This is a genomic window from Gemmatimonas sp., from assembly GCF_036405635.1.
GTDB lineage: Bacteria > Gemmatimonadota > Gemmatimonadetes > Gemmatimonadales > Gemmatimonadaceae > Gemmatimonas.
In genome coordinates this window covers 1-44,115 of the sequence record NZ_DASWXE010000063.1, presented here as the reverse complement: position 1 = coordinate 44,115, position 44,115 = coordinate 1, and the positions used below count along the sequence as shown (strand labels likewise).

39 protein-coding genes are annotated in these 44,115 nt (G+C 65.9%); 17 read left to right on the top strand and 22 right to left on the bottom strand.

What is annotated here, in order from left to right:
• The coding region (gene bioB, locus VGE27_RS04550) for a biotin synthase BioB (protein ID WP_331048446.1) at positions 1 to 1,030 on the top strand (1,030 nt) is incomplete at its 5' end.
• Positions 1,031 to 1,086: 56 nt separating this feature from the next.
• Here bioB and VGE27_RS04545 read toward each other — a convergent pair.
• Positions 1,087 to 1,746, bottom strand: a complete 660-nt coding sequence (locus VGE27_RS04545) for a DsbA family oxidoreductase (RefSeq protein ID WP_331048445.1) — start codon at positions 1,744 to 1,746, stop codon at positions 1,087 to 1,089.
• An 86-nt stretch (positions 1,747 to 1,832) separates the two neighbouring features.
• Between VGE27_RS04545 and pdxH the strand changes: the two genes are divergently transcribed.
• The 4 genes from pdxH (at position 1,833) to VGE27_RS04525 (ending at position 5,505) form a co-directional block, all read left to right on the top strand.
• A complete protein-coding gene (gene pdxH, locus VGE27_RS04540) occupies positions 1,833 to 2,468 on the top strand; it encodes a pyridoxamine 5'-phosphate oxidase (RefSeq protein ID WP_331048444.1) in 636 nt (211 codons plus the stop codon).
• 170 nt (positions 2,469 to 2,638) lie between these two features.
• On the top strand, positions 2,639 to 3,574 hold the full coding sequence (locus VGE27_RS04535) for a hypothetical protein (protein WP_331048443.1): 936 nt from the start codon (positions 2,639 to 2,641) through the stop codon (positions 3,572 to 3,574).
• Between the two features lie 10 nt (positions 3,575 to 3,584).
• Positions 3,585 to 4,541: a phosphodiester glycosidase family protein gene (locus VGE27_RS04530; RefSeq protein WP_331048447.1), complete on the top strand. Its 957-nt coding sequence runs from the start codon at positions 3,585 to 3,587 to the stop codon at positions 4,539 to 4,541.
• Between the two features lie 34 nt (positions 4,542 to 4,575).
• A complete protein-coding gene (locus VGE27_RS04525; protein ID WP_331048442.1) occupies positions 4,576 to 5,505 on the top strand; it encodes a hypothetical protein in 930 nt (309 codons plus the stop codon).
• A gap of 22 nt (positions 5,506 to 5,527) precedes the next feature.
• On the opposite strand, the gene VGE27_RS04520 is transcribed toward VGE27_RS04525, so the two are convergent.
• The 9 genes from VGE27_RS04520 to fadI all read right to left on the bottom strand — a co-directional run bounded on the left by VGE27_RS04520 (position 5,528) and on the right by fadI (position 15,252).
• Entirely contained in the window at positions 5,528 to 6,661 is a 1,134-nt protein-coding gene (locus tag VGE27_RS04520; RefSeq protein WP_331048441.1) for an anti-sigma factor domain-containing protein, read from the bottom strand.
• Positions 6,658 to 7,167, bottom strand: coding sequence for a sigma factor-like helix-turn-helix DNA-binding protein (locus VGE27_RS04515; RefSeq protein WP_331048440.1), 510 nt, complete (start codon positions 7,165 to 7,167; stop codon positions 6,658 to 6,660). The genes VGE27_RS04520 and VGE27_RS04515 overlap by 4 nt, the downstream gene beginning before the upstream one ends.
• 74 nt (positions 7,168 to 7,241) lie before the next feature.
• Positions 7,242 to 8,165, bottom strand: coding sequence for a ribosome small subunit-dependent GTPase A (gene rsgA / locus VGE27_RS04510; protein WP_331048439.1), 924 nt, complete (start codon positions 8,163 to 8,165; stop codon positions 7,242 to 7,244).
• Positions 8,162 to 8,515, bottom strand: coding sequence for a hypothetical protein (locus tag VGE27_RS04505; RefSeq protein WP_331048438.1), 354 nt, complete (start codon positions 8,513 to 8,515; stop codon positions 8,162 to 8,164). Before VGE27_RS04505 ends, rsgA begins: the two co-directional genes overlap by 4 nt.
• Before the next feature lie 7 nt (positions 8,516 to 8,522).
• Positions 8,523 to 9,452 carry a proline dehydrogenase family protein gene (locus tag VGE27_RS04500; protein WP_331048437.1) on the bottom strand — a complete coding sequence of 310 codons (930 nt, stop codon included), beginning with the start codon at positions 9,450 to 9,452 and terminating at the stop codon, positions 8,523 to 8,525.
• Positions 9,453 to 9,461: 9 nt separating this feature from the next.
• A complete protein-coding gene (locus tag VGE27_RS04495) occupies positions 9,462 to 11,111 on the bottom strand; it encodes a M14 family metallopeptidase (RefSeq protein WP_331048436.1) in 1,650 nt (549 codons plus the stop codon).
• A gap of 38 nt (positions 11,112 to 11,149) precedes the next feature.
• Entirely contained in the window at positions 11,150 to 11,710 is a 561-nt protein-coding gene (locus VGE27_RS04490; RefSeq protein WP_331048435.1) for a DinB family protein, read from the bottom strand.
• Positions 11,711 to 11,755: 45 nt separating this feature from the next.
• Positions 11,756 to 13,960: a fatty acid oxidation complex subunit alpha FadJ gene (gene fadJ / locus VGE27_RS04485; protein ID WP_331048434.1), complete on the bottom strand. Its 2,205-nt coding sequence runs from the start codon at positions 13,958 to 13,960 to the stop codon at positions 11,756 to 11,758.
• Entirely contained in the window at positions 13,957 to 15,252 is a 1,296-nt protein-coding gene (gene fadI, locus VGE27_RS04480; protein ID WP_331048433.1) for an acetyl-CoA C-acyltransferase FadI, read from the bottom strand. Before fadI ends, fadJ begins: the two co-directional genes overlap by 4 nt.
• A gap of 130 nt (positions 15,253 to 15,382) precedes the next feature.
• Between fadI and VGE27_RS04475 the strand changes: the two genes are divergently transcribed.
• A complete protein-coding gene (locus tag VGE27_RS04475; RefSeq protein ID WP_331048432.1) occupies positions 15,383 to 17,026 on the top strand; it encodes a glycerol-3-phosphate dehydrogenase/oxidase in 1,644 nt (547 codons plus the stop codon).
• Positions 17,027 to 17,033: 7 nt separating this feature from the next.
• Here VGE27_RS04475 and VGE27_RS04470 read toward each other — a convergent pair whose 3' ends face one another.
• The 3 genes from VGE27_RS04470 to VGE27_RS04460 form a co-directional block, all read right to left on the bottom strand.
• Positions 17,034 to 18,014: a zinc-dependent alcohol dehydrogenase family protein gene (locus VGE27_RS04470; RefSeq protein ID WP_331048431.1), complete on the bottom strand. Its 981-nt coding sequence runs from the start codon at positions 18,012 to 18,014 to the stop codon at positions 17,034 to 17,036.
• A 13-nt stretch (positions 18,015 to 18,027) separates the two neighbouring features.
• Positions 18,028 to 18,513: a GreA/GreB family elongation factor gene (locus VGE27_RS04465; RefSeq protein ID WP_331048430.1), complete on the bottom strand. Its 486-nt coding sequence runs from the start codon at positions 18,511 to 18,513 to the stop codon at positions 18,028 to 18,030.
• Positions 18,514 to 18,692: 179 nt separating this feature from the next.
• A complete protein-coding gene (locus VGE27_RS04460; protein ID WP_345787983.1) occupies positions 18,693 to 19,445 on the bottom strand; it encodes a TIGR00730 family Rossman fold protein in 753 nt (250 codons plus the stop codon).
• A 396-nt stretch (positions 19,446 to 19,841) separates the two neighbouring features.
• Here VGE27_RS04460 and VGE27_RS04455 point away from each other — a divergent pair, with 396 nt between their 5' ends.
• Complete coding sequence (locus tag VGE27_RS04455; protein ID WP_331048428.1) at positions 19,842 to 21,296, top strand: alkaline phosphatase family protein; 1,455 nt, start codon at positions 19,842 to 19,844, stop codon at positions 21,294 to 21,296.
• A 27-nt stretch (positions 21,297 to 21,323) separates the two neighbouring features.
• On the opposite strand, the gene VGE27_RS04450 is transcribed toward VGE27_RS04455, so the two are convergent.
• Genes VGE27_RS04450 through VGE27_RS04435 form a run of 4 tightly spaced genes read right to left on the bottom strand, consistent with a single transcriptional unit; the run spans position 21,324 to position 27,211 of the window.
• The gene (locus VGE27_RS04450; RefSeq protein WP_331048427.1) at positions 21,324 to 21,650 is read right to left on the bottom strand and encodes a nucleoside triphosphate pyrophosphohydrolase family protein; all 327 of its coding nucleotides are present in this window, start codon (positions 21,648 to 21,650) and stop codon (positions 21,324 to 21,326) included.
• Positions 21,651 to 21,675: 25 nt separating this feature from the next.
• Positions 21,676 to 22,533: an HDOD domain-containing protein gene (locus VGE27_RS04445; RefSeq protein ID WP_331048426.1), complete on the bottom strand. Its 858-nt coding sequence runs from the start codon at positions 22,531 to 22,533 to the stop codon at positions 21,676 to 21,678.
• Positions 22,530 to 24,335 (bottom strand): putative bifunctional diguanylate cyclase/phosphodiesterase, encoded by a 1,806-nt coding sequence (locus tag VGE27_RS04440; RefSeq protein ID WP_331048425.1) that lies wholly within the window; start codon positions 24,333 to 24,335, stop codon positions 22,530 to 22,532. The genes VGE27_RS04445 and VGE27_RS04440 overlap by 4 nt, the downstream gene beginning before the upstream one ends.
• A complete protein-coding gene (locus VGE27_RS04435) occupies positions 24,335 to 27,211 on the bottom strand; it encodes an ATP-binding protein (RefSeq protein WP_331048424.1) in 2,877 nt (958 codons plus the stop codon). Before VGE27_RS04435 ends, VGE27_RS04440 begins: the two co-directional genes overlap by 1 nt.
• A 285-nt stretch (positions 27,212 to 27,496) precedes the next feature.
• Here VGE27_RS04435 and VGE27_RS04430 point away from each other — a divergent pair, with 285 nt between their 5' ends.
• Both VGE27_RS04430 and queG read left to right on the top strand, forming a co-directional pair.
• Positions 27,497 to 27,745, top strand: coding sequence for a hypothetical protein (locus tag VGE27_RS04430; protein ID WP_331048423.1), 249 nt, complete (start codon positions 27,497 to 27,499; stop codon positions 27,743 to 27,745).
• Positions 27,746 to 27,762: 17 nt separating this feature from the next.
• On the top strand, positions 27,763 to 28,845 hold the full coding sequence (queG, locus tag VGE27_RS04425) for a tRNA epoxyqueuosine(34) reductase QueG (protein ID WP_331048422.1): 1,083 nt from the start codon (positions 27,763 to 27,765) through the stop codon (positions 28,843 to 28,845).
• Here the strand turns inward: queG and VGE27_RS04420 are convergent.
• Positions 28,814 to 29,239 (bottom strand): helix-turn-helix domain-containing protein, encoded by a 426-nt coding sequence (locus VGE27_RS04420; protein WP_331048421.1) that lies wholly within the window; start codon positions 29,237 to 29,239, stop codon positions 28,814 to 28,816. The two genes, queG and VGE27_RS04420, sit on opposite strands and share 32 nt — an antisense overlap.
• Positions 29,240 to 29,300: 61 nt before the next feature.
• On the opposite strand from VGE27_RS04420, the gene VGE27_RS04415 reads away from it, so the two are divergent.
• Positions 29,301 to 31,766 carry a TonB-dependent receptor plug domain-containing protein gene (locus VGE27_RS04415; RefSeq protein WP_331048420.1) on the top strand — a complete coding sequence of 822 codons (2,466 nt, stop codon included), beginning with the start codon at positions 29,301 to 29,303 and terminating at the stop codon, positions 31,764 to 31,766.
• Here VGE27_RS04415 and VGE27_RS04410 read toward each other — a convergent pair.
• The 4 genes from VGE27_RS04410 to VGE27_RS04395 form a co-directional block, all read right to left on the bottom strand.
• On the bottom strand, positions 31,758 to 32,513 hold the full coding sequence (locus tag VGE27_RS04410) for a helix-turn-helix domain-containing protein (protein WP_331048419.1): 756 nt from the start codon (positions 32,511 to 32,513) through the stop codon (positions 31,758 to 31,760). The two genes, VGE27_RS04415 and VGE27_RS04410, sit on opposite strands and share 9 nt — an antisense overlap.
• A 1-nt stretch (position 32,514) precedes the next feature.
• Positions 32,515 to 35,721 carry an efflux RND transporter permease subunit gene (locus VGE27_RS04405; protein WP_331048418.1) on the bottom strand — a complete coding sequence of 1,069 codons (3,207 nt, stop codon included), beginning with the start codon at positions 35,719 to 35,721 and terminating at the stop codon, positions 32,515 to 32,517.
• A 5-nt stretch (positions 35,722 to 35,726) separates the two neighbouring features.
• Positions 35,727 to 36,920 carry an efflux RND transporter periplasmic adaptor subunit gene (locus VGE27_RS04400; RefSeq protein ID WP_331048417.1) on the bottom strand — a complete coding sequence of 398 codons (1,194 nt, stop codon included), beginning with the start codon at positions 36,918 to 36,920 and terminating at the stop codon, positions 35,727 to 35,729.
• Positions 36,921 to 37,025: 105 nt separating this feature from the next.
• Positions 37,026 to 38,576 (bottom strand): TolC family protein, encoded by a 1,551-nt coding sequence (locus tag VGE27_RS04395; RefSeq protein WP_331048416.1) that lies wholly within the window; start codon positions 38,574 to 38,576, stop codon positions 37,026 to 37,028.
• A 112-nt stretch (positions 38,577 to 38,688) separates the two neighbouring features.
• Here VGE27_RS04395 and VGE27_RS04390 point away from each other — a divergent pair, with 112 nt between their 5' ends.
• From VGE27_RS04390 to VGE27_RS04360, 7 genes are all read left to right on the top strand, one after another.
• A complete protein-coding gene (locus VGE27_RS04390) occupies positions 38,689 to 39,357 on the top strand; it encodes a TetR/AcrR family transcriptional regulator (RefSeq protein ID WP_331048415.1) in 669 nt (222 codons plus the stop codon).
• Between the two features lie 43 nt (positions 39,358 to 39,400).
• Positions 39,401 to 39,880, top strand: a complete 480-nt coding sequence (locus tag VGE27_RS04385) for a hypothetical protein (protein WP_331048414.1) — start codon at positions 39,401 to 39,403, stop codon at positions 39,878 to 39,880.
• A gap of 232 nt (positions 39,881 to 40,112) precedes the next feature.
• On the top strand, positions 40,113 to 40,313 hold the full coding sequence (locus tag VGE27_RS04380) for a hypothetical protein (RefSeq protein WP_331048413.1): 201 nt from the start codon (positions 40,113 to 40,115) through the stop codon (positions 40,311 to 40,313).
• A gap of 93 nt (positions 40,314 to 40,406) precedes the next feature.
• Entirely contained in the window at positions 40,407 to 42,179 is a 1,773-nt protein-coding gene (gene ybaL / locus VGE27_RS04375) for a YbaL family putative K(+) efflux transporter (protein WP_331048412.1), read from the top strand.
• Positions 42,180 to 42,258: 79 nt separating this feature from the next.
• Entirely contained in the window at positions 42,259 to 43,131 is an 873-nt protein-coding gene (modA, locus tag VGE27_RS04370; protein ID WP_331048411.1) for a molybdate ABC transporter substrate-binding protein, read from the top strand.
• A 17-nt stretch (positions 43,132 to 43,148) separates the two neighbouring features.
• Positions 43,149 to 43,844 carry a molybdate ABC transporter permease subunit gene (modB, locus tag VGE27_RS04365; protein ID WP_331048410.1) on the top strand — a complete coding sequence of 232 codons (696 nt, stop codon included), beginning with the start codon at positions 43,149 to 43,151 and terminating at the stop codon, positions 43,842 to 43,844.
• Positions 43,841 to 44,115 (top strand): ATP-binding cassette domain-containing protein (locus tag VGE27_RS04360; protein ID WP_331048409.1); only part of this gene is annotated, 275 nt, incomplete at its 3' end. The genes modB and VGE27_RS04360, both read left to right, overlap by 4 nt.

Sequence of the window (44,115 nt, the reverse complement as noted above, 5' to 3'; positions counted from 1 at the left end):
TCGCTCCCTGGCTGGTGAAGTACTGACGCGCGAAGAAGCGCATGCAGTGCTCAACGCCTCCGACGATGTGCTGCTCGATCAGTTGGCTGCTGCGTATCGCGTGCGCCGTGCGACGTGGGGCAACCGCGTGCGCCTGCACTTCCTCCTGAATGCACAGAGCGGTCTGTGCCCCGAGGACTGCGGTTACTGCTCGCAGTCGAAGATCTCCACCGCCGAGATCGAGAAGTACCCGATGCTCGCGCAGGACCGGATCATGGAAGCGGCCGACCGCGCCGCGGCGCTCAAGGCCGGTACGCTGTGCATGGTGATCTCGGGCCGTACGCCCGGTGAGCGCGTGTTTGGCAAGGTGCTCGATGCCGTGCGCGCCGTGCGCGAGAAGCACGACCTCAAGATCTGCGCCTGCCTGGGCCTGCTGAACGAGGAACAGGTGCTGCGTCTCAAGGACGCGGGCGTGGAGACGGTCAATCACAATCTCAACACGTCGGCCAACTACACGCCCGAAGTGGTGGGCACGCACACGTTCGAAGACCGCGTGAACACGGTGCAGGCCGTGAAGGCGGCCGGCATGAAGACGTGCAGCGGCGGCATTCTGGGCATGGGCGAAAGCGATGACGACGTGATCGATCTCGCGCTGTCGCTGCGTGAACTCGACGTGAAGAGCGTGCCGGTCAACTTCCTGATCCCGGTGCCGGGCACGAGCTTCGCCGGTATTCGGGAACTCGATCCGCGTCGCTGCCTGCGCATCCTGTCGCTGTACCGTTTCCTGCTGCCCACGCAGGAAATCCGCATCAGCGGCGGCCGCGAAGTGCACCTGCGCAGCATGCAGGTGATGGGCCTGTATCCCGCCAACTCGATCTTCGTGGGCGACTACCTCACCACGCAGGGTCAGACGGCGCGCGACGACATGCGCATGATCGAAGACGCGGGCTTCGTGCTCGAGACGCCCGATGGCGAGCCGCTGGTCGGCGACCCGTTCGAAGGCGTGCCGGAAGAGTATCCGCGGGCGCCGCTGCCGCTGGTCGAGGTCTGATCAGCAGCGGCGAATGCGAGAAGGGCCCCACGGTATCGACCGTGGGGCCCTTTCTTCTATTCGCTCGCGACCTGCGTCAGTGCTTGCACGAACACCTCTTCGGGCTGCGCCCCGCTGATGCCATAGCGGCTGTCGAGCACCACGAAAGGCACGCCCTGAATGCCGAGACGACCCGCTTCGCGCTGGCTCTGTTGTACGTCGAGATTGTAGCGGCCTTCGTCGATGATGGCCGTGAGATCGGCCTCGCTGAAGCCCGCGCTGCGTCCGAGTTCACGCAGGGTCGCCGCGTCACCGAGATCGGCGCCTTCCGTGAAGTGCCTGGCGTAGATGGCTTCGACCAGCGTCCACGGATTCACCTCGGTCTGCTGCGCGTGCAAAATCAGCCCGTGGGCCCGGGCCGTGTTGGCCATGCGCGTGATGCGATCGAAGTGAAATTCGCAGCCATCGGGTGCGCCGGCTTCGGCGACGCGAGGGAACATCGGCTCGGCGCGCGCACGTCCACCGAACTTGTTCTCGATCACCTCTTCCCAGTCGCGTCCTTCCGGCGGCAAGGACGGGTCGAGTTGGAAGGGGCGCCACGCCACGTCAAAACCGACTTCGGGGTGGGCTTCCTGTACGGCGGCGAGGGCTCGCCACAGGCGGCGGTCGCCGATCCAGCACCAGGGGCAGACGAGGTCGGCGTAGAGCTCGACGCTCACCAGTTTCGTGAAGGCCATGGCATGGAGTGTACGTTTGGGGACGTCCGAACTGCAGCCCTACGGCAGTGCCCTGTCGTGGGTGCGCCCCTTCGCTCCATCGTGTCATGTCCATCGCCGATATCCGTACCGACTACCGCCAGCGCTCCCTGTCCGAACAGGATGTGAACGCCGATCCCATCGCGCAGTTCCTGGCCTGGTTCGACGAAGCCTTGGCCGCCCAGGTGCTCGAGCCGAATGCGATGTGCCTGGCCACGGCCACACCGGATGCGTATCCATCGGCGCGCATGGTGCTGCTCAAGGGAGCGGACGCGCGCGGTTTTGTCTTCTACACCGACTATCGCAGCCGAAAGGGTCAGGAGCTGGCCGACAACCCCTGCGCCTCCCTGTGCTTCTTCTGGGGCGAACTGGAGCGGCAGGTGCGCATCAATGGCGCGGTGCAGCGTGTGAGCCGCACCGAGTCGGACGAATACTTTCAGTCGCGTCCGTTGCCCAGCCGCATTGGCGCCTGGACATCCACGCAGAGCAGCGTGCTGGCATCGCGCGATGTGCTGGAGAAGGAGCTGGCCGCCAACACGCAGCGGTTCGAGGGGAACTCCGTGCCGTTGCCCGAGCACTGGGGCGGTTTCCGGGTGGTGCCGGAAGAGATCGAATTCTGGCAGGGGCGGTCGAGCCGCTTGCACGATCGCATTCAGTATCGTCGCGAAGCCGGACGCTGGGTGACGCGGCGCCTGTCTCCCTGAGTATGGCCCGGACCAGCGCGGCGGAGCACCGCCGCTGGCCGGTCCGCCGCACGGAGCCCGTTGTAACCTGTTCTGCACGACTCCCGTAGGTGTGGCACCGAGTCCGGTCGTGGCGCCCAATGTCGGCGACGCACCGGTGTCCTCTCCGCTGTCATACTTCAGGAGTTCCAATGTTTTCGCATCGTGCATTCGGCATGCGCGCGGCCTCATCGGCCCATGCGCAGCCTTCGCAGTTCCCCGCGCCCTCGATGATCATGGCGCGCCTGTTTCTTCCGCTCGTGCTGTTTGGCTTTACGCCATCCGGCGCGCAGGCACAGTTCGGCAAGCTCAAGGACATGGGTGCGCGTGCCGCCAAGGAAGCTGCCGCGCGCAAGGTGATTGAAGCCGCCGGCGGTGAAGCGGCGTCCGCCGGCAGCAGCGGCAGCAACAGTTCGTCGGGTCGTGTGTCCTATGACATCACGGCCGAGCGTCTCGACGCCGTGCTGGCCGCGATCACGCCGTTCGTGGAAGAGGCGAAGCAGCGCGAAGCCAACAAGCGTCAGGTGGCAGCGTTTGAAGCCAAGCGCAAGACGTATGAAGACTGCGCCAACGCCGCTGCCAAGCGCACCATGGCGGTGACGCCGGACAACATCGCGAAGTCGAGCGAGTTCACCGCGAAGACGGTGCCGATGATCGAGCGCTACACAGCGATCTCGCAGGATCCCTCGAAGAAGCGCGAGACGTTGATGTTGCAGGACTCGATGCAGGTGCTGGCGGTGGAAGCGCAGCTGATCATGGTGGGCGGCAAGTGTGGCACGCCGGTGTATCGCACAGTGGCCGTCGTGGACGCGGAACTGGCCGAGATGGAGCCCTCGGGCGACGGACAGATCCAGGTGCCGGCCGCGCAGCGTGCGGGCATGACAACCTCGCAGTTTGGCCGCATCCGTGAGCGCATCGCGCTGTGGGCGCTCATCCAGGAAGGGCATGCCAAGCCCACCGAGGGACGCTTCACCGATGCCGAATCACAGGCACTGCAGGTGAAGGCCAGCGAACTCAAGTCACTCGCACCATTCTTCCGTGATGGCTCGCTGTCGTGGACGAACTGGGGTGACCTCAAGGGCTGGTGAGGCCTGCGTGATGCGCGGGCTCATGCCGCTGATGCAGATCGTGCGCCGGCGTGCGGTGGTGACATGCGGATGGTTGTTGTTCTGCGCGGTGAGTGTGCCGATGGCCCTCACCGCGCAGCGTGCACCGGCCAGTCGCATTGCCGCGCTGCCGTGCAGCACGTCCACCACTTCCACAGCAGCAACCCGGGCGTCGCGCCTGTCCGCACTTCGCTGGAAAGGACGCGATGTGCGCTGGGCCGAATGGCCCGTGCAGCTGGGCGCCCGCGGCGTATCCGCCACCGTGATCGTGGTGGACATCGACCCGGCCCGCATCGCGCTGGCACTCGAGATTGCGCGTGATGGCGATGCGCTGGCCCCGTGGTCGCTCGACGACGCTCCGAAGGACGCGGTGATCGCGCTCAATGCGGGTCAGTTCACCGACGATGGTCCATGGGGTTGGGTGGTCCATCGTCGACGTGAGTGGCAAGCGCCCGGGGTGGGCCCGCTGTCGGCCGCGTTCGTGATCGATACGTCAGGACGGGCGTCCATCCTCCAGGCTGACGAGATCGGCGATGCACGACGTCGCGGAGGATGGGAAGAAGCACTGCAGTCCTTCCCCCTGATCCTGAAAGACGGCGCCATGCCGGTGGGCCTGTGCACACCCGGCGCGGTGGACCTCGAGCATCGTGACATACGTCTCACACTGGGCACGCTGCCCAACGGCCACGTACTTCTGGCGCTGACGCGGTACGCCGGTGTGGGCAGTGCGGGCAATCGTTTGCCCATCGGACCGACGACCGGTGAAATGGCGACCATCATGCGTGAACTGGGCGTGGTCCGCGCCGTGATGCTGGACGGGGGACTGTCGGCACAAATGCTGGTGCGTGACGGTTCTGTCACAACGCAATGGAGTGGGCTGCGGCGCGTACCCCTCGCCCTGGTGGGCCGCCGGAAAGCCGAGCTTGCGCCCGCCCAAATGAATCGTTGATTTCGCATGTTGCCCTCTTCGACGGAGAAGATTCATGCGATTCACCACGCTGGCCGGCGCCGTTGGCGCGACCCTGGCGCTGCTTTCATCGGCTGCACCAGCACATGCCCAACTGGGCAAGCTCAAAAAGATCGGCGCTGAAGCCGCGAAGAAGGCGGCCGACGAAAAGCTGACCGGCAAGAAGGAAAGCGCGTCACCTGCAGGTGGCAGCGCATCAGAGAGCAGTGCCGCCGCTGCTGCGCCGGAAGCTGCCAAGGCACCCACGATCAGCTACGCGCTCACCGAGGATCACGTGGGCATGGTGCTCGCGGCGCTCACACCACGTCTCGAGGCCGCGCGCAATCGACAGGCGCTGGTGAAGGCGCGTCGTGAGTACGCGGTGAAGGACAGTGCCAACAAGGCGTGCTTCGACAAGCTCAGCTCCGGTGGCGTAGACCCGATGGCGATGATGGCGGCTTCGAAGAAGAACGCCGTCGCCATCGAGAAGCTCGACACGCAGTTGAGTGGTGTACAGAAGCGGCTCAGCGCGGCGTCCAGTGCGCAGGATCGCCGCGGCATGCACTATCTACAGGACAGCCTGAACACCATCCAGATGCGTTCCGCCGCGCTCAAGATGGGGTCGTCCTGCACCGCTGATTTCCGTCCCGCCGTACTCATCGAAGCTGACATCGCCGCCAACGGCATGTCCGGTGACTACGATCCGGATCGGGGTCAGTTCGATCCGACTGGCAGCGTGAAGGAGAAGCTCACCACCGCGCAGTTCGGCCGCATCCGTGAGCGCATGGCGCTATGGGCCCTGCTGCAGCAAACGCCCGGTCTCAAGGTCGGCAAGGACGGTGTGTTCACCGACGAGGAGAAGACCGTGCTCGCCGCACACGCCGCCGAGATCAAGGCACTCACGCCCTACTTTCGCGACAACTCGATGCGCTGGAAAGACTGGGGTGACGTGAAGAACTGGAAGTAGCCGCTGCCGCCGTGCGGGTTGTTCAGCGCGGCGGTGCGGTATCCAGCAGCAGGGCCGCCTTGGCGTCGACCGTCCCAAAGAGCACGTGGGGGAAGGTCGGCGCCGTTGGTTTTTGTGCGTTGGGTTCGTCGGTGACGAACAGCTGTGTCACACCGGTCGTGGAGGTCGGCATCTCGATGCCAGGCACGAGCACGGCGCCCGCCTCGTTCGGGGTGATCTCGATAACGGGCGTGGCAACACCATCTCGCAGCATCCACAGCTGATAGCGGTGACCAGCTGACAGTGGCGGCAGGCCAAACACATTCAGGATGGCTCGCCCCTCTCGTGCATTCCAGAAGAACTGTGCCGCTGCACTGGTCGTGGCATTGCGAAGGTTCACCAGCACGACCGACGCACGCCCACCGAGCAGGGTGGCCATCAGCCGCTCCCGTTCGGCGAGACGCGCCTCACTGCGGGAGATCAGCACCCGATTCTCGCGCAGACGCCCGTCGAGTTCCGCGTGCGCGCGCCGTGTGGTGGCTGCGTAGTAACCCAACCCCACCAGCATCAGAAAGAAGGCGCCCGCCACCCACCACCCCACCAACGGCACAGCACTTGGACGCGCGTCCACGGCGTTCGTCGACAGCGGCGTGACCGCTCGTGTGGCACGACTGGTGCGCGACATACGCACGACCCGGACCGGGGTCGGGTGCACCGCGACGGAGTCGTCGTGACGACGTCCTTCGTGGCGGCGGTCTTCCTGACGACGCTCTTCGGCAGGACGATCCTCGGGATCGTCGACACGTCGATCGTCACCACGCCGGCGATCGGCAGCCCGGCGATCGATCGCAGGGGCCGTGGTCTCGAGCGGTGGCGCTGCTGCGGCTTCCGCCTGCGCGATCACGGCGTGCACTTGCGTGATCACCCGATCGAACAGCCCCGCCGGCGGTTCCACGGGCTGCGCACTGGCCAGCGCGTTCACCGTCGCCTGACAGGCCTCGAACTCTCCCCGCATCACCGACGCATTCTCAGGTGTGCGCAGGGCCCGCTCATAGATCGCGCGCTCGTCGGCCGTGAGTGCCCCCAGCACATAGGCCGGCATGGTGGCGCGCAGCAACTCGAGCGAGGTGTACTCGCTGGGCGATGCGGACGGGTACTCGCCTTTGTACTCGCTCACGGCGCCTCCCGCTTCACGCGCAGCGCGCGCATGCCCATTTCCACATGACGGCGTACCGTGCCCGTGGGGATCCGCAAACGGTCGGCCACTTCATACTGCGTGAGCCCACCGAAGAAAATCAGCGTGATGGCCTGCTGGGTTTCCTCGGGCAGTGCCACGACGAGTGGTGACGTGCCGTCGCTCAACACATCGTGACGCGCATCGTGATCGGCACGCGCCATCTCGAGCGCGCGCAGCCGTGCAATCGTGGTCACCCACCCCAGCACACTGCCGCGCACACCGCGATAGCGTCCCGCGTCCCGCCAGGTCTGCTTGAAGGTGTCAGCCGTGGCCTGGGCGGCTTTCTCGGGATCACCGAGGATGCGCAGCACCAGCCCGTACACGGTGGCCCCGTGGCGGTCGTAGAGACGCCGCAAGGCATGCTCGTCACCGCCAGCGATGGCTTGCAGGCACGCGATGTCCGATTCAGTGTCCGACGGCGTCGTCGGTGCGGGATCTGAGGTCACCGCGGAAAGCTATCGCCGACGACGCACGGTGTGGGCTGAATTTGCGAACCCACCGCCCCGAGCCGCAGGGCGAGTCAGCCCTTTCCGGTGAGTTCGTCCCGCAGCTTCACATAGCTCTCGTATCGGCCGGACGATACGTCCCCGGCCTCGACCGCTTCACGGACGGCACACCCCGGTTCGACGGTATGGATGCAGTCGGCGAACCGGCATGCCTCCAGCAGCGGACGGAATTCGGGAAAACACGACGCCACCTGGCCGGCCTCGATGCCCCAGAGCCCCACTTCGCGCAGACCGGGCGTGTCGGCGATGAACCCGCCATGTGGCAGCGGATGCAGCATCGCCCCCACGGTCGTATGGCGTCCCTTGTTGACGCTCTCACTCACGGCGCCGGTGCGCAGATCGAGCCCGGGAAACAGCGCGTTCATGAGCGACGACTTGCCCACGCCCGACGGGCCAGAGAGCGCCGAACTGCGATGCTCCACCTCGTCGCGCAACGCATCCATGCCCTCACCGGTGCGGATGCTGGTGTGATGCACCGGGTATCCGGCTGCGGCCTGGTCGGCAAAAACCGCCGCGGATACTTCAGGCGCCACCAGATCGGCCTTGTTGATCACGATGCGCGCCGAGAGACCGTTGGCTTCGGCAATCACGAGGAAACGATCGAGCATCCGCGGGTGTGGCTCGGGGCGCGCCGCGGCGAACACCACCAGCACCTGATCGAGATTGGCCACCACGACCCGCTCACCATAGCGCCCACCAGGCATGCGGCGCGCCAGCTTGCTGGTGCGCGGATGGATGTCGGTGATGGCCCACGTTTCCGCATGCTGCGCGTCGCGCGCGAGGGTCACCCGATCACCCACGGCCAGCTTGAGCGCTCCATGCGCCTCGTGCTTGAGGCGCCCGCGCATGGACGCCGAAACGCGGTCGCCCTGCTCCGTGTAGACCTCCCACACACCACCCGTGCCCTGCACCACCACACCCGTCGTCGATGCGGTCACGCGCTCCGTCCGCGAATCAGGGCGTCGAGCGTGGCCTTCACCGACGACAACGGCATGGCGCCCAGTTGATGACGCACCATGCCCTCTGTGGGTCCGGTGACGATGAAGCCGGTTTCGAGATGCCCCTGCACCTCTGGCTCGCCACGTCCCCATCGCACGAAGAACAGGTAGCCGCCCCACGGCGCTGCCCGGTCCCCCGTGGTGTCGGTGAGGATGTCGGCGGAATAGGACTGCCCATCGACGCCTTCGAATGCGGCCGGCCGGCGGTGCACGGCCATGTAGCCGCCCAGGGTGTTCTCATCTCCCGCATCATGATCGGGCGGGATGTGATGCCCATGATGATCGCTCACGATGACTTCAGCGACGGAAGCTCTCTTTCACAATGTTGCCAGCCATGAACGCGATGTTGGCCGGGCGCTCCGCCAGACGTCGCATGAGATACGGATACCACTGGCTGCCGAACGGCACGTAGACGCGCATACGATAACCCTCGCGCACAACCTGTTCCTGCAGGTCGCGGCGCACACCGTACAACATCTGAAACTCGAAACGATCCGGTGCGATGTTCCGCTCCTTCGCGAATCGCTTTGCCTCGGCGATAATCTTTTCGTCGTGTGTGGCGATGCCCGGATACCTGCCGTGCTCCATCAGGCGATGCATGGCCGCCACGTAGTTGCGATCGACGTCCGCCTTGTCGGGGAACGCCACTTCAGGCGGCTCGAGATAGGCGCCCTTGCAGATGCGCACCCGGCACGGCAGCGCATTGGCACGCGCCACATCATCGAGTGTGCGCCGCAGGGCACTCTGCAGCACGATGCCCACGGTGTCCGGAAAGTCCGGAAACAACCTCTGCTCGAACGTATCGAGTGTGCGATCGGTGTACGCGCTCGACTCCATGTCGAGTCGCACGAAGCTGCCGTACTGCTTCGCGCGGGCGAGCACTTCGCGCACGACTTCGACACCCAGTTCATCCGAGATATCCTGGCCGAGTGCGGTGAGCTTCACCGACACGTTCGCATCGAGCTTCCGGTCGGCGATGCGGTCGAGCAGTTCGAGATACTGCCGGCCCGTCTCGCGCGCTTCGGCTTCATTGTGCACGCTCTCGCCAAGGAGATCGAGGGATGCCGTGATCCCCTTGGCGTTGAGCTGCGCCACCGCGTCGAGCGCGGTGGCGATGGTTTCACCGGCCACGAAGCGCGATGCCATCTTGCGCGCGAAGCCGACATTCTTGATCAGATTGAAAATGCGCTGTTGGCGCGAGAGGTACAGCAGTCCCGTCCGAAGCATGCAGTCAAATCAGCGAAGAGGCGTTTTGAGGCGGGCCACGGGTGCATCCTTGCCCTTGGCCAGCGCGGCATCGAAGTGGTTCCAGGTGACCAGACCGTCGTCACTTTCCGGCTCGAGCAGCAACATCGCGACGAGATCGCGCGGCGTGCCGGAGCGCACCACGAACGTCCCGGCCGGCAATGTGCGCGATTCGGTGCGCCAGGCGCCCGTGAGGCTGACTTCCTGGTGTCCCTGGAACGGGCGACCGGACTTGGCCACCGAGTCCACCTGGAAGACTTCCACTGACACCTGCTGCGGTGCGCTCAGTGTGGTCACGGCGATGCCATGCAGCTTGAGCAGGTCGGCCACCCCCGTGTACGACGCATCGAACACGTAGCCACCGCTGGTCGGCGTGCGCGTGAGCGCAGACTCGAACCGATCGACCACCGGCATGCGCTGCGGAGCAATCGCTCCCGTGCGGCGCACACCAAGCGGGACGCCGGGCTCGGTGCGCTGCGTGGAATCGGCGATGCGATCAAGGCGCTCCACCAGTACGGGCTGCGTATCCGGGCGGCTGAAGAAACGACCGCGCACCGGCACGCCCTTGGCCGCAGCCGGGGTGCGTGCCGCAAACGTGCTCGCGGCGGTGCCGGCCTTCACACGGGCCAGAATCTGCGGACGACGCTCCGACACATACGAAAGAATCTCCTGCACAAATGCACGCGTGCTGGCCACGCGGCGCTCGAACGGATCGTGCGAATACGCTTCACTCAGAATGCTGATGCCGCCGCGCAGGCCGTAGTAGTTGGTACCGAAGCGCTGCTTGTGCTCATAGGTCACCCACGCCGACTTGGTCGGCGCAGTGATCGACTCGCGGCCGTCCGCCGAGGAGAAGTTGCCGTACGGGAACACCTCGAAGCTGTGGCGCGCCTTCATGCGGCGACGGATCTCCGGGAGCAGCGTATCGATGGTGAACGGCGCCAGCGGCGCCGCCGGATGCAACGACTGCGAGTACGTGAGCGCGTAGCCGTGGTAGCTGCCGTTCGTGGTGTGCAGATCCATGAACAGATCCGGATTCCACGCATTGAACGCCGCCAGCGCGCCGCGCGTTTCCGGTGCTTCTGCCTTCACGTAGTCACGATTCAGGTCGAGCCCCATGCCGTTCGGGCGCTCACCGATCATGGCCGGGCCGAGCTGCGACCCACGATTGCGGGCCTGGTCGGCCAGCTTCTCGTTGCCGTCGGCGTTGTAGATGGGGATCACCACCACGACGAGCGAATCGAGCACATTGGGCGTCTTGCCGAACGACCACTCCCGCAGCAGCGCGAGCACGGCTTCCTTGCCCTCCACTTCACCCGCGTGGATGTTCGCCTGCAGGTACACGATCGGACGATTGAGACGACGCGCCTCGGCCGGCGTGGACACCTTGGGGCGCGACGCCACCACGAGCGGCAACGAACGGCCATCGGGCGACTTGGCGAGCTCGCTCACCGTGATCGGCGCGCCCATGGCCTTGAGTGAATCGACGAAGCCGATGACATCGGCGTACGTGGACGTCTCGAGGTAGTTCGTGCGTTCGGCGCGCGTGAGTGGTCCGCGGGTGGCCACCGCGCTCTGGGCATCGACCGTGGACGTGAGGCCGAGGGCGGCGCCGAGCAGGCCGAAGGAGAGTGCGCGCACGGAGACGTGGCGCCGGGGGTGCATTTCCTTCACGGACATCAGGACGACAGGCTGGAGGAGACGGCCGCGATCTGCGGCAGATGGCGGCGCTGATGTTGCGCAGTGACGAGCGCCCACTGATAGCCGGTGAGCGTTCCCAATGCAGGATGCGGATAGTTGACGGTGCCCAGCGCACAGCCGGAGGCCGCGATGAGCGCCTCGATCACACGGGCGCGCGCCGTCGACTGGCGGGTGAGGGCTTCGTCGAACGAGATCTGGCCCTTGGGCGACACGAACTCCGGTGCCACACGGCCTCGCGACGGGTCCCAGACCTGAAAGCGTTCGATGGTGGGGGCGATCGCATCGATTTCCGTCTCGGGGATATCCCTGACCTGCTTGATGAAGTTGCCGAGCAGACGGCCAGCCCCATCCTCGACCATGGCGAGATGTTCGATCACCTGCGCGATGGACCACGCGCCTTCGGCAGCGGGCGCGTCGCGATGCGACGCGGGAATGGTCGCCAGCAAGTCATTCATTTCCTGCTGGGCCGCCTGCAGCGCCTGCACCACTTCAGCAGTGCGCGGGTGCAGGGCGGGGGAATTCGCGTTGAGGGTCGTCATCAGTTCAGTGGTGCATGGACATCAAGGGGCGCTTCACCGGGGGCTTCACGGGTGAAACGGCTGCTGGCGGTCTGCGCGGGCCCTGAGCAATTTGGCCGCCTCGAACCGCCCCGGGAAACGTGCGTGCAGGGCATCGAGCTGGGCAACGACATTTTCCAATCCCATCGTGTCCAGGAGGCGGAACGGACCGCCGCGGAAAGGCGGAAAGCCGATACCGAAGACCGCCCCGATGTCGCCATCGCGCGGGGAGCGAATGATGCCCTCGTCGAGGCAGCGCACGGCTTCGTTGAGCATGGGAAGCACCGCCCGCTGCTGGATTTCCTCCACCGACAGGGGCCGTCGCCGCGCGCCCGAGGGCGTCATGGCGTAGATCGACTCATCCACCCCCTGTCTCGTACCGTCAGCGTCGTAGCGGTAGAAGCCTTTGCGGGTCTTGCGGCCCAAACGGCCGCTCGCGATCACCGCCCGCAGCGTGGCCGACGGCTGCATACGGGGGCCGAACGCCGCCTCCATGATCGGCCCCGACTTGCCAGCGATATCGAGTCCCACTTCGTCGAGCAGGGTGAACGGACCCACCGGGAAGCCAAACTGCACGAGCGCCTTGTCCACCTCGTCGATGGACGCGCCTTCATCCACCATGCGCCCGCACTCGTTGAGATACGGCGCGAGGATACGGTTCACATAGAAGCCCGCCCCGTCCTGCACCACGATCACCGTCTTGCCGAGCTGCTTGCCGTAGGCGACGGCGGTGGCCGTGGTCTCAGCGCTCGTCTCAGGCGTGACAATGATCTCGAGCAGCGGCATGCGATGCACCGGCGAGAAGAAGTGCATGCCCAGCACGTTCTCAGGTCGCCGCGCCGCACGCGCGATATCACGAATGGGGATGGTGCTGGTGTTGGATGCGAAGATGGCCGACGGCGCAGCCTCCTCCACCTCACGCAGCACCTGGTGCTTCACATCGATGTCCTCGAACACCGCTTCGATGACCAGATCGACGTTAGCGAAGCCACGGTAGTCCACCGTGCCGCCTACGAGCGACATCGTGTCGTCGAACTGCACGCGCGTGATCTGCCGCTTCTTGAGCCGCTCACGCACCACATCACGCACCGCCTTCACACCGGCCGCGAGACGTTCGATGGTGCCGTCCTTGAGGCGCACGACGGTGCCAGCCTGCACCGCCACGGTGGTGATGCCCGCGCCCATGAATCCCGCACCGAGCACCCCGAGCTTGCGCACAGGATGCTGCGTCACGCTCATGCCGGCCGGCAGACCGGTGTCCTTCTTCAGCGAGGTCGTGGCAAAGAACAGGTACGCGAGCTGACGGCATTCGGGCGACACGGCGAGCTCACCAAAACGCTTCGCTTCTTCCAGCAGGCCAGCCGCGAACGATTCCTGATAGCCACGCTCGATCACCTCGAGGGCGGCGAGCGGCGCGGGGTAGTGCCCGCGCGTCTTCTTCAGCACACTTTCTCGTGCCTTGCGGAAGATGATTGCGCGGCCCACCGAGTTCTCTTCGAGCAGCCGTTCGGCCAGGCCATGGTCGCGCTCACGCACCGCCGAACGGTCGCCGTGCGCCAGTTGCCGTGCGCGGTGCATCGCCACATCGAGCAGGATGGCGGGATGCACGAGCTCGTGGGCGAGCCCCATCTGCAACGCCTTGCGGGCGCGCACATTCTTGCCAGTCAGAATGAGGTCGAGTGCGACCTGCAACCCCACCGTGCGTGGCAACCGTTGCGTGCCGCCGGCACCAGGGATGAGTCCCAGCTGCACTTCGGGCAGCGCCAGTACCGTCTTGGCGTGATCGGTGATGATGCGATGGTGACAAGCCAATGCCACCTCGAGACCACCCCCGAGCGCTGCGCCATGAATGGCCGCAATGACCGGCTTCTTGAGTGCCGCGAGACGGTCGAGCAGCAACTGTCCGCCACGCGAAAGTCGCTCACCATCCACCGGTGCCGTGAGGCGCTGCAGCTCTTCGATATCCGCGCCCGCGATCCAGCTGTCCACCTTCGTGCTGACCAGCACCGCGGCCACGATGGCCGCATCCTGTTCGATGCGCAGGAAGAACTGCTCGAACACCGGCGCCACGCGACTGTTCAGCGTGTTGACCGGCGATCCTGGCTGATCATACGCGATGATCGCGATGCCTTCATGCACGCGCAGTGACAGACCCGTGGTGCTGTCTTCGAGCAGCAGTGAACCTGGCAGCGCAGCGGCTGAAATGCCCGCGCCGGATGATGCTCGGCTCATGTGCGCTCCACGATCATCGCGTGGCCCAGTCCACCGGCGGCGCATACGGTGAGCATGCCGAACTGCGCATCGCGTCGCTGCAGCTCGTTGCACAGCGTGGTCACGATGCGTGCGCCTGTGGCGCCAAACGGATGTCCAATGGAGATGGAACCACCCATGACGTTGAGTCGCTCGGGATCGACTTCGCCGAGCGGCGCACTGAAACCACCTCGCTCGGCCCACGACTGCGACGTGAAACCCTGCAGGTTGCTGAGTACCTGTGCGGCAAATGCTTCGTGCATCTCGATCAGATCGATGTCATGCAGGGCCAGCCCCGCGCGCTGCAGGGCCAGCGGTGCGGCCAGCACGGGCGCCTGCAACAACTGCTCTCCCGGATCGACCGCGGCATAGGCATACGAGCGGATGTATGCGAGCGGTGTGTACCCCAGCGACTTCGCGCGGTCTTCGCTCATGAGCAGCACCGCTGCGCCACCGTCGGTGAGCGGCGAGGCATTGCCGGCCGTGACCGTACCGTACAGCCGATCGAACACCGGCTTGAGCCCCGCCAGTTGTTCGTAGGTGGAGTCGCGTCGCACCCCGTTGTCGGTGGCGAGCATGCTTTCATGCTTGGGCGGCACGGTCACCGGTGCGATCTCCGCCGTCAGCCGTCCGTCGTCGAGCCCCTTGGCCGCCATCTGATGCGAGCGCAGCGCAAAACGGTCCTGCGCTTCCCGTGCGATACCGTTGATCTTGGCCATCTTGTCGGCGCTCTGCCCCATCGTCTCTCCCGTACTCGGTTCGGCGATGGCCGGCGTGATGGGCACGAGATCGCGGGGGCGCAGACGGGCCAGAATCGACACCCGCTGCGAGAGGCTGCGCGCCTTCGAGGCCGCAACCAGAATGTCGCTCATGCCCCGCGAGTGCAGGATCGGCACCTGGGAGAGTGATTCGCTGCCACCGGCGATGGCCACGTCGGCATGGCCGAGCGCGATCTGGTCGGCGGCGTCGGTGATGGCCTGGTTAGCGGACGCACAGGCACGGCCCACCGTGTAGGCCTGGAGCGTCTTGGGGAAGTGCGGCAGCAGCGAGACTTCGCGCGCGAGGTTGGGCGCGGTCACCGAAGGGATGACGGTGCCGAATACCAGCAGGTCGGTCAGAGCCGCGTCGAGTGCGGTCCGCTGCACCAACTCGGCCACAGCCAGTCGACCGAGGTCGATTGCCGTGTAGTCCTTGAGCAGTGTCCCTGAACGCGCAAATGGGGTGCGCACACCGGCGACGATGGCAACGCGCCGGCCGTTTCCAAAAGTGGCCATTCCAGCAAGCTAACGTTCGCCGGGCTGAGTCGCCCACCAGTCACACGATTGTGGTGACCGCTGGCACCACGACCATTTGGCCATGCCACAGGACTGGCCAAGAGACTGTTCGCGGGCGCAATGTGCGATCATGGAACCGACCCAGGGGTGGCGCCCCACCGCGATGGCCGCACTGTCCAGCGAGCCGTTCGACATCCTGATCATCGGTGGCGGTATCACTGGCGCAGGTACCGCACGCGAGGCGGCACTGGCGGGGTACCGGGTGGCCCTGCTGGAGCGGGACGATTTCGGGGCCGGCACCTCATCGCGCTCATCCCGCTTGGTGCATGGCGGGGTGCGCTATCTCGAACACGGGCATCTCGGGCTGGTGTTCGAGTCGAGCCGCGAGCGGCGTTTGTTGCTGTCGCTGGCGCCCCATCTCGTGCGGCCGTTGGCCTTCACCTGGCCTGTGTATCGCGGGGCCCGGGTGCCGCGCTGGAAGGTGCGGGCGGGTCTGGCGCTGTACGATGCGCTCTCGCTCTTCCGGAACGTGCATCGTCACCAGGGGCTCGACCGCGACGGCGTGCTGGCCCAGGAGCCCGCATTGGGCGGTGATGACCTGGTGGGAGGCGCACGCTACTGGGACGCCGCCACTGACGACTCCCGGCTGACACTCGCCAATGCCCAGGCCGCTGCGGATGCCGGTGCTGTGGTGCTCAATCACTGCGCCGCTGCGGCAGGCATTCATGACGGCAGCCGGCTGGTGGGTGTGGTGGCCGAGGATCGGCTCACCGGTGACCGGTTCGAGGTGCGCGCCCGTATCGTCATCAATGCCACCGGGCCGTGGAGCGATGCCACGTCGGCACTGACCGGCGCGGCGCAGGGATCGCAGGTGCTGGGATCGGCGGGGGCGCATGTGGCGGTGCCGCGGCAGCGCATCGGCAATCAGGACGCACTCACCATCGTATCCCCGCTGGATGGACGCGTCATGTTCGTGCTGCCGGCCGGTGCGCACGCCATCATCGGCACCACCGAACAACCCGCACGCCGTGGGCCCGATGACATCCGTGCCACGATCGCCGACGTCACCTATCTGCTGCAGTCGGTGAATCGCGTGTTTCCCTTTGCGCGATTGTCATTGGACGATGTGATCACGGCGTGGTGCGGCATCCGTCCACTCGCTGTGGCGCGGGCGGGTGAACACAACGCCAACTCGGCGTCACGCGAACACGCCATTGCCCGGCGCGCCGATGGGCAACTCAGCGTCACGGGCGGCAAGCTCACGACGTATCGCGCCATGTCGGCCGACATTCTGCATCATGCGCTGCGGGAACTGGGCGAGCGCATGCCCTCACCGGCGACGAGCCGCGAGACGCCGTTGCCGGGTGGTGATGTGAGTTCGCGCGAAGCGGTGATCACCGAAGCCAGTGCCACCACGCACGATGTGGCCGTTGGTGAACGGCTGGCGCAGGCCTATGGCAGCCGCTGGCGCAATGTGTGGAGCTATGTGCAGCGCGATCCTGCTCTGGGCGGGCGCATGTCGGACGACCTGCCCTATCTCGCCGCCGAGGTGGCGCATGCGGTGGAGCGGGAGTGGAGCTGCACCTTTTCGGACGTGCTGATTCGGCGCACGCACCTGGCCTTTGAAACACGCGACCATGGTGTGGCCGCCGCACGTCGTATCGCGCCACTGATGCAAGCCCGGCTTGGCTGGAGCGACGCCGAACGCAACCGCCACCTGGCGGACTACGAAGCGGACGTGGCGCGCCTGTTCACGATCGACGATCTGGCCTGACGCGACGTCAGCGAACGAGCAGCACCTTGCCTGTGCGTGCACTTTGCGCGGCCATCGTGACCGCGTCATGCAGCTGCGTGAGCGGGAAGGTGGCCTGAATGCGCGCGGCCAACTCACCGCGGCGAATCATGCCAGCGAGGGCATCGTACAGCACCTGCTGCTCGGCGACAGGTGTGCGACGGAACCAGTGCACCAGCCAGAACCCCCGCACCGTGATGTCGCGAAAGATCAGGGTCCGCGGGGTGATACGGCTCGACTCACCGCCCGACGCGCCGTAGTTCACCACCGTACCCGTAGGCGCCAACGCGGAAGCGATGCGTTCCGTGGCGCTGCCTCCAACCGCATCGAGCCCAAGCCGGATCTTCGCACGCTGCGTGGCGTCCACCACGCGCTCCGGCAGGTCGGGACCATCGAGCAGCACGATATCGGCGCCCATCTGCTGCAGCGGGGCGATGAGTTCTTCACGACGCACCACGTTGACCGTGCGCAGCCCACGACGCCTGGCGAGCTGAATGACGTACTCACCCACGCCGCTGTTGGCGGCGTTCTGGATGATCCACTCATCTCGCTCCAGCGGCACGAAGTCACGCAGCAGCAGTTCGGCCGTGGGAGGATTCACCCGCACCATGGACAGCTGCAGCGGATCGGCATCCGTGGGCACCGCCCACAGACGATCGGCGGGGACCAGCATGTGCGAGGCCCACGTGCCGTAGCCCGGCGGCATGACGACGCGCTCACCGATACGCGAAGCATTCACGCCTTCACCTACGGCCACCACTTCTCCCACCGCTTCGTTTCCGGCCACGGCGGGCAGCGGTGGCAACAATCCGTACTGCCCCGTGATCGTCAGCAGGTCGGATGGGTTGATGGGTGCGGCAAGCATCTCCACCAACGCTTCGCCTGGTCCAGGGACGGGCGTTTCGCGCTCGACCAGGTGCAGCAGGGCATGCAGCGCCGGACCGCGCTCGGTGTATTCAGCGCGGATCATCGGACGCGCCGCATCACACGACTTCTTCGGCGTTGCGATCGTGAATGGTGTGCAGTTCCACGATCTGCAGCTTGCGAATGCGCGTGGGCAGCTTGAGGATGGCTTCTTCACCCACGGCCTTCCCCTGCAGCGCACGGCCGATGGGCGAACCCATGGTCACGTGTCCGTCGTGCAATTCCCCCGCATCACCGAACACGAGTTCGTACGTCTCGCGGGACTTGGACTGCGCATCCTCCACCACGACTTTCGAACCCAGACCGACGCGATCGCCCGGAATCTGCGTGATGTCGATGTTGGCGAGCTTGGTGACGCGCTGCGTGAGCTGGCCCAGGCGCGCCTGCACAAACTGCTGGCGCTCGAGCGCAGCCTTGTACTCGCTGTTCTCCTTCAGGTCGCCCAGTTCGACGGCTTTCCGGATTTCGTTGGGCAGCGTGACGTTGAGCTCGAACTGGAGCTTTTCAACTTCACGCGCCATCTGGGCGATGAGTTCCTGGAACATGCGCTTTCAGCTCACGGACGGGTAATAAAGGCGAGCGCCCGACCGTTCCCGGCCGGGCGCGTTTCCTCAGGGGCAATATGCCACTTCTCCTGATGACTTCAAGCCATCGAGGGGCTGGGCGGTGCCAAACACGTGGCACCCCGGAGCCGTGTGAAGGTTCCCCGAGTGACGTCCTGCGTTCACACGTCGACGCGCGCGGCGATTTCGTTGGCCTGCGCGGCGTGCGCATCGATCACGGCCTGCGCCGCTTCTGCCGGATCGTCAGTGAGCGTGAGCAAATCGAGATCACCCGGTGACACCTTGCCCTCTGCCGCGACACGCGACGTGATCCAGCGGACCAGCCCCGCCCAGTAGTGACGGCCGAAGAGAATGATGGGGAACTGGTAGATCTTGCCCGTCTGTACCAGCGTGAGCGCCTCGAAGAGTTCATCGAGCGTGCCGAAGCCGCCGGGAAAGATGATGAACGCATTCGAATACTTGATGAACATCGTCTTCCGCACGAAGAAGTAGCGGAAGTTGACGAGTGTATCCACGTACGGATTGGCGCCCTGCTCGAACGGCAACTCGATGTTGCATCCCACCGAATGTCCCTTGCCTTCGCGCGCGCCCTTGTTGGCGGCCTCCATGATTCCGGGGCCTGCGCCAGTAATGATGGAGAACCCCTGTTCGGCGAGCAGTCGGGCCGTTTCGCGCGCCGCCTGGTACTGCGGATCGTCGGGGCCCGTGCGCGCTGAGCCAAAGATCGTGACGCCCTTCTGCACATCGGCCAGCGCGTCGAATCCTTCGACAAACTCGGACGTGATGCGCTGCACGCGCCACGGATCGCTCAGCGTGAACGACGCCGTGGCTTCACTCGGCGCCTGCAACAGCTTTTCGTCTTCCGTGAGCATCGGCCGATCACGGATAGCCTGGTCCACCAGGCGCGGGTCCATGCGCCGCACCGCCCGTGCACCACTCGACACCAGCGTGCGTGTGCCCGCGGGTTCACGTCCGGCCTTCCGGTGCCCTTCCTCCGTGCGCTCCTTCAGCCCCTCGAGCGACGCATGCTCGGCGCGGGCGCGGGTGCTGGGTGACGCGGTCTTGCCACCGGCGGTCTTGGGCACGTGCTTTGCGCTCTTTTCAGTGGGCCTGCCGGCGGTCTTGGCCGACACTTTCGTGGACGTTTTTGCGGGCGCCTTTGCTACGGCTCGGGTCGTCTTGGCGAGAGTGCGGGACGACGTCTTTTCAGGCGTCTTTCCAGCAGCGGAACGACGGGGCTTGGCCATGAGGAATTCGGTGGGAGATGCGGGGGCACCGATAGCGCGGTCCATCCGCTACGATGTGAACGCATGATGCATGATATCACCCCGCCCAGGCACCTGCTGCTGGTCGTGGCGGACGGGCTTCGACCGGATGTGCTGTCGGAGTGCATGGACCGTGGCGACGTGCCCACATTGGCCGCGTTGCGCACTCGTGGCAGTTACCACGAAGTCAGCGCGTCGTTCCCTTCGGTCACGGGGCCAGCGTACGTGCCGTTTCTCATGGGACGCCATCCGGCGCGTGTGGGACTGCCCGGGTTGCGCTGGTACGACCGCGCCCGTTCCCTCAAGTGGGCTCCTGCACAGGCACGGAGTTATGCCGGCATCGACATCTGGCATGTCGATCATGATGTGGACCGAACGGCTCCCACACTCTTTGAATTGGCACGCCCTTCGCTGAGCGCCATGAGCATGCTTGGGCGTGGCGCATCGCAGGGACGCATCGGGCGTTCCATTGCGTGGATGTGGCGCGTCGCAGCAGCCCATTTCCGTGGTGATCTCGAGACATGGCGTCGCGTGGAACAGATGGCGACCCAGCAATTTCTCGATCGGTTTGCGCAGGTACGCCCGCGCTTCTCGGTGCTGGCGGTGACGGGTCCTGACAAGTTCGCCCATCAGCGCGGGCCGTTTTCCGAGATCGTGCGGCGTTCCGTGCTGGACATCGAACAGGCGGTCACCATGGCCAAGGCGCATGCCGATCGCGATGGCTGGGGCGATCGATTGCATGTGTGGCTGGTGGGCGACCACGGTCACGCGCCGGTGAAGCAGCACGACGACCTGCATGGCTGGCTGGAGAGTGAGTCGCTGCGCGTGCTCGCACATCCGGGGCTTTTCACGCGCCGACCCGACGTGGCGCTGATGGTCGGGGGCAATGCGATGGCACACATCTATCTCGAGCCACAACACCGCACACGGCGCTGGTGGGGTGAACAACCCGCGCGCTGGCATCGCCTGCACGATCGCCTGCTGACCCGTCCCTCGGTGGACCTCTTGGTGGTGGCCGAATCGGAAACGATCACCCGCGTGGAGCATGCGTCGCGTGGTGCTGCACAAATCGTGCACACACCAGCCGATCAATTCAGCCGGGAACGATGGTCCTACCGGTCGGTGAACGGTGGCGATCCGCTGCAATTGGGCGGCACGCTCGAACAACTCGATGCCTTCGACGCGTGGACGGCATCGGTGGACACCGACTACCCCGACGCGCTGGTGCAGCTGGCCCTGCTCGCCCCATCCGCCCGCGCTGGTGACATCATCATCTCGGCCAGTCGCGAATGGGATCTGCGCGCCCGATACGAGCCGGTGACCCATGTATCCACGCACGGCGCGCTGCTGCGTGACCAGATGTCCACACCGTTGCTGCTCGACCTGGCGCCGGCGCGCGCGCCGCAGCGCACGGCCGACGTCGTACCGAGCGCGCTCGACCTGTTGGGACTGCCGCCACTGGAGCAGGCCGAGGCGCGATCATTTCTTCGGGCAGGGTGAACCGCTGAGAAACCGCGCGCAGTCGTTCTACTCCGTGCGGTTGCGGCTGCGCTCGGGATCGAAACCTTCCGGATAGCGCTTGCGCAGCTTGTCGATGTTGCGCTGTGCGATGTCGTCGAGCGACATGTCCAGCACGGTGGCGAAAGCACCAATGTACCAGAGACAGTCTCCCAACTCCTTCGCCAGTGCATCGCGATCGAGCGGGGTGGCATGGAACAGGTGCTTCTTGATCACTTCCGCCACTTCCCCGGCTTCACCGGTGAGGCCGAGGGCGGCGTTGGCCAGTTGCTGTTCGTGTGTGCGATCGCGCCCAAGGGTGCGCGCCGCCAGTTGCTGATACTCGTCGAGGGTCATGCCCCCAAAGATATTCAGCGGAATATCAGGCGGCGAGCAGTGTGGTTGCGTGCGGCAGCTCGGTTTCCAGTTCGTCCAGCAGCGACTCGAGTTCGATGCTGTCGATGCCCAGCACACTGAGCGCGCCGGGGTGCGGCGAGCTGCTCTCCACAGTGTGCACGTAGCCGATCCCCAACTGGGCTGCCAGTACATCCGCGAGGTGAATCAGCGCCGCCCATCGTTGCTCATCGCCCGACAGACCGGAGAAGTCGTGGTGATAGCGGCAGGCGAGGCCGAGCGACGGCGGGAAGTTCCACGCATCGCACAACGCCCCGCCGAACTGCTCGTGCGTGGCGCCGATCTGCTCGAGCTCGAGCTCCCGGAATGTGGGTGCGCCAGGCGTGCCGGCCCGCTGCATGATGAGCGTGAACTCAGGGAGCCAGGCCTGCATCGCGACAATGATGCCGATGTCGTGCAGCAGGCCGGCCAGCATGGCCTCCTCTGGCAGGCCGATGCCTGTGCGCAAGGACACCGCACGCGCCGCCGTGCCCACCGCGACGCTGTGCGCCCACAGGTCGGCCGGGTCGAAACCGACAATGCTGCGCCGACCGCGGAACAGCCGATGCAGGCTGGCCGCCAGTGCGATGCTGCGAATGGCCTCCACCCCGAGCAGCCGAATCGCCGCACGCGGCGTGGACACTTCACGCTGCCGTCGGTAGAAGGCCGAGTTCACCACCTTGAGCACTCGGGCCGCGAGTGACGGATCGGAGATGAGGATGTCGTGCACCATCTCCTCGGTGGCCGCGGGATTCTCGGCCACCCGCATGATGCGCAGCGCGACATCGGGGAGCGTGGCCAGAGCGCCCACGCGGCTCAATGTCGCGCGGATGATGAAATCCTTCACGCAGCCTCCTGCGCATTCGGGCTGATGCCCAGCTTGTTGCCGGCGACGGCGTTCGACCGCCACCAGTCCTCGAGCGCATCCGCGGTGAGCGGACGCGCCAGCAGAAATCCCTGTCCATACGTGTAACCCAACGCCTGCAGTAGCACGAGCTGATCCACACGCTCGATTCCCTCCGCGATCACCTCGAGTCCGAGGTTCTCGGCCAGCGACATCACGGCGTGCAACAGTGCCGAGTAGCCCCGTCCGCGACTGATGTTTTCCGTGAGGGCGCGATCCACCTTGAGGGTGTCGAACGGGAACTCCTGCAGACACGACAGCGACGAGTAGCCGGTGCCAAAGTCGTCCATGGCCAGACGTACGCCATGGCTCTTGAATTCGGCCATGAGATCGGCAGCCAGCGATCGCTGCTGCATGATGTGCGATTCGGTGACTTCGAGCTGCAGACACTCGGGCGGCATCCCGAGCTCGTCGAGAATAGCCATGGTACGCTTGGCCAACTGCGGGTCGGTGAGCTGTACGCGCGAGAGATTCACGCTGATGTAGCGCGGCGCCCAATCAGGCGTTTCGCTGCGCCAGCGCAGAAACTGCCGGCAGGCTTCGCGCAACACGATTTCCGACAATGGCAGGATCAGACGCGTTTCTTCGGCGATCGGGATGAACTGCGCGGGTGAGATACTCCCCAGCTCCGGATGCCGCCAGCGCAACAGCACCTCCACGCTCTCGAGGCGTCGGTCTTCGAGCGACAGGATGGGCTGATAGGCGAGGTACATCTGCTCGGTGCCAATGGCCTCCCGCAGCGCGTTTTCGAGCTGCATGCGGTAGCGCACCGCTTCGCGCATGTCGCTCGTGAACAGGGCATGACAGCCCTTGCCGCGTGCCTTGGCCTCGTACATGGCGATATCCGCATCGCGCAGCATATCGGCCGCTTCCGTGTATCCTTCGCTGCTGTGCACGATACCGATGCTGGCGCTCGACCGCACGATATGCTGCTCGAGATGATACGGCAGCTCGATGATCTCGATCAGGCGGTCGGCCACCGCTTCAGCGGCAGCGGCATCATGCGTGCCCTCGAGGATGACGATGAACTCGTCACCGCCCAGTCGGGCGACCGTGGAGCCGCCCACATCGCGGGCCACGCTGTCATGCACGCGCAGGTTGGTGCGCAAGCGCTGGGCGAGCTCGGTGAGCAACATGTCACCGAACGCGTGGCCAAGGCTGTCGTTGATCAGCTTGAAGCGATCGAAATCGATGAACATCAGCGAGAACGACTCTTCGGCATTGAGCCGCACCCGGTCGATGGCGTGCTGCAGGCGCCACTGCAAGAGGGCGCGGTTGGGCAGGCCGGTGAGCGGGTCGATGTGCGCCGCACGACCGAGGTCGTCCAGCATGCGCCGCCGTTCGATGAGCGACTGCACGCGGGCGCGCAGCTCAGCGCCGAAGAACGGCTTGCGGATGTAGTCCGAGGCGCCGGCTTCATAACACGCGGTGAGCACATCGCGCTGTTCGCTGGCGGTGATGACCACCACCGGCACATCGCCGAGTGACGGGTGCTGGCGGAGCTGCGGCAGCGTTTCCACGCCGGTCGCGTCCGGAAGCTCCTGATCGAGCAGGATGAGATCCGGACGCATCGCGATGGCCTGCGCCACCCCGCCGCGCGCATCGTGGGCACTGGCGAACTGCACGTTGAGTGGGCGCAGCATTGCCTCGACGAGCGCATGAATGTCCGCGTCGTCATCGATGAGCAACACTTTGGCCGGCGGCTGGGCCAGGCGGCGCCAGTCTTCCCGTCGTCGATCAGTCATCACATACACTCCAGAGTCATATCCTGCGCCCCGCGCTGTGCCGCGCGGGCAAGTTGCTGCAATCGATCCATCGTCGTGCCGCACGCGGCGGCGCCGTCCCGCACCATCTGCTGCTCCAGCTCACGCGCCAGATCACTCACGGCCGGATAACCGTAGCTGCCCGCCGCTCCCTTGAGCTGGTGGGCAAACTGAGCGGCGCGGTCGAGCTTTCCATCCCGTAGGGCTTCGGCAATCGTGCCCACCCGGTCGGGTAGTGCTTCGGCAAACTTTGCCACGAGCACGGTCAATTCCGGTTCGCCTGCCATCTCACTGCGCAGGATGTCCGGAAAAATGTCGGCGTCCGTGCGCAGCCAGTGCGCGCAGGTCGCAATGAGTGCCGCGCGATCAATCGGCTTGCTGGCGTAGTCGTCACACCCAACCTGCAGGCAACGCGCGCGGTCTTCGGCCATGGCGTGCGCCGTGAGCGCGATGATGGGCATGGTCTCGCCGCGTGCGCGCAACGTAGCCGTCAGCGTATAGCCGTCCATCTCCGGCATTTGCATGTCGGTGACAAGCAGATCGAACGGCGCCCCTGCTGCAGATGCCCACTCCAGTGCCTCCAGCGCCTGACAGCCGTTGGGGGCTACCGTGACGTCGGCTCCCGCGGCGCGCAGCAACAACGCGATGAGACGCTGATTGTCTTCACCATCTTCCGCCAGCAGGATGCGTCCGCGCAGCGAGAGTACGGCCGGACGCTGCACGACAGCGGCCACGGTATCGGCATGTTCGAGCCGCGCGCTGTCCAACTGGTCGACAAATGGTGATGCCGCGATGACTTGCAACGGCAACCGCAGTTCGAAGTGCGAGCCCCGTCCCGGCGCTGTATGCAGCAGACGCACGTCACCGCCCATAAGCGTGGCCAGACGTCGGCAGATGGTGAGCCCGAGCCCTGTGCCACCGTGGCGCCGGGTAACCGAGCCGTCGGCCTGCGTGAAGGGCTGGAAGAGCCCCGTCGCCTGCTGGTCCGACATGCCCGGACCGGTGTCATCGACGGTGATGGCGAGCCAGTCCTGTCCTTCCACCAACTCGGCGCCCGCCTCGATGGTGACACGACCGTGTTCGGTGAACTTCACCGCATTGCCGACGAGGTTCATGAGGATCTGCCGCACGCGCGTCGGATCGGCAGTCACCCGCGACGGCACGGCATTGCGCAAACGTGTCTCGAGCGTGAGTCCTTTGCCGGCCGCACGGGCGCGCATGAGGCTTTCCACCTCGAGCAGCAGTGCGGGCAGATCACATGCGACGGGTTCGATCTCCAGTCGACCAGCCTCGATGCGCGAGATGTCGAGGATGTCATTGAGCACGGCGAGCAAATGTTCACCCGCGCGCTGAATGGTCTCCAGTGCCTGCAGCTGATCCCGCGGCGCGGCGCTGCGCACCGCCTCCTCACGCAACAGGTCGGTGTGACCCAGGATTGCCGTGAGCGGCGTGCGGATTTCGTGGCTCATGTTGGCGAGGAACTCGCTCTTGCTGCGATTCGCCGCCTCGGCGTACTGCTGAGCGTGCCGCAGGGCGTCTTCGCGCTCGATGGCCTCGGTGACATCCATGACGGTGCCAATGAGTCCCACGCGCGTGCCATCGGCACGACGCTGCACACGTCCTTCCCCACGCACCCAACGTACCGATGGATTGCGACCGGAAGTGCGTAGCAACACAGAGTACGGCTCACCGCTGTCGAAGGTGCGCTGAATGGCGGCGCGCAGCACCGGCACATCTTCCGGATGGTAGTGCTCATCGGCCACTTCTTCCGGCGTCGGCGCCCCCTGGGCACGATCGCGCCCGAACAGCGCGAACAGCTCATCGGACCACTGCAACTGGCGTGTTGCGGTGTCGAAAGACCAGCTGCCGAGGTGTGCCATGGACTGGGCATCGGCAAGCTGTTGGGCCGTGCGTTGTGCGACCTGTGCGAGACGCTCGAATTCCACACTGCGGGTGGCCACGGCCACATGTTGCCGGCGCAGCAATCGCACAGCGGGTTCGACCACCACCAGTGCGATGCCCAGCAGCAGTGCAAAGAGCAACGCGGCCATCACCCAGGCCGCACGAATACCACGCTGCACCGACTCGGCCTGATGACGTTGCAGCAGATCGAGCACCACCTCGGTGTGCGCCCGCAGGGCCTCGGCGCGAAGCTGAATCATCGCGACTGCAGTGGACCGCTCAACCGGCGTGTGCAGCGGCGTCAGCGCCTCGACGCTGGTGTGCAACGCCTCGCGATCGGCGCGGTTGCGAACCAGCACCCCCCAGGCGGAGTGCGCCGTGGGCGTGTCGCCATTTCTGAGGCGTGCGGTCAGTTGATCAATGCGTCGCGCTTCATCGAGCAACGACGCGAGTTCGTTCGTGAGATGCCGGACTTCGGTGGGCTCGGAGTCGGCAGCACCGGCAAAGCGCATGATGCGTTCGCTGTGCAGGCGCTGGCGGCTCACCAGCGTGGACAGTTCCCCTTCCGCACGCCGATTGTCTTCGGCCTTGAGGTGTCCCCACAGTGCACCGCCCACGAGGGCGGCGAACACCAGTAGCGAGGCATGCACGGCAATGCGGACGCGGCGGTGCGGGCTGCCCGGCACGCGAAACGTGCCCGTTTGCACCTGGCTCAGGCGGGCATCGACATGGCGGCGGTAGAGCGTCCAGCCGACCAGGGGCCCCACCACCACGGCGAGACCGAGTGCGTTCAGCAGACCACGCACACCATCGCTGACATCGATGGGTGCCAGCACCACCGCTTCGTACAGCGCGATCTCGACCAGCATGGTCAGCGCCACGAACTGCAACACATCCGTCCACCAGGCTCGCAGGCGGCGACGGGGACGTGAGATTGAGGGCGGCTGAACAGGCATCGGGCGACGACGGTGCGGAAATTCCCGGTGACGGCCACGCCTGGATCAATCGATCCGGGTGCCCGTCGCGGGAGACGGAAGCAGCAGCGGCACCAGCGTCGGCGTCCGCTGTCGAGTATCGGCGGCGCGCAACAGGCGCTTGATGGTGTTCAGAGGGAGAAACCACCAAACCGGTGCGAAATCCGGGATGATTCGTACAAGTGGTCCCAGCTTTCTCCGGGCACCGTCACACCACTGGCACGACCGTTTCAGGCTTCCATGCCCAGCGCTGTTTATATTGCCCGGATGGCGTGGATTTCCCTGACGACGACCCTGGCACTGCGAGCGCTGCTGAACCCGGCGCTGGCCGTCGACCTGTTGCGGGTCGCGTGGCGCTTCCGCCATCGGCACTGGTACCGTCGCCTGCCATTCCTGCCACTGCCCGCGATGACATACGTGCGTTGGCGCATGTACACGGCGTATGGCGACGAACACGCCGTGCCGCCGGCCGGTGATGTGATCGCCTTTGCGCGCTGGCTCGGACGCCAGCCCTGAACCACCGCGGCGCTCGCGTGATCACTCCGGTCGTGCCTCCCGCCAGCTCCTCGCCCACGTCGTCGCTCAGCCAGCGACTGATTGCCCAAGCCTACGGGCTGGGGTTCGATGCGGCCGGCATCGCCGAACTGGGTGAACCTGTGACACGCGCAGAATTCGATGCCTGGCTGGCGGCCGGGCATCACGGCAACATGGGATATCTCGATGGCCCCGGCGCCGAGCTGCGGCATGACAGCCGGCGTCCACACCCCGGGGCCACGCATGCTCTGGTGCTGGCCGCGTCATACGGCGGACGGGAGCCATCGGGCCCCGTCGCGCGATACGCCCGCGGTGATGACTACCACGAAGTGCTGCGAGAGCGGGTGCGTGAATTGCACCGCTGGTTGGAGCAGGAAGTGGGCACGTCCATCGACGCCCGTCCGTACGTGGACAGCGCGCCCATCCTCGAGCGCGATCTCGCGCAGCGTGCAGGGCTCGGCTGGTTCGGCAAAAACGCCATGCTGATCTCGCCACAGGCGGGGTCGTTCGTGTTTCTCGCCTCCTTGTTCATCGCGCATCCGCTCGAGGCCAGCGCGCCATTCGAAGCCGATCGCTGCGGGTCGTGCACACGCTGCCTGGACGCGTGTCCCACCGAAGCGATCACTGCCCCCCGCACTGTGGATGCGCGGCGGTGCATCAGCTACCTCACCATCGAACTGCGTGAGGGCATCCCCGAAGCGCTGCGCCCGGCCATCGGGTCCTGGATGTATGGCTGCGACATCTGCCAGGACGTGTGTCCATGGAACCGGCGGTTTTCGCAGCCCATCCGGTTCGAGGAGTTCCAGGCACGATCGTTCTTCGAGGAGGACGATCCACGAGCCATGGCGCGCTCGGTGCTGATGATGGATGCAGCGGACTATCGCGAGACGTTTCGCGGTTCGGCGATGAAACGCGCCAAGCTGTGGATGCTGCAGCGCAACGCCGCCGTGGTGCTGGGCAATGTGGGCACGGCAGACGATCTGCCAGTGCTGGAAGCGGCGGCCGAGTTGCACGAAGAGCCGCTGGTGCGCGAGCACGCCACGTGGGCGATCACGCGCGTCCTGGAGCGCCAAGCGAATTGAGGATGCGGCACTCGGACATCGCGTGTCCGCTGTCGCAGCACTGGGTGAGCTTGGAGAGTGCATCACGCAGCGTGAGCAGTTGCTCGAGCTTGCGATCCACTGCCACGAGCTGCTCACGCGCCAGTCGATCCACTTCATCGCACGGATGATCGGGCTGCTCGGAGAGGTGCAGCAGATTGCGCACCACATCGAGCGAGAATCCAAGGTCCCGGGCGCGCCGAATGAACGTCAGGCGCTGCACATCGGTGGCGCCGTAGCGGCGATAGCGCCCGTTGCCCTTCCGGTCGGCCGCTGGCAGTACCCCCACCCGCTCGTAGTACCGAATCGTCTCGGGCGTGGTGCCGGTGTGCTCGGCCAGCTCGCTGATGATCAGGCCTGCATCGGTGCTCGTCATACGTCTTGCGGTGAAGGGAAGCCGTTGACCTTGTAGTCACTACAAAGAATAGCTTGTGGGCATGACGGTCTCATCCCGCCCCACTTTGTCTGCCCTGAAACTGGCCTGTCTGGCCGGCCTCGCCATCGCTGGCACCACGCTCGCGCCTCTGGACGCCGCAGCCCAGGACGCCCCGCCGGCCGCCGGCCCACGCGCCACGGCCCGCATCACCGTGCAACACGACGGCGCCCCGGTACCGGGTGTGCGCGTGCGCGCGTTGATCGACCCCACGGCCGCGACACCCGACACCGTGAGCGCCCTGACCGACGCCCGCGGCACAGCCACGCTGCAAGTGACGCCCGGCGCTCGTGCCTTCCTCTCCACTCGCGTGGGCTTCCGGCCGGACACGCTGCGCGCGCAATTGGTGGCCAATCAGGACACGAGTTTCGTGGTCACCATCGAGGCGCTGCACACCGAGCTCACGGGCATGGTCGTGTCGGCCACCCGCTCGGAGCGGCGCGTGGAAGACACGCCATTGCGCGTGGAGGTGATCGACGAGGAGGAAATCGCCGAGAAGGTGGCGATGACCCCCGGCGACATCGCCATGATGCTGAACGAGACCAGCGGCCTGCGTGTGCAGACCACCAATCCGTCACTTGGCGGTGCCAACGTACGCGTGCAGGGCCTGCGCGGACGCTACACGCTCATTCTGGCCGATGGCTTGCCGCTCTATGGCGGACAGGCCGGTGGCCTCGGGTTGCTGCAGATCCCGCCGGTGGATCTGGGCCGCGTGGAAGTCATCAAGGGCACGGCGTCGGCGCTGTATGGCAGTTCGGCGCTGGGCGGCGTGATCAATCTCGTGAGCCGCCGCCCGGCCGATGACCCGGAACGCACCATCCTGCTCAACCAGACTTCGCGCGGCGGATCGGACGCGGTGTACTTCGGATCGGGGCGTCCGGCGGATGGTGTGGGATACACGCTGCTCGCTGGTGCCCATCGGCAGAGTCGTCGCGATCTCGACACCGATGGCTGGACCGACCTGCCGGGGTATGAGCGATTTGTGGTGCGTCCGCGGCTCTATCTCGACAACGGCCGCGGTCGGTCGGCGTTCCTCACCACCGGCGTGACCGTGGAAGATCGCACGGGAGGCACAGTGCCCGGCGCGACGGTTCCTGGTGGTGGGTCATTCGGAGAATCCTTGCGCACGCGGCGCGGGGATGTGGGCGGATTGCTGCGATGGACCCTGGGCGACGGAACTGGTGAGGACACCGATTCCGACGCCCGTCCGGCCGTGTTGTCGCTGCGCGCATCGGCCATGCAGCAGCGACACGATCACGTGATGGGTGCACAGTCGGAGAAGGACAACCACGGCACCTGGTTCGCAGAAGCGACCATTGCCAAGCCGACCAACCGCGCTGTGTACGTGGCCGGTGTGGCCGCGCAGCAGGATCGCTATCGCAACACCACGTTCGGTGCATTCGACTACACGTTCACCGCACCTGCCGCGTTCCTGCAGGCCGATGTGGACGCCACGCGGTGGTTGTCGCTCTCGACGACCGCGCGCGTGGACTTTCACAGTCACTATGGCACGGTGTTCAATCCGCGCGTGTCGATGCTCCTGCGCGCTCCGGATGTGCCCACGCTCGACGGCTGGACCGCGCGCTTCTCGGCTGGCACCGGTGCGTTTGCGCCCACGCCGTTCACGGAAGAAACCGAAGCGACCGGGCTCGCACCACTGCGGCCACTGGGCCCACTCAGCGCCGAGCGCGCGGGTGGTGGATCGATCGACATTGGCGGCCCGGTGCGCACGGGATGGGGGCAACTGGATCTCAATGCGACGGCCTTTGGCTCGCGCGTGACATCGGCCCTGCAGGTGCGTGATGCCGGCGGCACGACACCCAATGGTGCGACGCGCATCGAGTTGATCAACAGTGCGGCACCCACGCGCACCTGGGGCGGTGAGTTGCTGGCGCGTTTCACGCGGCCGCTCGGTGGCGAAGGCGATGCTCACGACGACGACGCACCAACCGCCAATGCCAACAGTCATGAAAACGCGCGCAAGGACACACCGCGTGAGGTGCATGACGATGAACACGGCGAAGGCGCCGTATGGCGCACCACGGCGAGTGTGACGGTGCTGCGGGCCACCGAGTGCGCGCCCGAGCAGTCACTGGGGCGCTGCGTGCGACGCGATGTGCCACTCACGCCGCGGGCGAGTGCCGGACTTGTGAGCGCGGTGGAGTGGGAAGGCGTGCAGCGAGTGGGACTCGAGGTGTACTACACGGGCCAGCAGTCCCTCGAGGAGAATCCCTATCGGCAGACGAGCCGGCCCTATGTGATCGTGGGCCTGCTCGGCGAACGGGTCTTCAAGACGCCCATGGGCGCGATGCGGGTCTTCGTGAATCTCGAGAACATCACCAATGTGCGGCAGACGCGATTCGATCCATTGCGACTGCCCACACGTGGCATGGGTGGCCGTTGGGCCACCGACGCCTGGACCGACCTGGTGGGCTTCACCACCAACGCCGGCATCCGCCTGTCACTCTGACCAGGCGGCAGCGCGCTCGGCGATCCCGTCGATGGAGTCATCGACCGACTCATGCTCCGGCGGGCTGAACCACTCCCAGCGCATGCGGCCCACCGTCGTGGCCCCGTCGAAGTTGTTGCTCACCGGCCAGCCGATGCTGCGCAGAAACGCGCGGCTGTAACACGCCGGAGCACGTTCTCGCGGCAACGAATGAAACACCGGTAGTTCGTCGCGAGCGAGTGCGTCGCTCACCACGGCCGCCACCAGCATGCTCACGGCGGCCTCACGTTCCGGCTGGCTCACCAGCGGCATCTGCGCGGCGAGGCGATTCACATACGCCCGCACGATGCTGGCACTGGCCGACAGCACGGTTCCCGCATCGTCCGCGTGATGGCGGCGCGGCCCCGATTCAGCCATGCACTGCCGCCAGAAGTCGGACGAGCGCGAGAGGCGGGCCACTTCCTCGGCGCACCATTCCGTGAGTTCCTGCTCCGGATCGATGGGCGTGTTGGGCAGACGCACGGGGTGTTCTCCGTGCGCACAGGCCTGCAATGCCGCATCGAGCAACGCGTCCTTCGATCCAAAGATACGAAACAGCGTCACTTCATTGACGCCCGCCACTTCCGCGATGCGCTTGGTGGTGGCGCCGGCCGACCCGTGTCGGGCAAACACGCGGGCCGCGGCTTCGAGGAGGCGCGCACGCGCCTCCCCGGTGAGCCCGGCCGCGCGCGACGTATCGGTATGCACCGATGCGACGTTCGCAGTCATCTCAGTCTCCCCACGTTGGACCAGTGGTCATGCCGGCCGCTTCACGTTCTGCGTCGATCTCCTTTTCACGCTCCGGCGACACGATGCGACGCTTGATCCAGGCGCCGATGTCATCGAGGTAGCTGTACGCCACGGGCACCACGATCAGCGTGAGCATCGTGGAGGTGATGAGACCACCGATCACGGCGCGGGCCATCGGTGAGCGGAATCCACCACCTTCGCCCAGTCCAAGTGCCACGGGGATCATGCCGACCACCATGGCCAGCGTGGTCATCGTGATGGGGCGCAGTCGCACCGCGCCGGCTTCCACGAGCGCGGTGAACCGATCAGCGCCGCCCGCACGCCGCTCGTTGGCGTTGTCCACCAACAGAATGGCGTTCTTCACCACGAGACCCATGAGCATGATCACACCGATCATGGACATCATGTTCAGCGTGGAGCCCGTCAGGATGAGCGCAAGCAACACGCCCACCAGCGACAGCGGCAGCGACAGCATGATGGCGATCGGCTGCGTGAAGGATTCGAACTGCGAAGCCAGGATCAGGAAGATCAGGATGATGGCCAGCAGGAGCGTTTCCACCACGTAACCGCCCGTTTCGGCGAGCTGCTCGGTTTCACCACCCAGGGAGATGGTGTAGCCGGCCGGCAGCGCCAGCTTGGACACGCGCTCGGTGATCTGCGTGGAGGCGTCGGACAGCGAAATCTCCGGCGCGGTGTTGGCAGCGATAGTCACGATGCGCGAGAGACTCTTGCGATCGATCTGCGCCGGCGCGGTGCCCTGCTCCACGCGTGCCACATCACGCAGCGGCACGGTGGCGACGCGACCAGCGGTGCGTGTTGCCGTCGGCACCGGAATGGCACCCACGTCGTCCACCGAGCGGCGGAACTCCGGCGCCACCTGCACCACCACATCGCGCTCTTCACCCGACGGATCTTCCCAGCGCGTGGCCGTTTCACCAGCCATCAGCGGGCGGATCGTGGCCGCGGCCATACCAATGTCGAGACCGACACGGTTCGCCACTTCGCGATCGAGCACGATGCGATACTCGGGCTTGGGATCGCCCAGCGACGACTTGATGTCCACCACACCCGGGATCTGCTTCATCTCGGCCATGGCGAGCTGCGAGATGCGCTGCAGCTCGTTCACGTCGGGGCCACGGATTTCCACGGCGATCGGTGCAACAGAGCCGCCGAGACCACCGGCCACCAGTACGCTGGAGCGCATGCCATGCAGCGTGGCCAGTCGCTCACGCGCCGCGACCATCACCTCGGCCTGCGAACGCGAACGATCGGCGGCGGGGCTCAGCTTCACATAGATCTCACCCTTGGTGACTGTACCCGTCGCACCCGAGCCCACGGTGGTATAGGTGTACGCCACTTCCGGCATGCCCCGCAGTGACTCGATGGCGCGCTGTGCCTTCTCCTGCGTGTAAGCGAGACTCTGGCCTTCCGGTGTCTCGATCTGCACGACGAACTCGGAGTTGTCGGTGTCCGGCATGAAGCCACCACCGATGAACGGCACGAGCGCAAACGCACCCACCAGGCTCAGCACCGCGATGCCCATGGTGGACTTCCGGTGATTGAGCGCCCACGTGATGATCGAGCGATACTTGGCGGCCTGACGATCGAACCAGATGTTGAACCCGCCGATCTTGCGCGTCAGCCAGTTGCCACCATGTGCACCGGCCACGTGGGGGTTCACGCCCCACCAGGCGCTCAGCATCGGCGTCAGCGTGAACGACACGAACAGCGACACGAGCACGGCCCATGCGACCGTGAGACCGAACTGATAGAAGAACCGGCCGATGATGCCCTGCATGAACGCCACGGGCACGAACACGGCCACGATGGCCAGCGTGGTGGCGAGCACGGCGAGCACGATTTCGGCCGTACCGGTGCGCGCGGCGGTGAAGTGATCGCGTCCCATCTCTCGATGGCGAACGATGTTTTCCACCACCACGATGGCGTCGTCGATGAGAATGCCGATGGACAGCGATAGCGCCATCAGCGTGATCATGTTGAGCGTGAAGCCCAGGATGCTCATGAGCACGAATGACGAGATCACCGACACCGGGAGGGCGAGCGACGTGATGGCGGTGGCCTTCCAGTCGTTCAGGAAGAGCATCACGATCACGATGGTCAGCAGGGCGCCGATGAGCAGCTCCTTGATGACGTCGTCCACCGAGTGGCGGATATTCACCGAGTTGTCGCGGATGACCTGCAGCTCCACGCCGGCCGGCAGTGTGGTGCGCAACTTGGTCAGCGCCGCCTGCACACCGTCGGCCACGGCCACGGTGTTGGCACCCGACACCTTCACCACGTCGATGGACACGGCCCGTTCGCCGTTCACAAGCGCCAGCGAACGCTCTTCCTCCGTACCGATTTCCACGCGGGCCACATCGCGCACACGCACCGGCTGACCGTTGCGCAGGGCCACGATCACGTCCTCGAACTGCTTCGCGTCGGTGATACGGCCCGTCACGCGCACGATGCGCTCGTTGGCGCCCTGCTCCACACGACCAGCCGGCACTTCGAGATTCTGCGCCTGCAACGCGCCCATCACTTCGGGCACCGTGACACCACGCGCCTCGAGTTCGGCCGGCAGCAAGTTCACACGGATTTCGCGGGCCAGACCACCGGCCAGACGCACTTCACCCACGCCCGACACCGATTCGAGCTGACGGCGCAGGTCTTCGTCGGCAAACGTGGTGAGCTGCACCAGCGGCATCGTCTTGCTGGCGAGAGCCAGCGAGAGAATGGGCTGGGCCTGCGGATCGAGCTTCTGCACCACAGGCGGATCGATGTCCTCCGGCAGGTCACGACGGATGGTTTCGATTTTGGTGCGGATATCCTGCGCGGCCACGTCCACGTCGCGGCCGAGGTCGAATTCCACCACGACCTGCGACACGCCTTCGAGCGACACGGAGGTGATGCGATCGACACCCTGTACGGGGTTGAACGCTTCTTCCATGCGGCGCGACACTTCACGTTCGATGACTTCGGCGCTGGCACCCGGATAGATGGTCTGCACCGTCACCACCGGGATATCGACGTCGGGGAATTCGTCGATGGCCAGGCGATTGTAGCCGAAGATGCCGAGTACGATGAGGCCGACCATGAGCATGGTCGTGAAGACCGGGCGCCGAATGGCGACGCCACTCAGTCCTCCGCCGCCTCCAGCGCCCTGACCTGAAGATTGATTGGACATGGTGATTATTCCTTGGCCTTGGCGGGCGTGGTATCAGCTGCCGCGGGGGTCGTCGCCGGCGTGGCCGGAGCCGCACCGTCCGACGGAAGCACCTTCACCGTGCTGCCTTCGCGCAGCGTGCCGTTGGGCGTGCGCACGACCTGTTCGCCGGCGGCCACACCACTCTTCACGGCCACCACGCCGGCCGCGTCATCGCGCGCACCGATCACGACATCGCGCTTCACCAGCTTGTCGCCGGTGATCACGAACACGCGGCCACCGGTGCCATCGGCGGCGGCATCGAGCACCGCCGTGATGGGCACCACCACCGACTTGCTCGATCCCATGTCGATCTTGCCGCGCGCAAACTGACCACCCACGATGCGTCCGTTGGCGTTGGGCAGCTCCACGTACACACCCACCTGACGCGTGCCGGCATCGGCCACCGGGTCGACGCGTGCGACACGGCCGCGGAAGTTTTCACCGGCCATGGCGTCGAGCGAGAACTGCACCGTCTGGCCCGGCTTCACTCGACCGGCATCGGCCACACCGATCTGCCCCGACAGCTCCAGCACGCGGCTATCGACGATGGTGAGGATCTCGTCGTTCACACCCACCGCTTCGCCATTCTGACGGCTGCGCGCGCTCACCACGCCGGAGAAGGGCGCGGTCACCGTGGCGAAGCCCGCCGCTTCGTTGGCACTCGTGGCCTGCGCGCGGGCCGCAGCGGCCTGCGCCTGCGCAGCTTCGAACTGGGCTTCCGCCGTTTCCTTCTCGATAGCCGAGATGGCGCCCGCCGCAAAGAGCGCGCGCGAGGCTTCGGCCTGCTTGCGCGCCACGGCGAGGTTGGCGTCGGCCGCGGCCACCTGGGCCTTGGCACCAGCCGCCTGACTCACCACACCCGCCGCGCGAATGGCGAGCAAGCGCTGGCCGGCCTGCACCCGCGCGCCACGATCGACGCGCAGATCGGTGATGGTACCCGGTACCTGTGCACGCAGCACGACAATGTCCTTGGGCTGCAGCGCACCACTCAGCAGAATGGCACTGCCGATATCCGACTCGGTGGCGATCGCCACGTCTTCGGATCCCAGCATGAGGGCGCCGGCATCGGCCGTCGCCGTATCGGCGGCCTTGTCACCCGAGCCGCCGCATGCGGCCAGCGTCAGCGTGAACAGCGCCGTGGAAAACAATGAGATGGTCCGCAATGACGTGGTCCGCATGGTTCGGCGCGCGACGGGGTGTGGAGGAATCGATCCGGAAGCCGGCATGGCAAGCGAGCGAAGAAGAGAACGGGATGTACGGCGAGGATGCTGTTCGGACATGACTCAGTTCCTCGAGCCGAAGATGGAGTAACTGGGCGCGCGACCCAGTGCGCGCTCGACGTTGGCATCGGCGATATGGAAGTCGGCGATGGCCTGCGCGACGTTGGTGCGCGCCTGCAGGAGCGCGAGCCGGGCGTCGGACACTTCGAGCTGCGTCGACAAGCCGCGCTCGAATCGGAGCACAGTGAGATCGTGCACACGCTGTGCCTGATCCACCGTACGCTGGCGCGCCGCGATGGTGCTCAGCGCACGCTGCCGTTCACCGCGGGCCTGCTGGTACTGCAACTGCACACTTTCCTTGAGCTGCCCGAGCTGCAGACGCGCCTTGGTGAGCTCGATCTGCGCCTGCTGCGATTCCGCGCCGCGCCGGAAACCCGTGAACAACGGCAACGAGACACCGATGCCCGCCGACACGTCCTTGTTCCACGGGTTGTTCGTGAAACCGAAGGTGGTGTTGGGCAGGTTCTGCGCACCGTAGTTCACACGCAGGTCCACCTGCGGCAGATACGAGCCTCGGGCGATGCTGACCTGCTGCTGACGAATGGCCACCTGACGTTCCGCCACCGCGACGGCGGCACGCTGGGCAGCCACACGCGTCGGATCGGGCTCGCTGAGTGTGTCGGCTTGCAGCGCTGCGGGAGCGTCGAGCGCCGTGGTCAGACGCAATGGCTGCGTGAGCGGCATGTCGATGAGGCGCTTGAGATCGAGCGCGGCCACTTCGGCCGCATTGCGCGATTCCACCAGTTGCGGCCGCAGGTTTTCGGCCGACACTTCGGCGCGCAGCAAGTCGAGTTCCGAAGCCGTGCCGGCATCGAGTCGCAGCTTCTGCTGCGCCTGAAACGCCAGCGCCTGATCGAGTGCCGACTGGGCAATCGCTTCGAGCTGCTGGGCCAGCGCGGCCCGCACATATGACGTGCGCACCTGCATGGCGATCTGGCTCACCTGCTCGGTGAACTCGGACTGCGCTGCACGCTTGTAGTCGGACGCGATGCGCAGCGCGGCGCCGGTGCGCCCACCGGAGTACAGCACCTGGGTGCCAGTGATGGCCGCGACGTACGTGTTGGGCCGGCCCAGTGGCAGGTTGCCGAAGAGACCACCCAGGCCGCTCAGCGCGGCCTTGCCGGCGTTCTGTTCGATGTAGCGCAACCGCTCGAGAATGGAGGCCATCGAGTCCGGCAGGAACCTCATCGAGTCCGGCGTCGGCGCGGCGCGGACATTGAAGGGGGTGTAATAGGTGCGTGTGTAGTTGAGCGACGCATTCAGCTGCGGCAGCACCTGAGCGCGCGTCGCCGTGACATCGGCACCGGCGAGTTCGACGGCAGCCCGTGCGAGCTGCACTTCCTGGCTTTTGCCGAGGGCACGGCGGAGCGCGTCCTCGAGCGACATCTGGGCGCTGTCGGTGGGGCTGTCAGCACGCACTTGCGTGCAATTCGTACCCGACGCGCACGTCGCACGGTCCTGTGCGGCCGCAGCCGTGGTGGACGCAGCGAGGAGCAAGGCGACGCCGGCGACGCGACCGAGAGGCCGACGATAAGTGGAGTTGGCGCTGGACATGTGTGGAATGGGGTGTTTGTTCGCCTTGAATGATTAGAATCATCGTTCTAGAATGTCAATACTAGAAACTTGCGTCTATAATTTTGGTGACTTGGGAGGTACCATCCGCACCATGGATTCCAGCGATCAGAGCAATACCGGCAGTCACCGCGCGGTCGACCCATCCGCCCCTGGGGCCAAACGGGAACCGAGGCAGGAGCGGGGCCAGCGTCGCGTCGAGGAGATCCTGGACGCTGCCGAAGCATTGGTGCAGGAAGTGGGGGCAGCCGCCACCTCTGTACAGGAAATCGCCAAGCGGTCCGGCGCCTCGGTGGGGTCCATCTACCATTTCTTCCCCACCAAGGAGGCCATCTTCGATGCCCTCCGGGAGCGACATCGGGTGGAGGCTCGGCTGGTGGCCGAGGGGATCCGGCAAAACGCCCCGCAGTGGGCGACCCAGGACTTGGCCACGTTCGTGCGGGGGCTGGTTGGGCCGTTCACCGAACTGCTGAGTCGGATGCCGGCGTACCCCGAGCTGGCGGTGAACGCGGCGGGGCACCGCCTGCCGCGTGACGAGACCACAGACGCGAGCGTACGAGAGGCGATCCTGGTGGCGTTCACTCTCCGCTGGCCGCATACGACGCCGGAAGAACGTGCGATTCGTGCCGATGTGATGGACGCCATCGGTGAAGGGCTGGGCTCCCTGCTCTGCCAGACGCCGCATGCGCAGCAGCGGGCTGTGATGGACGAGTTCGGACGCGCCATCTATGGCTATCTGTGGACCCATGAGCCGCAGCCCTGAGCCCGTCGTGGGCAACCACTTGCCCGCGCGCTAGTTTCCGGAAATGCCGTCCATGCAGCGCGCGACGCGGCACTTGCCGCTCGTGCTCGTCCTTTGGCTGGCCCTGCTGCACGTGGTGCAGCCTTCGCCAGCAGTCCCGGTGTCGCTTCGCAGTGCGGAGCGCATGGGGATGGCGAGCGGCACCTGGACGTTCCAGAACACGCAACAGACCATCGCATCGGGTCCGCGAGTGGTGCTGCCGCGGTCGGGTGGCCCCCGCATGGCGCGCATCTCCACGCCGCCGGCCAGTGCGCTGCTGCACGCCACCCGTGTGGCTGGTGTCACGGCCATCGTGCGCGATCACGCGCCGACGGCTTCCGGGTCACCGTCGACCTCTCCGGCCTGGTTGCCCCAGCGTGACCCGGGCCTGCTGGCCTCTGCCGCGCGTCGCACGCTCGCGCAGCATCAGACCACGACACATCGGCTGGCGGCCCATGGCGGCGCGCTGCCCTACTTCCCGACCGCTCCACCGTTTCCGGGCTGACCCCACGGCGCTGCGCCTGACGCGCGCCTGCTGTGATTCCCGCGTGCATCGACCACCTGATGCGCGACCCGCTGACTGATCACGATGTCATCTCCGTGATCGCGCGTTTTCGTCAGAGTGCCCGGCTGGACATCCTCAGGGTGCCAGCAGGGATGCCAATAGAAGGCCCCGCTCGGATGGCACCGACGGATTCTGCGTGCATCGGAGCAGACATCGACACCTGGAGTATTCGATGTCATCTGTTGTTCCGTGGTATCGCCGTGAGACCGGTCTGGTCGTCACGATGGCCGGTTTCGTTCCTGCGCTGCTCGCGATCGTTGTGCCGATCACGCTGCGCCTGCCCCTGCTGGGGCTTGCCGGTGTGCTGCTCGCCGTCGGTCTCGTGATGATCATCCAGCGCGAGATGCGCCGGCCAAGCGAGCCCAAGTCGTAGTTGTTGGAGTTGTCCTGATTCATCGCGTCGAGGTCCCGGTGCGCCGGGGCCTCGATCCGCCTTCAATCGCCTGTTGCTTCTTGCCGTGACCTGATGCCCCACGATACCGCCCTCATCGCCACCATCGCCGCCGGCCTCGGTCTGGCGTTCATCTTCGGCCTGCTGGCCACGCGTTTCCGCCTCCCCCCGATTCTCGGCTATCTGCTCGCCGGTGTCGCGGTGGGCCCATTCACGCCGGGATTCGTCGCAGACCAAGCCCTCGCGTCACAGCTCGCCGAGCTCGGCGTGATTCTGCTGATGTTCGGCGTGGGCCTGCACTTCTCGATCGCCGACCTCATGTCGGTGCGTCGCATCGCGATCCCGGGCGCGCTCGCCCAGATCGCCGTGGCGACCGGTCTTGGTGCCGTGGTGTCGCACTGGTGGGGATGGTCGTGGGGCAGCGGTATCGTTTTCGGTCTCGCGCTGTCGGTGGCCAGTACCGTGGTGCTGCTCAAGGCGCTCGAGGAACGCGGCATTCTCGATTCCGCCGATGGCCGCATCGCCGTGGGCTGGCTGATCGTGGAAGATCTCATCACGGTGCTCGCGCTCGTGTTGCTGCCCGCGCTCGCGCCGATGCTCGGTGCTTCCCCGGAGACGGTGGCTGCCGCCGGAGACGTGGGCGGACACGCGCCGGCCGCCGGTGGAAGCCTGATGGGGACACTGGTCGTCACGCTGGCCAAGGTCGCAGCGTTTGTGGCTGTCATGCTCATTGTCGGGCGTCGCCTCATTCCGTGGCTGCTGACGCGTGTGATGAACACCGGTTCGCGGGAACTGTTCACGTTGGCCGTGCTGGCTGTCGCACTGGGTATCGCGTTTGGTGCCGCAGCGCTGTTCGGTGTGTCCTTTGCACTGGGGGCGTTCTTCGCCGGCGTGATCGTCAGCGAGTCCGACTTCAGTCACGAAGCAGCGACCAACGCCCTGCCACTGCAGGACGCCTTCGCCGTGCTGTTCTTCGTGTCGGTGGGCATGCTGTTCGATCCCACGATCCTGCTGCGCGAACCGGTGCACGTGCTGGCCGTGGTGTTCATCATCATGATCGGCAAGGCCATCGCGTCACTCGGTATCGTGCTGCTGTTCCGCTATTCGCTGCACACGGCGCTCACCATTTCGGCCAGTCTCGCTCAGATCGGTGAATTTTCGTTCATCCTGGCGGCACTGGGTGTGTCACTCGGCCTGCTGCCGAACGAAGCCACAGGACTCATCGTGGCGGGCGCACTGCTGTCCATCACACTCAATCCGTTCGTGTTCAAGACGGTTGAACCAATCGCGGCGTGGTTGCGCAGTCATCCGCGTCTGGCCGACCTGTTCGAGCGGGAAGTGGGGGAAATCGCGGAACTGCCGCCTTTCGTGAACGAAGACTCACTGCGCGATCATGCGGTGCTGATTGGCTACGGCCGTGTGGGTGCCCCGATCGGCGCCGAGCTGGCGCTGCACAAGGTGCCGTATGTGGTCATTGAAGCCAGCCGCGAGCGCACCGAGGTACTGCGTGAGCGGGACCTGCCGGTGATCTACGGTGATGCCACGCGCCCCGACATTCTCGAGGATGCCCACCTCGAGCGCGCGCGCCTGCTGGTGGTGGCCGCGCCTGATGCCGTACAGACGCGTGCCATCGTGGCGCTGGCCCGTCAGCTCAACCCCAACATCACCGTGCTGGTACGTACGCACAGCGACGAGGAGCGCACGTTCCTCGAGGGGCATGGCGCCAAGCAGGCGTTGGTGGGAGAACGGGAGCTGGCCGTGAGCCTCACCCGTCATGCCCTGCGTGAGTATGGGGTGGCCCATGACATGGAAGCGGTGGCCGCGCGGATGATCGGGCATCCCGCCTGACGTCACGCTGAGAGCACCGGCGTTAGCTTGAGTCGGGGGGCATACGCCCCCTCAAGCTACCAATCTCTCGAGGATGGTCATGCCGTTGGTCTCAGTCAATCGCCCACTGCGAAGGCTCGCCAAGTATTGGCTGGCGAGCCTTGCATTCGTGGGCGCTTGCGCGGGTGAGCGGACGGCAGGACAGAAAGCGGCGGAAGACACGGGTGTGGTGCTCACCGCCTTCGCCGCCGCCGACCTGCGCTTCGCCCTCGTCGATATCGCGAAGCTGTATCGGGAACAGGGCGGCGACAGCCTGGTGCTGGTGTTCGGGTCCACGGGCGACCTCACCACGCAGATCGTCAACGGCGCACCGGCCGATGTGTTCTTCGCCGCGAATGCGCAGGCCATCGACACACTGGCCGCGCGGCAGATGATCGTCGACAGCACCCGACGCGTCTACGCACTGGGCCGCCTGGCGCTCATTGCCCGCTGCCCCACGGTGCGTCTGGTGTCGCAGTCCACGGCGGCGCCCTGCCCGGCCCCGGCCCGTCTGCAGGACATCGCCGAGTCCACGGTGAAGTCCATTGCCATCGCCGACCCCGCGCACGCGCCCTACGGTCTGGCCGCGAAACAGGCCCTCGAGCGCGCCGGCCTCTGGAAAGCGGTGGAGCAGCGCATCGTGATGGGCGCCAATGTTGCACAGGCCTATCAGTTCGTGAGCACCGGCAACGCCGACGTGGGGCTGGTCGCGTTGTCGCTGGTGGCGCGTGAATCGCTGCTGGGGCACACGCTTGTAGACGCCACATTGCACGACCCGCTGCGGCAAACCGTGGCCGTACTGTCGGCCAGCACACAGCAGCCGGCGGCCGTGAAGTTCCTGGCCTTCCTGCAGAGCAAAGCCGCACAGGACGCCATGCACGGCTTTGGGTTCGCCAGCGATGGCGACACCAACAGCGACAGCAGCAACAAGTAGGCACACGCCGCCGTCGCATGTCGCTCCCCGCACTCGGTACCTGGCCCCTCGCGCTGTCGCTGTTCGTGGCGACACTGGCCACCGTGTGCGCGCTGCTCGTGGGTCTGCCACTCGCCTGGCTGCTGGCGCGTCGCCGTTTCCGTGGACGTGGTCTGCTGGAAGTACTGGTGCTGCTCCCCATGGTGCTGCCCCCCACCGTCATCGGGTACTACCTGCTGCTCGGGGTGGGCCGTCGCAGTCTGATCGGTCAGTGGTATGAATCGCTGATGGGCGCGCCGCTCGTGTTCACTCCAGGCGCCGCGGTGCTCGCCACGTTTGTGGCCGCGGCTCCGTTTCTCGTGCGCGCGGCGCAGGGCGGCTTCGAACAGGTCGACGCCAGCTACGAAGACGCGGCCCGCACACTGGGTCGCTCGGAGTGGTCCATCTTTCTCACCGTCACCACACCGCTCGCCTGGCGCGGCATTCTGGCCGGTACCGCGCTGTGTTTCGCACGGGCCATGGGCGAGTTTGGCGCCACGCTCATGCTGGCCGGCAACATTCCAGGACGCACACAGACGGCCAGCCTGGCCGTGTACGACGCCGTGCAGGCCGGTGACTTTGCGCGGGCTTCACGCCTCGCCGTGCTGCTCTCGCTCATGACCGGCGCGGCCTTGTGGGCACTCACGCGCGCAGGGCGTGCACCAGCCGATCCGTCTCGCGAGCTGCCGCGATGACCTCCGCCCCGACGATCAGCGGATTGCCCGATGCGGCGGCCGATCTGCCGGTGCTCGATGTGACCATTCGGCGCCAGCTGCCGGCGTTTGCGCTCGATGTCGCATTCACCATCCACAGTGGCATCGCCGCTTTGGTGGGCCCCTCCGGCTCGGGCAAGACACTCACCCTGCGTGCCATCGCGGGACTGCTGCACGTCACCGGCCGCATCGTACTCGACGCGCGCGTTCTGCTCGATATCAACGCCGCCCGCGCCCGGGTGGAACTGCCGGC

What these genes read in the sequence shown, in the direction of transcription:
- VGE27_RS04545 (WP_331048445.1), bottom strand. Translation starts at nt 1,746, where the DNA reads ATGGCCTTCACGAAACTGGTGAGCGTCGAGCTCTACGCCGACCTCGTC.
- pdxH (WP_331048444.1), top strand. Translation starts at nt 1,833, where the DNA reads ATGTCCATCGCCGATATCCGTACCGACTACCGCCAGCGCTCCCTGTCC.
- VGE27_RS04535 (WP_331048443.1), top strand. Translation starts at nt 2,639, where the DNA reads ATGTTTTCGCATCGTGCATTCGGCATGCGCGCGGCCTCATCGGCCCAT.
- VGE27_RS04530 (WP_331048447.1), top strand. Translation starts at nt 3,585, where the DNA reads ATGCGCGGGCTCATGCCGCTGATGCAGATCGTGCGCCGGCGTGCGGTG.
- VGE27_RS04525 (WP_331048442.1), top strand. Translation starts at nt 4,576, where the DNA reads ATGCGATTCACCACGCTGGCCGGCGCCGTTGGCGCGACCCTGGCGCTG.
- VGE27_RS04500 (WP_331048437.1), bottom strand. Translation starts at nt 9,452, where the DNA reads ATGCTTCGGACGGGACTGCTGTACCTCTCGCGCCAACAGCGCATTTTC.
- VGE27_RS04490 (WP_331048435.1), bottom strand. Translation starts at nt 11,710, where the DNA reads ATGACGACCCTCAACGCGAATTCCCCCGCCCTGCACCCGCGCACTGCT.
- fadJ (WP_331048434.1), bottom strand. Translation starts at nt 13,960, where the DNA reads ATGAGCCGAGCATCATCCGGCGCGGGCATTTCAGCCGCTGCGCTGCCA.
- fadI (WP_331048433.1), bottom strand. Translation starts at nt 15,252, where the DNA reads ATGGCCACTTTTGGAAACGGCCGGCGCGTTGCCATCGTCGCCGGTGTG.
- VGE27_RS04475 (WP_331048432.1), top strand. Translation starts at nt 15,383, where the DNA reads ATGGAACCGACCCAGGGGTGGCGCCCCACCGCGATGGCCGCACTGTCC.
- VGE27_RS04470 (WP_331048431.1), bottom strand. Translation starts at nt 18,014, where the DNA reads ATGATCCGCGCTGAATACACCGAGCGCGGTCCGGCGCTGCATGCCCTG.
- VGE27_RS04465 (WP_331048430.1), bottom strand. Translation starts at nt 18,513, where the DNA reads ATGTTCCAGGAACTCATCGCCCAGATGGCGCGTGAAGTTGAAAAGCTC.
- VGE27_RS04460 (WP_345787983.1), bottom strand. Translation starts at nt 19,445, where the DNA reads ATGGACCCGCGCCTGGTGGACCAGGCTATCCGTGATCGGCCGATGCTC.
- VGE27_RS04455 (WP_331048428.1), top strand. Translation starts at nt 19,842, where the DNA reads ATGATGCATGATATCACCCCGCCCAGGCACCTGCTGCTGGTCGTGGCG.
- VGE27_RS04450 (WP_331048427.1), bottom strand. Translation starts at nt 21,650, where the DNA reads ATGACCCTCGACGAGTATCAGCAACTGGCGGCGCGCACCCTTGGGCGC.
- VGE27_RS04440 (WP_331048425.1), bottom strand. Translation starts at nt 24,335, where the DNA reads ATGACTGATCGACGACGGGAAGACTGGCGCCGCCTGGCCCAGCCGCCG.
- VGE27_RS04435 (WP_331048424.1), bottom strand. Translation starts at nt 27,211, where the DNA reads ATGCCTGTTCAGCCGCCCTCAATCTCACGTCCCCGTCGCCGCCTGCGA.
- VGE27_RS04430 (WP_331048423.1), top strand. Translation starts at nt 27,497, where the DNA reads ATGGCGTGGATTTCCCTGACGACGACCCTGGCACTGCGAGCGCTGCTG.
- VGE27_RS04420 (WP_331048421.1), bottom strand. Translation starts at nt 29,239, where the DNA reads ATGACGAGCACCGATGCAGGCCTGATCATCAGCGAGCTGGCCGAGCAC.
- VGE27_RS04415 (WP_331048420.1), top strand. Translation starts at nt 29,301, where the DNA reads ATGACGGTCTCATCCCGCCCCACTTTGTCTGCCCTGAAACTGGCCTGT.
- VGE27_RS04410 (WP_331048419.1), bottom strand. Translation starts at nt 32,513, where the DNA reads ATGACTGCGAACGTCGCATCGGTGCATACCGATACGTCGCGCGCGGCC.
- VGE27_RS04405 (WP_331048418.1), bottom strand. Translation starts at nt 35,721, where the DNA reads ATGTCCAATCAATCTTCAGGTCAGGGCGCTGGAGGCGGCGGAGGACTG.
- VGE27_RS04400 (WP_331048417.1), bottom strand. Translation starts at nt 36,920, where the DNA reads ATGCGGACCACGTCATTGCGGACCATCTCATTGTTTTCCACGGCGCTG.
- VGE27_RS04395 (WP_331048416.1), bottom strand. Translation starts at nt 38,576, where the DNA reads ATGTCCAGCGCCAACTCCACTTATCGTCGGCCTCTCGGTCGCGTCGCC.
- VGE27_RS04390 (WP_331048415.1), top strand. Translation starts at nt 38,689, where the DNA reads ATGGATTCCAGCGATCAGAGCAATACCGGCAGTCACCGCGCGGTCGAC.
- VGE27_RS04385 (WP_331048414.1), top strand. Translation starts at nt 39,401, where the DNA reads ATGCCGTCCATGCAGCGCGCGACGCGGCACTTGCCGCTCGTGCTCGTC.
- VGE27_RS04380 (WP_331048413.1), top strand. Translation starts at nt 40,113, where the DNA reads ATGTCATCTGTTGTTCCGTGGTATCGCCGTGAGACCGGTCTGGTCGTC.
- ybaL (WP_331048412.1), top strand. Translation starts at nt 40,407, where the DNA reads ATGCCCCACGATACCGCCCTCATCGCCACCATCGCCGCCGGCCTCGGT.
- modA (WP_331048411.1), top strand. Translation starts at nt 42,259, where the DNA reads ATGCCGTTGGTCTCAGTCAATCGCCCACTGCGAAGGCTCGCCAAGTAT.
- modB (WP_331048410.1), top strand. Translation starts at nt 43,149, where the DNA reads ATGTCGCTCCCCGCACTCGGTACCTGGCCCCTCGCGCTGTCGCTGTTC.